The sequence below is a fragment of the Roseateles sp. genome (assembly GCF_039929605.1).
In the GTDB taxonomy this organism is placed as follows: Bacteria; Pseudomonadota; Gammaproteobacteria; order Burkholderiales; family Burkholderiaceae_C; genus Pelomonas.
This window is the reverse complement of sequence record NZ_JBDSQX010000149.1, coordinates 1-46,469: the sequence shown is the minus strand read 5'-3', so window position 1 is coordinate 46,469 and position 46,469 is coordinate 1. Positions and strand designations below refer to the sequence as shown.

General features: G+C 68.7%; 44 protein-coding genes and 1 pseudogene. 22 read left to right on the top strand and 23 right to left on the bottom strand.

Annotated elements, in window-relative coordinates; translation table 11 throughout:
- The 3 genes from ABIS05_RS20465 to ABIS05_RS20455 all read left to right on the top strand — a co-directional run.
- A partial coding sequence (locus tag ABIS05_RS20465) for a cation:proton antiporter (protein ID WP_348011506.1) occupies positions 1-1,037 on the top strand: 1,037 nt, incomplete at its 5' end.
- Positions 1,034-2,176, top strand: a complete 1,143-nt coding sequence (locus ABIS05_RS20460; protein WP_348011505.1) for a YbdK family carboxylate-amine ligase — start codon at positions 1,034-1,036, stop codon at positions 2,174-2,176. The genes ABIS05_RS20465 and ABIS05_RS20460, both read left to right, overlap by 4 nt.
- Positions 2,173-2,976 carry a type 1 glutamine amidotransferase gene (locus ABIS05_RS20455; RefSeq protein WP_348011504.1) on the top strand — a complete coding sequence of 268 codons (804 nt, stop codon included), beginning with the start codon at positions 2,173-2,175 and terminating at the stop codon, positions 2,974-2,976. Before ABIS05_RS20460 ends, ABIS05_RS20455 begins: the two co-directional genes overlap by 4 nt.
- Before the next feature lie 31 nt (positions 2,977-3,007).
- On the opposite strand, the gene ABIS05_RS20450 is transcribed toward ABIS05_RS20455, so the two are convergent.
- Together ABIS05_RS20450 and ABIS05_RS20445 are read right to left on the bottom strand one after the other, a co-directional pair.
- On the bottom strand, positions 3,008-4,612 hold the full coding sequence (locus ABIS05_RS20450) for an FAD-dependent oxidoreductase (RefSeq protein WP_348011503.1): 1,605 nt from the start codon (positions 4,610-4,612) through the stop codon (positions 3,008-3,010).
- A gap of 49 nt (positions 4,613-4,661) precedes the next feature.
- A complete protein-coding gene (locus ABIS05_RS20445; protein ID WP_348011502.1) occupies positions 4,662-4,883 on the bottom strand; it encodes a hypothetical protein in 222 nt (73 codons plus the stop codon).
- A 144-nt stretch (positions 4,884-5,027) separates the two neighbouring features.
- On the opposite strand from ABIS05_RS20445, the gene ABIS05_RS20440 reads away from it, so the two are divergent.
- Genes ABIS05_RS20440 through ABIS05_RS20430 form a run of 3 tightly spaced genes read left to right on the top strand, consistent with a single transcriptional unit; the run spans position 5,028 to position 9,292 of the window.
- A complete protein-coding gene (locus ABIS05_RS20440) occupies positions 5,028-8,042 on the top strand; it encodes a CHAT domain-containing protein (protein ID WP_348011501.1) in 3,015 nt (1,004 codons plus the stop codon).
- Between the two features lie 45 nt (positions 8,043-8,087).
- Positions 8,088-8,534, top strand: a complete 447-nt coding sequence (locus ABIS05_RS20435) for a hypothetical protein (RefSeq protein ID WP_348011500.1) — start codon at positions 8,088-8,090, stop codon at positions 8,532-8,534.
- The gene (locus tag ABIS05_RS20430) at positions 8,531-9,292 is read left to right on the top strand and encodes a hypothetical protein (RefSeq protein ID WP_348011499.1); all 762 of its coding nucleotides are present in this window, start codon (positions 8,531-8,533) and stop codon (positions 9,290-9,292) included. The genes ABIS05_RS20435 and ABIS05_RS20430 overlap by 4 nt, the downstream gene beginning before the upstream one ends.
- Before the next feature lie 12 nt (positions 9,293-9,304).
- Here ABIS05_RS20430 and ABIS05_RS20425 read toward each other — a convergent pair whose 3' ends face one another.
- A complete protein-coding gene (locus ABIS05_RS20425; protein WP_348011498.1) occupies positions 9,305-10,900 on the bottom strand; it encodes a polyamine aminopropyltransferase in 1,596 nt (531 codons plus the stop codon).
- Between the two features lie 31 nt (positions 10,901-10,931).
- On the opposite strand from ABIS05_RS20425, the gene ABIS05_RS20420 reads away from it, so the two are divergent.
- Both ABIS05_RS20420 and ABIS05_RS20415 read left to right on the top strand, forming a co-directional pair.
- Positions 10,932-13,745 (top strand): AAA family ATPase, encoded by a 2,814-nt coding sequence (locus ABIS05_RS20420; RefSeq protein WP_348011497.1) that lies wholly within the window; start codon positions 10,932-10,934, stop codon positions 13,743-13,745.
- Positions 13,746-13,889: 144 nt separating this feature from the next.
- Complete coding sequence (locus ABIS05_RS20415) at positions 13,890-14,630, top strand: PEP-CTERM sorting domain-containing protein (protein WP_348011496.1); 741 nt, start codon at positions 13,890-13,892, stop codon at positions 14,628-14,630.
- A gap of 50 nt (positions 14,631-14,680) precedes the next feature.
- Here the strand turns inward: ABIS05_RS20415 and ABIS05_RS20410 are convergent, their stop codons facing one another.
- The 6 genes from ABIS05_RS20410 to ABIS05_RS20385 all read right to left on the bottom strand — a co-directional run bounded on the left by ABIS05_RS20410 (position 14,681) and on the right by ABIS05_RS20385 (position 19,857).
- On the bottom strand, positions 14,681-15,028 hold the full coding sequence (locus ABIS05_RS20410) for a YciI family protein (protein ID WP_348011495.1): 348 nt from the start codon (positions 15,026-15,028) through the stop codon (positions 14,681-14,683).
- A gap of 94 nt (positions 15,029-15,122) precedes the next feature.
- Positions 15,123-16,463, bottom strand: a complete 1,341-nt coding sequence (locus ABIS05_RS20405; protein ID WP_348011494.1) for a M48 family metallopeptidase — start codon at positions 16,461-16,463, stop codon at positions 15,123-15,125.
- A gap of 117 nt (positions 16,464-16,580) precedes the next feature.
- A complete protein-coding gene (locus tag ABIS05_RS20400; protein WP_348011493.1) occupies positions 16,581-16,802 on the bottom strand; it encodes a DUF350 domain-containing protein in 222 nt (73 codons plus the stop codon).
- A 24-nt stretch (positions 16,803-16,826) separates the two neighbouring features.
- Positions 16,827-18,413 carry a DUF4178 domain-containing protein gene (locus tag ABIS05_RS20395; RefSeq protein WP_348011492.1) on the bottom strand — a complete coding sequence of 529 codons (1,587 nt, stop codon included), beginning with the start codon at positions 18,411-18,413 and terminating at the stop codon, positions 16,827-16,829.
- A gap of 18 nt (positions 18,414-18,431) precedes the next feature.
- Positions 18,432-18,818, bottom strand: coding sequence for a VOC family protein (locus ABIS05_RS20390; protein ID WP_348011491.1), 387 nt, complete (start codon positions 18,816-18,818; stop codon positions 18,432-18,434).
- Between the two features lie 10 nt (positions 18,819-18,828).
- Positions 18,829-19,857, bottom strand: a complete 1,029-nt coding sequence (locus ABIS05_RS20385) for an SPFH domain-containing protein (RefSeq protein WP_348011490.1) — start codon at positions 19,855-19,857, stop codon at positions 18,829-18,831.
- Positions 19,858-19,971: 114 nt separating this feature from the next.
- Between ABIS05_RS20385 and ABIS05_RS20380 the strand changes: the two genes are divergently transcribed.
- From ABIS05_RS20380 to clpB, 3 genes are read left to right on the top strand one after another with little or no spacing between them, the layout of a single operon-like run.
- Entirely contained in the window at positions 19,972-20,445 is a 474-nt protein-coding gene (locus ABIS05_RS20380; RefSeq protein ID WP_348011489.1) for a molybdenum cofactor biosynthesis protein MoaE, read from the top strand.
- On the top strand, positions 20,442-20,807 hold the full coding sequence (crcB, locus tag ABIS05_RS20375) for a fluoride efflux transporter CrcB (RefSeq protein WP_348011488.1): 366 nt from the start codon (positions 20,442-20,444) through the stop codon (positions 20,805-20,807). The genes ABIS05_RS20380 and crcB overlap by 4 nt, the downstream gene beginning before the upstream one ends.
- Positions 20,808-20,865: 58 nt before the next feature.
- Positions 20,866-23,463, top strand: a complete 2,598-nt coding sequence (gene clpB / locus ABIS05_RS20370) for an ATP-dependent chaperone ClpB (RefSeq protein ID WP_348011487.1) — start codon at positions 20,866-20,868, stop codon at positions 23,461-23,463.
- Positions 23,464-23,482: 19 nt separating this feature from the next.
- On the opposite strand, the gene ABIS05_RS20365 is transcribed toward clpB, so the two are convergent.
- The 3 genes from ABIS05_RS20365 to ABIS05_RS20355 form a co-directional block, all read right to left on the bottom strand.
- Positions 23,483-24,808 carry a GGDEF domain-containing protein gene (locus ABIS05_RS20365; protein ID WP_348011486.1) on the bottom strand — a complete coding sequence of 442 codons (1,326 nt, stop codon included), beginning with the start codon at positions 24,806-24,808 and terminating at the stop codon, positions 23,483-23,485.
- Between the two features lie 125 nt (positions 24,809-24,933).
- On the bottom strand, positions 24,934-26,226 hold the full coding sequence (locus tag ABIS05_RS20360) for a GGDEF domain-containing protein (RefSeq protein WP_348011485.1): 1,293 nt from the start codon (positions 26,224-26,226) through the stop codon (positions 24,934-24,936).
- Between the two features lie 123 nt (positions 26,227-26,349).
- Positions 26,350-27,498 carry a DUF2804 domain-containing protein gene (locus tag ABIS05_RS20355; protein ID WP_348011484.1) on the bottom strand — a complete coding sequence of 383 codons (1,149 nt, stop codon included), beginning with the start codon at positions 27,496-27,498 and terminating at the stop codon, positions 26,350-26,352.
- Between the two features lie 50 nt (positions 27,499-27,548).
- Between ABIS05_RS20355 and ABIS05_RS20350 the strand changes: the two genes are divergently transcribed.
- Complete coding sequence (locus tag ABIS05_RS20350) at positions 27,549-28,442, top strand: sterol desaturase family protein (RefSeq protein WP_348011483.1); 894 nt, start codon at positions 27,549-27,551, stop codon at positions 28,440-28,442.
- A 94-nt stretch (positions 28,443-28,536) separates the two neighbouring features.
- Here the strand turns inward: ABIS05_RS20350 and ABIS05_RS20345 are convergent, their stop codons facing one another.
- Together ABIS05_RS20345 and ABIS05_RS20340 are read right to left on the bottom strand one after the other, a co-directional pair.
- Entirely contained in the window at positions 28,537-29,316 is a 780-nt protein-coding gene (locus ABIS05_RS20345) for an alpha/beta fold hydrolase (protein WP_348063320.1), read from the bottom strand.
- 74 nt (positions 29,317-29,390) lie between these two features.
- A complete protein-coding gene (locus tag ABIS05_RS20340) occupies positions 29,391-31,370 on the bottom strand; it encodes a prolyl oligopeptidase family serine peptidase (RefSeq protein WP_348011481.1) in 1,980 nt (659 codons plus the stop codon).
- A 141-nt stretch (positions 31,371-31,511) separates the two neighbouring features.
- Here ABIS05_RS20340 and nadB point away from each other — a divergent pair, with 141 nt between their 5' ends.
- The 4 genes from nadB (at position 31,512) to ABIS05_RS20320 (ending at position 33,926) form a co-directional block, all read left to right on the top strand.
- On the top strand, positions 31,512-33,116 hold the full coding sequence (nadB, locus tag ABIS05_RS20335) for an L-aspartate oxidase (protein WP_348011480.1): 1,605 nt from the start codon (positions 31,512-31,514) through the stop codon (positions 33,114-33,116).
- 42 nt (positions 33,117-33,158) lie between these two features.
- On the top strand, positions 33,159-33,371 hold the full coding sequence (locus tag ABIS05_RS20330) for a DUF433 domain-containing protein (RefSeq protein WP_348011479.1): 213 nt from the start codon (positions 33,159-33,161) through the stop codon (positions 33,369-33,371).
- Entirely contained in the window at positions 33,355-33,681 is a 327-nt protein-coding gene (locus ABIS05_RS20325) for a DUF5615 family PIN-like protein (protein ID WP_348011478.1), read from the top strand. Before ABIS05_RS20330 ends, ABIS05_RS20325 begins: the two co-directional genes overlap by 17 nt.
- A gap of 62 nt (positions 33,682-33,743) precedes the next feature.
- The gene (locus ABIS05_RS20320; protein ID WP_348011477.1) at positions 33,744-33,926 is read left to right on the top strand and encodes a hypothetical protein; all 183 of its coding nucleotides are present in this window, start codon (positions 33,744-33,746) and stop codon (positions 33,924-33,926) included.
- A gap of 213 nt (positions 33,927-34,139) precedes the next feature.
- Here the strand turns inward: ABIS05_RS20320 and ABIS05_RS20315 are convergent, their stop codons facing one another.
- The 4 genes from ABIS05_RS20315 to ABIS05_RS20300 form a co-directional block, all read right to left on the bottom strand.
- Complete coding sequence (locus ABIS05_RS20315) at positions 34,140-34,430, bottom strand: late competence development ComFB family protein (protein WP_348011476.1); 291 nt, start codon at positions 34,428-34,430, stop codon at positions 34,140-34,142.
- A 213-nt stretch (positions 34,431-34,643) separates the two neighbouring features.
- Positions 34,644-35,744 (bottom strand): quinolinate synthase NadA, encoded by a 1,101-nt coding sequence (gene nadA / locus ABIS05_RS20310; protein WP_348011475.1) that lies wholly within the window; start codon positions 35,742-35,744, stop codon positions 34,644-34,646.
- Positions 35,745-35,864: 120 nt separating this feature from the next.
- Complete coding sequence (locus ABIS05_RS20305) at positions 35,865-36,848, bottom strand: hypothetical protein (protein WP_348011474.1); 984 nt, start codon at positions 36,846-36,848, stop codon at positions 35,865-35,867.
- Positions 36,849-36,933: 85 nt separating this feature from the next.
- The gene (locus tag ABIS05_RS20300; protein WP_348011473.1) at positions 36,934-37,743 is read right to left on the bottom strand and encodes a helix-turn-helix transcriptional regulator; all 810 of its coding nucleotides are present in this window, start codon (positions 37,741-37,743) and stop codon (positions 36,934-36,936) included.
- Between the two features lie 71 nt (positions 37,744-37,814).
- On the opposite strand from ABIS05_RS20300, the gene ABIS05_RS20295 reads away from it, so the two are divergent.
- The 6 genes and pseudogenes from ABIS05_RS20295 to ABIS05_RS20270 all read left to right on the top strand — a co-directional run.
- Positions 37,815-39,074 (top strand): MFS transporter, encoded by a 1,260-nt coding sequence (locus tag ABIS05_RS20295; RefSeq protein ID WP_348011472.1) that lies wholly within the window; start codon positions 37,815-37,817, stop codon positions 39,072-39,074.
- Positions 39,075-39,149: 75 nt separating this feature from the next.
- Entirely contained in the window at positions 39,150-40,280 is a 1,131-nt protein-coding gene (locus ABIS05_RS20290) for an AI-2E family transporter (RefSeq protein WP_348011471.1), read from the top strand.
- 41 nt (positions 40,281-40,321) lie between these two features.
- Positions 40,322-40,645, top strand: a complete 324-nt coding sequence (locus ABIS05_RS20285; RefSeq protein WP_348011470.1) for a hypothetical protein — start codon at positions 40,322-40,324, stop codon at positions 40,643-40,645.
- A gap of 33 nt (positions 40,646-40,678) precedes the next feature.
- Positions 40,679-42,481, top strand: a complete 1,803-nt coding sequence (locus ABIS05_RS20280; RefSeq protein ID WP_348011469.1) for a thiamine pyrophosphate-binding protein — start codon at positions 40,679-40,681, stop codon at positions 42,479-42,481.
- Positions 42,474-42,692: an RNA-binding S4 domain-containing protein gene (locus ABIS05_RS20275; RefSeq protein WP_348011468.1), complete on the top strand. Its 219-nt coding sequence runs from the start codon at positions 42,474-42,476 to the stop codon at positions 42,690-42,692. The genes ABIS05_RS20280 and ABIS05_RS20275 overlap by 8 nt, the downstream gene beginning before the upstream one ends.
- A gap of 293 nt (positions 42,693-42,985) precedes the next feature.
- Positions 42,986-43,090, top strand: a pseudogene (locus ABIS05_RS20270) (PEPxxWA-CTERM sorting domain-containing protein); the annotation flags it as partial.
- A gap of 17 nt (positions 43,091-43,107) precedes the next feature.
- On the opposite strand, the gene ABIS05_RS20265 reads toward ABIS05_RS20270, so the two are convergent.
- The 5 genes from ABIS05_RS20265 to ABIS05_RS20245 all read right to left on the bottom strand — a co-directional run.
- On the bottom strand, positions 43,108-43,824 hold the full coding sequence (locus tag ABIS05_RS20265) for a transporter substrate-binding domain-containing protein (RefSeq protein ID WP_348011466.1): 717 nt from the start codon (positions 43,822-43,824) through the stop codon (positions 43,108-43,110).
- On the bottom strand, positions 43,821-44,531 hold the full coding sequence (gene serB, locus ABIS05_RS20260; RefSeq protein WP_348011465.1) for a phosphoserine phosphatase SerB: 711 nt from the start codon (positions 44,529-44,531) through the stop codon (positions 43,821-43,823). Before serB ends, ABIS05_RS20265 begins: the two co-directional genes overlap by 4 nt.
- Before the next feature lie 85 nt (positions 44,532-44,616).
- Positions 44,617-45,045: a type II toxin-antitoxin system VapC family toxin gene (locus ABIS05_RS20255; protein WP_348011464.1), complete on the bottom strand. Its 429-nt coding sequence runs from the start codon at positions 45,043-45,045 to the stop codon at positions 44,617-44,619.
- Positions 45,046-45,047: 2 nt separating this feature from the next.
- Entirely contained in the window at positions 45,048-45,374 is a 327-nt protein-coding gene (locus ABIS05_RS20250) for an AbrB/MazE/SpoVT family DNA-binding domain-containing protein (protein ID WP_348011463.1), read from the bottom strand.
- 45 nt (positions 45,375-45,419) lie between these two features.
- A partial coding sequence (locus tag ABIS05_RS20245) for a TRCF domain-containing protein (protein ID WP_348011462.1) occupies positions 45,420-46,469 on the bottom strand: 1,050 nt, incomplete at its 5' end.

The following is a 46,469-nucleotide window of genomic DNA, read 5'->3' as shown; positions in this document are numbered from 1 at the left end:
TGATCGTCGACCTCGCCATGGCCTTGCTGCTGTTCGAGCTGGGCAGCCGCGTCAGCCTGCGCTGGTTGCGCGTCAACCCGGCATTGCTGCTGACCAGTGCGGCCGAGTCCTTGCTGACATTCGGCGCCGTCTTTGCGGCACTGCGCTGGTATGGCTTGGCGGCGCCGCTGGCGGCGGCCGGAGCGGCCTTGTTCGGCGCATCGGCCGGCGCGGTGATCGCCCGCGTGACGACCGAGCTCAAGACTGCTGGCCAGGTGACCGAGCGGGCCATCGTGCTGAGTGCGTTGAACACGCTCTACGCCGTGCTGCTGCTCAAGCTGGTGATCGGTTGGCTGCATGTGGACCAGCACAGTGACTGGGTCGCGGGTGTGGCCCAGCCGGGCTACACCTTCTGCGGCTCGGTGGTGGTCGCGGGGCTGCTGGCGTCTGCGGTCGGCTGGGTGCTGAGGCGTTTCAACCTCAAGGAGGAGAACGCCGTGCTGCTGTTGCTGGGCCTGGTGTTGCTGGCGCTGACCGCCGCGCGGCTGCTCGCCCTGTCAACCCTGCTGGTGCCTCTGCTGGCCGGCGTGATGCTGCGCAACGCGAGTGATCGGCCGTGCATCTGGCCACGCCACTTCGGCACGGCCGGTGGCGTGCTGGTGCTGATGTTGTTCGTGATCGTCGGTGCCGCCTGGTCCGTCGAGGCGCTGACGGTGGGCATCGTCGGCGCACTGCTGCTGCTGGGCGTGCGCGTGCTGACGAAAAGCCTGGTGTTGGTGGGCCTGGCGCGGGTCAGTGGTATCGAGCCGCGCCAGGGCTTGGCGCTGGCGATGAGCCTGACGCCGGTCTCGGCCACCTCGCTGATTCTGCTGGCCGACTTGCAGGCCACCCACCCGGCCATCGGCGCGCAGTTGATGCCGGTGATGCTGGCGATGCTGGCCGTGATGGCACTGCTGGGACCGGTGCTGGTGCAGGGTGGCCTGCGCCTTGCCGGTGAGTACCGGCCCGTGAAAACGCCGATCTCTTTACCCAAGCGGGCGCCGGAGCACAGCGTATGACCGTCAGCCGTGGACCCTCGCTGGAGCGATTCGCGGATTCGCGCTCACTGACGCTGGGCGTCGAGCTTGAGCTGCAGATCGTCAACCATCACGACTACGACCTCACGCCGGCCTCCAAGGACCTGCTGCGCCTGATGGGCAAGTACAAGCTGCCCGGCAACGTCACGCCGGAGATCACCGAAAGCATGATCGAGCTGTGCACCGGCGTCTGCGACAACCACATGCAGGTGCTGTCCCAGCTGACCGAGACGCGCGATGCGCTGGTGGCCTGCGCGGCGCAGTTGAACGTCGGCCTGTGCGGCGGCGGCACGCATGCCTTCCAGGACTGGAGCGAGCGTCGCATCTTCGACACGCCGCGTTTTCACGAGGTGGCGACGCTGTACGGCTACCTGTCCAAGCAGTTCACCATCTTCGGCCAGCATGTGCACATCGGCTGCCCCGGGCCGGACCAGGCGCTGGTGCTGCTGCACGGGCTGTCGCGCTTCATCCCGCACCTGATCGCGCTGTCGGCGTCCTCACCGTTCGTGCAGGGCACGGACACGGGCTTCCATTCGGCGCGGCTCAATTCGGTGTTCGCCTTCCCGCTGTCGGGCCGTGCGCCCTTCGTGAACCGTTGGGACGATTTCCTCATCTTCTTCGAGAAGATGACGCGCACCGGCGTGGTCAAGAGCATGAAGGACTTCTACTGGGACATCCGGCCCAAGCCCGAGTTCGGCACGATCGAAGTGCGGGTGCTCGACACACCGCTGACCATCGAGAAGGCCGCAGCGCTGGCCGGCTACATCCAGTGCCTGGCACGCTGGTTGCGCATCGAAAAGCCGTTCGAGCCGCACGAGGACGACTACCTGCCCTACACCTTCAACCGGTTCCAGGCCTGCCGCTTCGGGCTGGATGGCACGTTCGTCGACCCGTCGACCGGCGAGCACCGCGTCCTGCGCGACGACATCGAGGCCAGCTTCCAGGCGCTGGAGATCCACGCGATGGAACTCGGTGCCGAGGATGCGCTGAGCTACCTGCGCAAAGAGCTTGCGGGCGCGGGCAACGATGCGAGCTGGCTGCGTGGCGTGCACGAGCACGAGCAACTGCTGCCCGAAGTCGTGCGCCAGCAGTGCCGCCGCTGGGCGGGCGACAGCCCATGAGTGAAGCCGGGCTCGCGCCGCTGAAGATCGGCATGTCGGCGCGGCTGATGCACAAGCCGCCGCTGGAGCTCGGGTTTCGCAACAAGACGCTGCAATACCTTGAGCAGGCGGCGGCGCACTGGATCATGGGCCACGGCGCGATGGTGCTGATGCTGCCGACGTTGGGCTTTGATGCCGAGGTCGAGCGGCGGCGCGTCTCGGTGCGGCATTACGTCGATGTACTCGACGGCCTGGTCATGCAGGGCGGTGCCGATGTCAGCCCGACCAGCTACGGCCAGCAGCCGATGCGGCCCGAGTGGGGCGGCGACATCGTGCGCGACCGCTACGAGATGGAGTTGCTCGAAGGCTTCCTCGCGCAGGGCAAGCCGGTGCTCGGCATCTGCCGGGGTTGCCAACTGCTCAACGTGGCCTTTGGCGGCACGCTCTACCAGGACATCGCCACCCAGCGCGAGGACGCCAAGAACCACGTCGACGCGGAGCTCTACGACCGGCACAGCCACATGGTCGTGTTCGAGCCGGGCTCCAAGCTGGCCGAGCTGTACGCGGAGCGCGAGGGCGGCTGCGTGACCAGCATCCATCACCAGGCCGTCGACCGGCTCGGCGCCGATCTGCGGGTCGAGGCGCGTTCGACCGAGGACGGCATCGTCGAGGCCATCCGCGCGAGCGGCGCCAATTTCGTGGCCGGTGTGCAGTGGCATCCGGAGTTCCATGCGGTCAACCCGGGGCTGCTCAGCGGTGAACCGCTGCTCGACGGCTTTCTCGCCGCCGCGCGTGCCGCGCAGCTGCAGCGCAGCGGCTGAGTACGGCGATGCTCGCCAGGCGGGCACGTGCTCAGCTCCGCGTGATCGCCTGCGCTGCTTCGATGCCTGCGGTGTAGGCCTCCTCAAATACCGAATACCCCGCCAGATCCGCATGCGCAAACGCGACGCGGCCCGCGCCATGTGTCAGTGCTGTCCGTGCCGCCAACGCCGCCAACGCCGCATTGCCGCGCACCCCAGGCGCCGGGATGCTCATGGCATGCCCGAACCGACACAGGTCCACGCGCTCCAGGTTGCCGGCCAGATCGGGGTGCGTGGCCGAAAGCTCACGCACGACGACCTGCGCCCAGTGCTGCCAGGGCTGGGCGAGCAGCTCGCCGCGCCGTGATCGCGGCAGGGCGAGGTAGGCCGTGAGCCGTGGTGACCGGGGTGTGGGGTCGAGCGTCTGGTGGCGGGCGTTGACATAGCCCAGGCCGGCCTGCCCGTAGCTGACGTTGTCCCAGGCCAGCGGCACGCCAGGGCGGTCCAGCAGCGGCTCACGCAGCGCCATGTTGGCGGTCAGCCAGGGGGCGTACTGCATCGCGCCGGCAGCGGCGCGCAGGGCGGGGTGTTCGATCAGCCGGGCGGCGATGAAGAGAGGCACGGCGAAGACGACGCGGCGGGCCTGCCAGCGCTCGCGGGCGCCGCGCGCTTCGTCCCAGGCCAGCAGCTCGACGCCCTGACGCGACTCGCTGGCGCGCAACACGACACGGCCGCTGAAGATGCGCTCGCGCAGCGGCGCAGCGAGCTGGGCACTGAGCCAGCCGTTGCCTTCGGGCCAGGTCAGCACCGGCTCACGCTCGGCCGTCTCGTCGCCCGGCGCATGGAAGCCATGCCGGCTGGCGAAGTAGTGCAGGCCGGCCCAGGCCGAGACCTCGGCGGCCGGGGCGCCGTAGTCATCCCGGCAGCAGTAGTCGAGGTACCAGCGCAAGCGCGGCGCGGTGAGCTGCTGAGCGTCCAGCCAGGTGGCGAAGGTCTGGGCGTCGAGCGCGGCATGGCCCACGCCCCAGCGGGCGCGGTGGGTGGGCATCGCAAAGCCGATGTCGCGCTGTGCCTGAGCGACAAGTTCGGCAAAGCGGCGGTACTGGGCCAGCGTGCCGGCGGAGTCGCTCGGCGGCAGCGGGCCTTCGCGCCATTCGCCATCGACGAAAAGCCGTTCCTGCGGGCTGTGGCACAGGTGCCGCTCGTCCCAGACGGCGCGGCCCAGTTGCTGACGCACGAGGCCGAGCTCTTCGAGCAGTTGGTAGACCTCGCCTGCCTGTGGCCCGGGCAGGGGCAGGTAGTGGGCGCCGAGCGGGCAGGGCGCGCCGGCCAGCACATGGCCGCGGCTGTTGCCGCCGGGCTGGTCTTCGAGTTCGAGCAGAGCGATGTCGTCGACGCCGCGCCGCGTCAGCTCGCGAGCGCAGGCCAGGCCGGCGATGCCGGCGCCGACGATGACGACATTGGCCTTGCGCAGCGGGCCGTCGTTGGCGCGTGGGGGCTCGCGCAGCCGATGCCCGCGCTCGGGGTGAGTGCCGACCCAGCTGCCTTGCAGCGCTGGCGCGTCGGGCGTGCAGCCGCCGGCCAGCAGGCCGAGCATCACGGCCCGGCGTTGCAGGCCGGTGGAGGAGTCGGGGTGGTCGGGTAAGGCTGCGCTCAAGGCGGCGAGCCTAGCAGCGAAAGCCGCCGGCTCTACCCGACAGGGAAGGTCAGCCGCAGGGCGCTTGCCACTCGCGCAGTTCGGCGGCGAGCACGGGATGCTTGTCCGCCTCGGCGCGCTGGATCAGCGCCTGCACATTGGCCTCGGTGACGTGCTCGTGGCCGACGCCGTGGACAAGGTTGGCGTAGACGCTGTCGATGTTCGAGGCGTCCGTGTCGGCCGGCGTGGTCGGCACGGTCGTGGCGGCGGTGGAAGAGATCGTCGTTGGCATGAGGGCTCCAGCGCCGGCACCGTGCCGGCGATGCCAGCTATCGGCAAGCGGCATGCCGGCCAGTTTTTCCGGGTGGCCGGTGGTATGGTCCCGCCGCCGTTGGCGGGTGCCTTCGCCCACCTTTTGAAGAAGACGCCAATCAGCATGCCCGCTTCATCTGCCTGGTTTTCCGTCTGCTGCCGGACTGTGTTGGCCGGCCTGGCGTTCGCAGGGCTGGTGGCCGGCCAGGCGAGCGCACAGACGCTGCGGCTGCCGCTGGCCGTCGCTGCGAGCGGCACGCAGGCGCTGCCCACGCTGCTGCGCGCGTCGCTGCTGGAGTACCAGGAGCTGCTGCCGCCTCTGCGCCGGATGCGTTGGGGCGGCATGACCGAGACGGGCGTCAACGAGCAGGTCTGGAACCCCGCGACGACGAAGTTCCTGGCGGCGTGCCGTGCGCAGGCGGCAGATTGCCAGCCGCTGCTGACCGCCCAGTTGCAGACCATGGATCGCGCCGTGCGCGAGCTGCCGGCCGAGAGTTCCGCCAGGGCGGCGGTGATGCTCAGCGTCATCGCCGACTTCTGCGGCAGCTTCCCCGACAGTTCGCAGCGGCCCTTCGGTGTGTGTCAGTTGAGCAACCGGCTGTACGACGCGGCCAAGCGCTGGCAGGAGGAAGGCCAGGAATATCTCTTCCTGCACTACCTGAGCGCTTACGACTTCATGCGTGGACAGTACCGCGCGTGGCTGAAGAACGAGGGGCAAGTGGAGTCGGCTTCCACGGCGGCCGCGCTGCCCGAGGTCGCGCCGTGGATCTCGGCGGAGAAGGCCGAGCTGGACGGGTACCTCAACAGCGCCCGCCAGGGCTGGATGGCGGCCTTGGGTCTGGCCGCGCAGCACCCCGCCAGCGCACTGGGCCGGATTTCGGCGCTGCAGATTGCCCGGCTGTCTTGGCGGCTGGGCGACGTGGACATCGCCGAGGACTTCGAGCGCACCTACGCCGAGCTGCGAGGGGAAGGGGCGACCGGCTGCGCTGACCATAGCCTGCGCTGGCGCACCGACATTGCCCGGGACCGCGCGCTGCGCAAGGTGCCTGCCGACTCGCCCGCGCGACTGCGGTCGCTCGTCACGCAGCAGTGCGGCTATTCCGCGCCGGTGCTCGACCTGGTGAACGATGCGCTGCTGCGCCCGGACGGGCCCAGCGCCGAGGACCGTGCGGTGCTGCGCACGGTGCTGGATGAAGCCGTGCGCGCCTGCAGCCCGGAGCGCTGCTCCACCTTTCGCGCTCCGCAGTTGCGCGCGCTGCAGGCTCTGCTGGGCGGGTCGCCGGTGGCCTTGCGGGCATTGCTCAAGGAACGGATCGACGGCAACGATCTGGACGGCCTGCGCCCGGAGTCCGAGCTGAGGGTGGACTGGGCCGTCGCGGCGACGTTGCTGCGCGAGCCGGCCCTGCAGGAGCCCAGCCTGGCCCTGCTGCGCCAGGTGCAGGGCCTGGTGCTGCTGCGCACGAATGCGACGCGGCTGCCTTCGTTCTCCGAGCAACGTGACCTCGCTCGTTTCGACAGCCTGCACCGCCTCGCCGCGCGGGCTTCAGTGGAGCAGGGGCAGCCGCTGCTGCCATCAGTGACCGAAGGTCTGCGGGCGCAGACGCTGCTGAGGCGGCTGCGGGCGCAGAGCCTGGCCGACCAGTTCAAGGGGCTGCGCGACGCCGACGCGGACGCACGCCGTCAACAGCAGCGCGCCGATGCGCAGCGCTTGCGCACGCTGGCCGTGCAGTTGCCCAAGGGCGTGAAGCGCCTGTTCGAGTCGTCGGCCGATGAGGGCGACGCGATGGCCGAACTGGCCTACCTGGAAGCGCTGGCCGTGCTGCGCCTGTCGGCCAGCGACCGCGACCGTCAGTGGCTGAACAACGCGGCGGGCAAGGGGCCGCTGCAGATGCTGGAGATGCGCAAGATCGGAGTCGGGGCGCGCGAAGGCGACAGTCTGTCGCCGGGCGATGCCTACCTCAGCTGGCTGGAGGTGCCGGGCGGCTTCGTGGCGACGTTGCTGTTGAAGCTCGCGCCGGACGAGGCGCCTCGGCTCTCCAACCATTTCGTTGCGCTCGGTGTGGAGCAGCGCAACGCGCTGCAGCTGTACCGCAAGCTGTTGTTCTCCGGGGATGCCGCCGCGCAGGAGGAGGGCCTGAGCCTGCGCGGCCGGCCGATCTGGCGCACGGCGGACGGGCGCTATGTCGCGGCCGCCGAAGCACCGGACGGCGCCCGCCGCGTGGCCGACCTCGCGACGCTGGGGCGCGAGGTGTCCGGCTGGCTGCTGGCCCCGTTGCCGGTCGCCATGCGCGAGGCCAGTCGCCTGTTCGTCAGCCCCGATGGCGTGCTGACGCAGCTGCCATTCGAGGCGCTCTGGCTGGGCGACCGGCAACTGGTGGCGCAGATGGATGTGGGCTATGTGCAGTCGCTGGCCGTGCATGCCGAGCTGAGCCGGCGCGCTGCCCGGCCCCGCACGACGGCACCGCGCCTGCTGTCCATCGCCGACCCCGTCTACCGCGCCATCGCGCCCGGCGAGGGCGCCTTGCCGGACTGGATGGCCGACCTGGAGTGGACGCCGTTGCCCGGCACCCGCAAGGAGTCGGCGGCGCTGCTGCCCTTGTTCGCGAAAGGCAGCCGCCAGTTGCTGGGCCAGGCGGCGTCGCGAGCCGCCCTGCTCGACCTGCAGAGCCGCGACGAGCTGGCCGGCTTCGACGTGCTGCATTTCGCCACGCACGGCTACGTGGACGACCAGCGCAGCGCGCTGGTGCTGAGCATGGGCACCAACCTGCCGCAGGCCTATCTGCAGGACGGCGACATCGCCGCGCTGACGCTGCGTTCGGACCTCGTGCTGCTGTCCGCCTGCGAGACCGGCCTTGGCCGCGCGGAGAGCGGTGAGGGCGTGATGGGCCTGCCCTATGCCTTCATGCTGGCCGGCAACACCAACACGCTGATGACGCTGTGGCCCATCGATGATGAAGGCACGTCGGTGTTCATGCCGGCCTTCCTGGCCAAGGTGCGGCAGGGCGGCATGGACGTGATCGCCGCGCTGACCGCCACCAAGCGTGAATTTGCCGCAGGCCGCCACGGCGATGCGCTGCGCGACCCGCGCATCTGGGCAGCATTCGTCCAGTACGGCGTACCGTTGAAGCTGCAGCGCTGACGGCCGCGCCGGCCGCCTCATTTCATTGAAAAGGAAGATCGCCCGATGACCTTTGCCCAGCCCTTGCGTCTCCTGCTGCCGCTGCTGATGGCGCTGACGCTGTCGCCGGCATTTGCGCTGGACCTCGTCACCGCCGAAGAAGCCGGCCGGCCGGACGTGCCCTTCGGCACGCGCGGCGTCACGCGTGGGCCGCGCATCACGCAGGAGCTGCCGGCCAAGGACGGCGCCGCCGTGCGGGCGCCTTTGCAGCTCAAGGTCGGCTTGAAGGCCATGGGCGGCGCGCGCATCGACGTGTCGACGCTGCAGGTGACCTATCTGAAGAAGCCGTCGGTCGACCTGACGCCGCGGCTGCGCGCCGGCATCAGCGACGGCGGCATCGAGCTGAGCGGCGTCTCCGTGCCGCCGGGGCAGCACCGCCTGCTCGTGCGGGTGGCCGACAGCGAAGGCCGCGAGTCGGAAACCGTGGTGCAGCTCAACGTCGCGGCACCGTGAAGTGCCCCTACTGCGTCAGCGTGATCGACGAGCAGGCGCTGGCCTGCCCGCACTGCACGCGCGACCTCTTCCTGTTCAAGCCCTTGCTGGCGCGCCTGCAGACGCAGGAAACGGCGCTCGACGAAGTGATGGCGCGCGTCGCGGTACTGGAGTCTGGCGCCGCGCCGACGCATGACGAGCCGCCCGACACGGCGCCCACATCACCGCCGGCCGGCGCTGCCGCGCTGCCCGCCTGGGCTGTGTTGCCGCCCGCCTTCGTGCTGCTGCTAGCTGCGCACTACGTCATCGTCATGGCGCTAGACCTGCCCACGCTGTGGCTGCGCCTCGCCTCGCTGGCCATCCCCTTGCCCTTCGGCTATCTGCTGCAGCGGGGCAGCAGCGCCGGCGCGTTGCGCAACCTGCTGCTGGCGGCCATCACCGCCGCGCTGGCCGTCCTCGGTATGAGCGTCGTGGTGGCGTTGGTGGACGGCGCCACCGTGCTGCCGGCCAATGCGCGGGAGCTGCGCGAGTTCGGCTATTACGTCGTCAGCATCCTGCTGAGCTTGGTCACCGGCATGGTCATTGCTCGTTCACAGGCGCCGTCGCCGCAAGGGCGCTGGCTGACGCGTGCTGCGACGACCGCCTGGGGCGCCGCGCGCGATCCGGTCGCTCTGCAGAAGCAGCTCGATGCGCTGCGCAATCTGGGGATCACTGTGATGGCCACCGCCACGGCGCTCGGCTCGGTGGCGAGTGGGCTCAAGGGCGTGATCGGCAACTGAAGGCCACGAGGCTCAATGAACCTTGCCCCATTCGGCCTCGAACTCCTGTACCAGCACCTGGTTGCTGAGGCGGTTCACCTCGGTGGACACGCGGGCCATGTCGGGCGGAAAGTCCAGCAGCGCCGGCAGGCTCTGCGGGCTGAGGAAGCGCAACCCAGGTGGGAAGGCCGTCGGCAGGCGGAAGGGCCGACGCGAGGCCAGCACGAAGCCCCATTCGCCAAAAGACGGCACATGTGCGTGGTACGGCGTCGTCGTCAGGCCGACCGACTCGATGGTGGTCACCACGGTCCAGAAGCTGCGCCGTGCGATCAGCGGCGACGTGGTTTGCACGACGGCATAGCCGCTGGCGCTGAGGTGGTGGTCGATCAGCTCGTAGAAGCTGGCCGTGTAGAGCTTGCCGATGGCGAAGTTGGACGGGTCGGGGAAGTCGATGACGATGACGTCGAAGAGGTCGGCCTGCTGCTCCAGCCATCCGAAGGCGTCGGCATTGACGATGCGCAGCTTGGGTGACGACAGCGAGTGGCCGTTCAGCGCGGCGAGCTTGGGCGTGTCGCGGAACAACGCCGTCATCTGCGGGTCCAGCTCGACGAGGGTGACCTGCTCGACGCTCGCATATTTGAGGATCTCGCGCACCGCCATGCCGTCGCCACCGCCCAGCACCAGCACGCGCTTGGGCGCGCCATGCGCGGCCATGGCGGGCTGCACCAGGGCCTCGTGGTAACGGTACTCGTCCTTGGAATGGAACTGCAGATTGCCGTTCAGGAACAGGCGCGTGCCGGCGCCGCCGTCGGTGACGACGATGCGTTGGTAGGCGCTGCTCTGCTTGAAGACGATGTGCTCACCGTAGAAACGGTCCTCGGCCCAGGTCGTCAGTTGCTCTGCACTGAACAGGGCGCCAAGCAGCACCAGGGCCGACAGCGCACAGGCCGCCGCCATCGACGCCTTGGCGCGCAGCTCCGCGCGAAAGATCCACAGCGCCCACACGGCCACGGCGACATTCAGAAGCCCGAAGGCCACGCCTGTGCGCACGAGGCCCAGCTGCGGCACCAGCACGAGCGGGAAGGCCAGTGCGACCAGCAGCGCGCCGAGGTAGTCGAAGGTCAGCACCTGCGAGACGAGATCCTTCAGACCGTAGCGCGCGCTGAAGTGGCGCTTGAGGATGCGCATCACCAGCGGAATCTCCAGCCCCACCAGCGTGCCCACCAGCAGCACCAGCGCATAGAGCAGCACGCGGAACACAAAGGCGTCGCCCGGCGGCAGCAGGCTGTGCACGGCGAACAGCGCCGCCGGCATCAGCCCGCCGATGACGCCGACGAGCAGCTCGACCTGCAGGAAGACGCCGACGAGCTGCCGCTCCACGAAGCGCGACAGCCACGAGCCCAGGCCCATCGCGAACAGGTAGACACCGATGACGGTGGAGAACTGCAGCACCGAGTCGCCGAGCAGGTAGCTCGCGAGCGCGCCGGCCGCCAGTTCGTAGACCAGGCCGCAGGCGGCGATGACGAAGACGCTGGCGAGCAGCAGCAGCTCGGCCAGCGTGGCCCGAGAGGGCTGAGAGGTCTGTGAAGCGGACCGTGACCGAGGGGTCTCAGCAGGGGAGGAAGGCATCCAGCGAGGGTAACCTCGCCGGATGCCCGCCTTGCCCTACAAACTCGTACCGCCCCGCCCCGAGGGGCAGGTGTTGCGCCACCGGCAGGTGCAGGCGCTGGACGAGCGGCTGCGCAGCCATCCGCTGGTCTGGCTGCTGGGCCTGCCGGGTGCCGGCAAGACCTCGGTGGCCGCGCAGTGGCTGGCGCAGGCCGGCGCGCGGCGCTGTGTCTGGTACCGGCTCGACGAGGACGATGCCGACATCGCCGGCCTGCTCGACGCGCTGCGCCGCCACCCCGAGCACGGCGATGCAGCGCGGCTGCCGGCCTGGTCGCCCGAGCACCAGACCGAGCTGCGCAGCTTTGCGCGCCAGTTCTTCCAGCAATGGCTGGCGCTGTCGCCGGAGCCGCTGACGCTGGTGTTCGACGACTGCCACCGCCTGCCCGAGGACGCCGCGCTGTTCGAGCTGCTGGAGGCCGCGCGCGAGGTGGCGGCCGGTGCCGATGGCCGGCTCGGCTTTCTGCTGATCAGCCGCCGGCCGCCGGCCCTGCCGCTGTCGCGCGGCCTGATGGCGGGTTGGCTGGCGGTCTACGACGACCTGGGCCTGACGCCGGACGAAGCGACGGAAGTGGCGCGTGCCGTGTCCGGCCGCGACTGGAGCGCGGCCGAGGCCGACCGACTGACCGAGGCGGGCGGCTGGATGGCCCACGTGCTGGCGTTGGCGCGCCCGGGCGGCCCGGCGGCGGTGGGTGGTGCGCTCAGCGAATTCCTGGCCGAGGAGATCCTGGCCCTGCTGCCGGCCGACGCGCGGCGCGAGCTGCGCCTGGCGGCCGAGCTGCCCGAGCTGCCGCGTGCCGAGGTCCGCCTCGCGCCGCCCGTGGCCCGGTTACTCGACGAGCTGGCGCAGCGTCGCTACTTCGTCGACCTGACCGATGCTGACGCCTGGCGGCTGCATGACCTGCTGCGCGACGGCCTGCGCGAGCGCAACCGCGCGCTGGAGTCGCCCGCCGAGCTGGCTGAGGCGCGGCGCGAGCGTGCGGCGTGGGTCCGCTCTCGCACGCCCGACATGGCCATGAACCTGCTTGTGGCCGCAGGCGACGAGGCGGCCGCGCTGGCGCTGCTGGCCGAGCAGGGCCGGCGCTGGCTGGCGCAGGGCCGCCACCGCCAAGTGCTGGGCTGGCTGGATGCGCTGCCGGGTGAGCCCGGCCCGGCGCGTGAGCTTTGGCGGGCCGAGGCGCTGGTGCCGCTGGCACCTGAGGACGCGCGGCCGCTGTTCGCGCGCAGCCGGGCGGCTTTCGTCGCCGCCGGCAACGCCGAGGACGCCTGCCGCGCCTGGTGCGGCGAGGTGGCCAGCTACGTCGTGCAGTGGGGCGCCGTGCAGGGCCTGGCCGAGCTGGTGGACGAACTGGAGCTGCTGCAGGCCGCTTTGGGCGAACCCCCCGGCGAATGGCGCTTCCGCTGCGCGGCTGACGCTCTCACCGCGTTGATGTACGGCCGTGCCGAAGACCCGCGCCTGGCCCGCTACGCGCAGGCCACCGCGCTGGCCGTGGAGCAGGCGCCCGACGCCGCCAGCCGCGTCACGGCGGCAGCCCAGTTGCTGATCTACCGCCTGTGGTGGGCGGGAGACTTCCCCGGCGGGCGGGCGCTCTACGGCGCCTTCGACGCCGAGGTCGACCGCGGCGGTGCCGACATGCCGCCACTGGCGCGGCTGATCTGGTGGTCCAACGCGGCCATCGTCGACTGGCAGTGCGGCGACCCGGCGAGCTGCCACGCCAAGGTCGAGCGCGGTCTGGCGCTAGCCGAGTCCAGCGGCATCCACGTGCGCGACTTTTTCCTGCTGACCCAGGGCATCTTCTGCGCGCTGTCGCAGGAGGACTGGCCGCGCGCCGAGGGCTATCTGGCGCGGCTGGCGCTGACCGAGCGCGGCCACAAGCGGCTGGACAGCATGGTCCATCACTTCTTCCGCAGCTGGTATGCGCTCAGCCGGGGCGACGCCGCGCTGGCGCTGGCCCACGCCCGCACCGCCTGGCCGCTGGCCGAGAGCCTGGGCTCGTTGTTCCACAAGATCATCGTGCTGTCGGCGCTGGCGCCCGCCTGCCTGCACGCCGGTGACCTGGCCGGCGCCGAGGCCGCCTACCGCGCCCAGCTCGCCCTGGCCAAGGGCAGCGGCAACCTGACCTTTGCCTACATCGCCTTCTGCGCCGGCGCCGAGATCGCGCTGCAGCAGGGCGACGAGGCCGGCCTGGCCAAGCAGGTCGAGCGCATGCTGCGGGTCAAGCAGCTCGGCGGCTTCCACAGCGACTGCGGCTGGCGCAGCCCGATGCGTGCACGTCTGCTCGCCTTCGCGCTGGAGCGCAGCATCCTGCCGGACACCGCCCGCCAGTGGATACGCGAGAAGCGCCTGGCGCCGCCGCCCGGCCAGGACGCCAGCCTCTGGCCCATGCCCGTGCGCATCCGCGCGCTGGGCCCGTTGGAGGTGGAGGTGGACGACCCGGCGGCAGCGCTGCCTGGCGGCACCAAGCCGCCGGTCAAGCTGCGCGAACTGTTGGCCGTGCTGGTGGTGCGCCGCCGCCAGGGCGCGACGCAGGCCGAGCTGTCCGACTGGCTGTGGCCCGACACCGAAGGCGACAAGGCAGCGGCGTCGCTGAAGGTGGCCGTGCATCGCTTGCGCGCCTGGCTGGGCCACGACGCCGTGCTGCTGCGCAACGGTGTGCTGGCGCTCAACGAGCTGTGCGTCAGCTGCGACCTCTGGCCCTGGCTGGACCACCCGCTGCCGGCCCAGGCCGCGTTGGCCGGCCTGCTGCTGGCCGGCTGCCAGTCGCCGCCGGTGCAGCAACTGCGCGAGCGCCTGCGCGGCGGGCGCTAAAGCTTCCCAAGTCGCGTCCCCGATCGCGTCCCCAATCGCGGCGGCACAGGCCCCTCTCCTGAGGGGTGCCGGCGTTACCGATCCGTAACCCCCGCCTGCCTAACGTGAGCCCATGGCGCCGGCGGTCGGCGCGAGGAGCATGGAATGAATGAAGACAAGACCCTGAAGCGCTGCACCGGCGCCATCGCCGGCGCACTGCTGGCCCTGGCATTGAGCGCGCCGGCCAGTGCCGTGGAGGTGACCTGGTATGTGCAGGGCCACATGGACCCCGTCATGGCGGGCACGCCGGCCGACCTCACCGCCCTGGTGCCGGTGGGTGCGGTCTTCCAGGCCAGCTTCACTTTCGACACGGTGATCTCGTCCAACCCGATTGCCATCATCTCGGGTGTGCGGACGGACTACATCAGCAACGCCACCCAGGGCAGCACCAGCCTGGATGTGGCCGGCCTGCATTTCGGCGCCACGGGCAGCCGCATCGAAGAGTACGCCGACTACAACGGCCAACAGCTGACGCTCAACGGCGGTGCCGTCGCGGGCCCGGTGCCGGCCGGTTACGCCTGGGGGGCACTGGACGTGCTGGTCGTCGGCCACTTCGGCCCGGGCGGTGCGGACCCGTCCGACAAATACCCGTGGTTCTCGCCCTTCGGTGGACCCAAGGGCCAGTTCCAGATCATCGGCACCACGCTGCCCGATCTGAGCAAGAGCGATGCGGCTGCCAAGATGGACCTGTTCTTCTTCAGCCCGGCCAGCAGCCAGTACTACCACCGCTTCGGCACCATCGAGGCCATCCAAATCACGCCCTTCGCTGCCGCAGTGCCCGAGCCGGCCACGTGGGGGTTGATGGTGGCGGGCCTGGTGGCCGTCGGCCTGCGCCGCCGCCGCTAGGAGGCTGTCGGGCTTGGGGTCGCGCACCCGACCCCAATCCCGGCAGCCTCCTAGAACGACACCGGCTGGGGCACGGCCTTGCTCCAGTAGAAGATGTCCCAGCCGGCGCGCAGGCCGCCGGTGGTGAAGGGGTCGGTCGCGATCAGCGCCTCGACCGCAGCCTTGTCCGGCGCGCGCACGACCCACAGGCCGCCGACGGGCGTTGCGCCCGGCGACTCGCGTAGCGAGCCGGCGGCGCGCAGTGTGTCGGCATGGGCAGCGACCCATTCGAGATGGGCCTGCAGCAACTCGCGGCGCAGCTCGCCCGCACCGGCCTTGTCGTGAAAGCGCACGGCGAACAGCGTCCAGTTCTCCTGGGCGTTGTCCGTCAGCGCGGCGAAGTCGTGGGCGAAGGACATCCGTTTCTCCGTTCAGTGGCGTGCCCAACTGCGGGCAGGGCACCGTCCCCCGGGGAGACCGGCCAAGGTACGCCTTGGACGACGGGCTCCATTTTCATGGTGTGCCCATGGCCTCGCGCCAGCGCATTGCGTCATAGACGCGGTGGCGGGTGCTCGGGTGGTGGAAGAAGATGAACTCTTCCACGGCGCCGGGGTCGGCCTTGCGATATTCGACGATGCGCAGCTGAGCCTCAGCAAAGCCATGCGGCTCGCGCGACAGGTTGAGGCCGAACTGGTCGGCCTCGGCCTCCTGAACACGCATGATGCTGTTGTTGATCGGCGTCGCGAGCGCGAAGAAGACCGAAAACACGGCCATCAGCATCGGCAAGCCGGCCACATCGTCGACCCGGCTCACGCCGGTGGCGGAGGCGAAGCGCGCCAGCAGGCGGCCCAGCAGCCATTGCACGGTGGCAAAGCCGACGAAGAGCACCAGGGTCAGCATGGCCATGGTCTTGGCGACGTGGTTCATCACGTAGTGGCCCAGCTCATGGCCCATCACGGCGCGGATCTCGGGCTCGGACGTGCGGCGCAGCAGGTTGTCGTTCAGTCGCACGGCGGCGCTGCCGAACAGGCCGGCCACGTTAGCGCTGACACGCGTGGTCTGGCGCGAAGCATCGAAGACATAGACGTTGTCCACCGGCACGCCGTTGGCATGGGCCATCTGCAGCACGGCGCTCTTGACCGGGCCGTCTTCGACCGGCTTGTAGGTGTTGAAGGCCGGCTCGATCAGCACTGGCGAGATGGCGACGATGACGATCAGCACGGCCATGCCGCCGGCCGTACCCCAGATCCACCAGCGCGCACCGGTGCGGCGCATCAGCGCATACAGGCCCGCGACAACGAGAGCCATCAACAGCATGTTGAAACCCTGGATGAGCACCGCCTCACCCAGCCAGGCCTGCAGGGTCTGGGTCGACATGCCGTAAGCCTGCTCGCGCCACCAGCCCTCGTAGACGGCCAGCGGCAGGGTCAGCACCGTCGATGCGGCCACATAGACGGCGCCGACCAGCATGTCGCGGCGCACCGGCCCTTTGCCGACGCGCATCGCCCAGTCACGCACCCGTGCGGCGCGGCCGCCACTCATCATCAGCACGGCAACGGCCAGCCCGAGCAGCAGATCCCACAGCTGCAGCCAGTAGCCACCGGTGTAGTAGGCGTCGGACTTGGCGACAACCTCGGCGGGCAGCCGGTCCATGTAGGCCTGGGTCGCGGCCTCGGCATTGCGGGGCAGGGCGGCACGCCAGGCGTCGTCGACGGGGCGGATCTTGAAGCCGGAGGCCTGGGCGGTGGCGTCGGCTTTTTGAGCTTGGGCCTGGGCTGCGGCGGTGTCTGTGTCCGCCGCCTGGGCCAGCGTCAGGGCCATGCCCAGTGCAAGGGCGGTCAACCATTTCTTCATCAAGTCCTCCGGGTATTGAAACGGCGCGATTGTGGCGACGCGCGCCGCACCGGGAGGCGCGTTGCGACAGGCTGCGTGCAGGGCGGAACGGGCGGCTTCAGCGCTCGATACTCGGCCTCAGCCGTGGATGGCAGCAGCGACGATGTTGCCGATGGAAATGCACATCGCGCCGACGACGATGGCCAGGGCCACGTTCTTGTGTTCGACGAGTTCCTCCCACAGTTTGTAGGGCGTGATCTTGTCCACGATGATGAAACAGAGCCAGAAGATGACAACGCCGATGAGGGCGTACATCGTCGAGCCGAGGACGACTTCGGGTCTGAGCCAGTCGAGGGTCATGGTGAGCGCTCCTTGTGGGTCTTCTTACTTGTGGCCGCCGCCACCGCTGCTGTAGCCGCCGTAGCTGCCACCCGTGTTGCCGATGTAGCCGCCGCTGCGTGCGCTGGCGCGGCATTGTCGGTACTCGTTGCTGGCTTCGCCGAAGCTGTCCTTGTAGCGCTGGCAGTCGTCGCTGGAGCAGGCGCGCAGCAGAGCGAACAACAGCACGATGAGGAGCAGGCCGATGACGATATTGCGCAGCAGCGTGCCGCCGCTCTTGAACGCCGAGGCGTCGCGCGTGAACTGGGCGGCGGGCGCCGACAGGCCGAAGGCCTTCTGCACCGTGGCCGCCTCTAGCGTCTGCCCGCCACTCCAGGTGACTTCGGGGCCTTGCTGCTCGCGGCTCAGCAGGTACTGGCCGTCCTTGCTGGCGTAGTCGGTGACCTTGACGCGGTCGTCCAGGCGCACCGGCCAGTAGAACTCGCCGAGCACGTGGGTCGTCTTGGCCTGGTAGGTCCAGCGTTCGTCGTAGGCGCGGCCCTGCCATTTGGCGCCGCCACGCGCAGCCTCGGGCGCGCCCGTCGTCGTGGCCACGAAGCTCCAGCCTTCGCGCGTGTCGATGAGGAAGGCGAAGCCGGTCAGGCGGTTGAAGAGCAGGTATTCGCGCCAGAAGCTCTGCTCGTCCTCGGCGTCTTCGGGGATGTCGCAGCGCTCCTGGTAGCCGACGACGGTCCAGCTTTGCGGTTTCTCGCCAGCAAGGGCCAGCATGCCGGTGCGGCCGAGCGGGATCAGCGGTTCGGCGCCGGGCGATTGCGCGGTGAAGCCCAGCGCCTTGGCATCACCTTCCGGCAGATCGACGACCGCCTGGCATTGCCCGCAGGCCATGCTCTTGCTCTGCGCGAGCTTGGGCGCCAGCGGCGCGCCGCAACTGGGGCAGGCGATGCTGCGGCCGGCGAACTTTGCCTCGGCAATGGACTCGCCTTCGGCCGTCGTGCGCAGGCCTTGCAAGGCCAGTTCAGCCAGCTGCACGGCGCGGCCGACGGACCAGACCGGTGGGCCGTCCTCGCGAAACTCCAGCGTGCCGACTTCATTCTGTGCATTGCGCAGCTCGACGACGCGACCCGTGCGCGGCACGCGCGGCAGCTCGCCCTCGGCCGCACGCACGACGGCCTGCACGACGGCAGCGACCTGCCAGCGCTGGCCGGCCAGCGTCAGCGGCAGGCCGACCTGGAGTTCCAGCGGCGGTGATTCGGTGAGAGGTGCTTCAAGGCTGAGGACGAACTGGCCGTTGTCTTCGCTGAGCCAGGCCACGCGCGGGCTGTCACCGCCTGCGTCGAACAGCAGATGCCATTCGTTCCAGTTGCCCAACTCCGAGCCACGCTGCACGCGGCCGACGGCGGTGAAGGCGCTGCCCATCCAGCGGCCGCTCGCACCGAGTTGCAGCGGCGAGTAGTCGTCGAAGATCTCGGCGCTCTGGCCGATCTTGCTCAGCGTGTCGCCATCGCGCAGCAGCGTGCTGCGGCAGAAGCCGCAGACGGCGCTCGCCGAAGCTGCGCTCGCGAACTCAACCGGTGCGCCACAGTTCGGACAAGCGGCGCGCCAGCGGCGCTGGGCGTTTGCGGTGTCAGTCATGCGGCAGTGAGGCCGCCATCATTCGGCTTGGTGGCACACCGCTTCGATGTTGTGACCATCTGGATCCAGCACGAAGGCGCCGAAATAGTTGGCGTGGTAGTGGGGGCGCAGCCCGGGGCTACCGTTGTCTCGCCCGCCCGCCGCCAGCGCCGCCTGGTGGAAGGCCTGCACCATCGCGCGGCTACCTACCCGAAAGGCCACATGCAGCGGCGGCTGGTTGGGCGTGCCACGGCTGATCCAGAAATCCGGTTTGGGCGCTTCGCCGAAGCCCGCCACGTCGGTATGCCCGGTGACATCGGCCGAAAACTCGGCGAGTAGCTCGTAGCCGATGGCGCCGAGCGCCTGACGGTAGAAGTGCTGGCTGCGTTCGAAGTCGCTGACGACGACGCCGGTGTGGTCGATCACAGCGGCCTCCTCAGCCCAGCTTCTTCAGCAGGTCGGCCTTCTTGGCGGCGAATTCCTCGTCGGTCAGGATGCCCTTGGCCTTGAGGTCGCCGAGCTTCTCCAGCAGCGAGACGATGTCCTCGGGCTTGCTGGCGGCCGGGGCGGGTGCCGCGGCGCCAACGCCCGCCAGGCCCTGGCCCAGCGTCTGCGCCAGCGTCTGGCCCAGTGCCACGCCGGCGCCCAGGCCGATGGCCTCGCCGGCAATGCCGCTGCCGCCGGAGCCACCCTTGGCCAGCTCAGGCAGCGCCTGGGCCGTTTGGTACTGGATGAACTGGCCCATGTTCTGGCCAATGATGCCCATGCCGATGCGCTGGTCGAGGATCTTCTGCAGCTCCTCGGGCAGGGACACGTTCTGCATCGTCACCGACAGCAGCTCCAGGCCGATGGCCTCGAAGGACGGCGCCGTCGCGGTCTTGAGCGCGGCGGCGAACTCGATCTGGTTGGCCGCCAAGTCCAGGAAGGCCGTGCCGCTGCTGGCGACGGCGTCGCTGATGTGCTGCAGCATCAGGCCGCGCAGTTGGCCGTCGAGCTCGGCCGTCGTGTAGCGCTCGCGCGTGCCGGAGATCTGGCTGTGGAAGGCCTTGGCGTCCTTCATGCGGTAGGCGTAGTTGCCGAACGCACGCAGGCGCACGGCGCCGAAGTCCTTGTCGCGGATGGTGACCGGCTGGCTGGTGCCCCAGCGTTGGTCGATCTGCTGGCGGGTGCTGAAGAAGTAGACATCGCTCTTGAAGGGCGACTCGAACAGCTTGTCCCAGTTCTTGAGATAGGTCAGCACGGGCAGCGTCTGCGTCGTCAGGCGGTGCGTGCCGGGGCCGAAGACGTCGGCCACCTGGCCCTCGTTGACGAAGACGGCGACCTGCGATTCGCGCACGACGAGCTGGCCGCCGTTCTGGATTTCCATGCCGGACATCGGGAAGCGCCAGGCCAGCGTGCCGTCAGCGTCCTCGGTCCACTGGATGACGTCTATGAACTGTTTCTTGATGAAATCCATCAGGGCCATGTCGGTTCCCGCATGCGGTGAAGAGAAATTTGGACGGGAGTATCCGGCGTCGGCCGGATGTTGCCGTGGCCAAACAGGTGAATCTCACCGTGGGGCGAGGAGAGAATCCGCGTCATGCGCAGAGTTTGCATCCAGACAGAAGATTTCGACCTAGGCGCCGAGACGGCCGCCCTGCGCTTTGGGGATGGCGGTGTCGGCGCCGTCGTCGCGTTTGTCGGCACGGTGCGTGAGCACAGCGGCAGTCAGGCGGTGAGCGGCATGGCGCTTGAACACTATCCCGGCATGACCGAAGCCGCCATCGAGGCGATGGTGGACAACGCATTTGCCCGCTTCGACATCCGCGCGGCCCGGGTCATCCACCGCGTCGGCGCCCTGCAGGCGTGCGACCAGATCGTGCTGGTGCTCGTCACCAGCGCCCACCGCGGACAGGCCTTCCAGGCCTGCGAATTCCTGATGGACTACCTTAAGACCCAGGCGCCGTTCTGGAAGAAGGAGCACACGCCGGCCGGCGCGCACTGGGTGGACGCCCGGGTGGCGGACGACGAGGCGCTGGCGCGCTGGGGCATTGCGGCGGGGAATGCGGTTTGAATGCGCTGGCGGTTTCCATCGGCGCGGCTTTAGGCGCGCTGACGCGCTGGCAGGTGGGCGTGATGTTCAACAGCCGCTGGGTGGGCTTCCCACTTGGCACGCTGCTGGTCAATCTGGTGGGCGGCTTTCTGATCGGCATGGCGCTGGAGTGGTTCGGCCGCCAGCCGAATGATTTGCTGAAACTTTTGCTGGTGACTGGCTTCCTGGGTGGGTTGACGACGTTCTCGGCGTTTTCGGGCGAGTCGCTGGCACTGCTGCGGCACGGCGATTTCGGTATGGCGGCCGCGCACACGCTGACCCATGTGCTGGGAGCGCTTTTTGCCGCATGGCTGGGCATGAAGTTGATCCTGGCCTTGATCTAGCGCAACTTGAAAAGCGCCGCGCGGCGCCCACTTGTCTCGCAACCGGAGGATTTCCACCATGCGTGCCGACAAGCTGACCACCCGTTTCCAGGAGGCTTTGGGCGAGGCCCAGAGCCTGGCCCTCGCCCGCGACAACCCCTACATCGAGCCCACCCACGTGCTGGCGGCGATGCTGGCGCAGGATGACGGCCCGCGTGCTTTGCTGCAACGTGGCGGCGTCAATGTCCAGGGGCTGAAGACGGCGCTGGACGGCCTGATGGCCGGGCTGCCCCAGGTCAGCGGCTCGGGCCAGGCGGTGCAGGCGGGGCGCGACCTCGTCTCGCTGCTGCAGGCCGCCGAGAAGGAGGGCACCAAGCGCGGCGACCAGTTCATCGCCAGCGAGATGTTCCTGCTGGCGCTGGCCGATGCCAAGACCGACCTGGCGGGTGTCGTGCGCGGCCATGGCCTCACGCGCAAGGCGCTGGAAGGAGCCATCGAGTCGGTGCGCGGCGGGCAGAAGGTCGATTCGGCCGACGCCGAAGGCCAGCGCGAGGCGTTGAAGAAGTACACGCTGGACCTGACCGAGCGCGCCCGCCTGGGCAAGCTAGACCCGGTGATCGGCCGAGACGAAGAAATCCGCCGCACGATCCAGGTGTTGCAGCGGCGTAGCAAGAACAACCCGGTGTTGATCGGCGAGCCGGGCGTCGGCAAGACGGCGATCGTCGAGGGCCTGGCGCAGCGCATCGTCAACGGCGAGGTGCCGGAGAGCCTGAAGGGCAAGCGCGTGCTGGTGCTGGACATGGCGCTGCTGCTGGCCGGCGCCAAGTACCGCGGCGACTTCGAGGAACGCCTCAAGGGTGTGCTGAAGGAAGTGAGCCAGGACGCCGGCCAGACCATCCTCTTCATCGACGAGATCCACACCATGGTGGGCGCCGGCAAGTCCGAAGGCTCCATCGACGCCGGCAACATGCTCAAGCCCGCCCTGGCGCGCGGGGAGTTGCACTGCATCGGCGCGACGACGCTGAACGAGTACCGCAAGTACGTCGAGAAGGACGCCGCGCTGGAGCGTCGCTTCCAGAAGGTGCTGGTGGACGAGCCCAGCGTGGAGGCCACCATCGCCATCCTGCGCGGCCTGCAGGAGAAGTACGAGGTGCACCACGGCGTGGAGATCACCGACCCGGCCATCATTGCCGCGGCCGAGCTGAGCCACCGCTACATCACCGACCGCTTCCTGCCCGACAAGGCCATCGACCTCATCGACGAGGCGGCCGCCAAGATCAAGATCGAGATCGACTCCAAGCCCGAGGCGATGGACCGGCTGGACCGCCGCATGATCCAGCTCAAGATCGAGCGCGAGGCGGTGCGCAAGGAGAAGGACGAAGGCTCGCAGAAGCGCTTCGGCCTGATCGAGGACGAGTTGCTCAAGCTGCAGCGCGAGTACGAGGACCTGGAAGAAATCTGGACGGCCGAAAAGGCCCAGGCCCAGGGCTCGGCGCATGTGAAGGAAGAAATCGACCGCATCAAGCAGCAGATCGAGGAACTCAAGCGCAAGGGCGACTTCAACAAGCTCGCCGAGTTGCAGTACGACCGCTTGCCCAAGCTGGAAAAGCAGCTGAACGAGGCGCAGGACAAGGAAGCCAGCAGCAAGGGCAAGGGCACGGCCCGGCCGCGCCTGCTGCGCACGCTGGTGGGCGCCGAGGAGATTGCCGAAGTGGTGGCGCGCTCCACCGGCATCCCGGTCGCCAAGCTGATGCAGGGCGAGCGCGAGAAGCTGTTGCAGATGGAGGGCAAGCTGCATGAGCGCGTGGTGGGCCAGGCCGAGGCGATCCAGGCCGTGTCCGACGCCATCCGCCGCTCACGTGCGGGCCTGTCCGACCCGAACCGGCCGCTGGGTAGCTTCCTGTTCCTCGGCCCGACGGGCGTGGGCAAGACCGAGCTGTGCAAGGCGCTGGCGGGCTTCCTGTTCGACAGCGAGGACCACATGGTGCGCATCGACATGAGCGAGTTCATGGAGAAGCATTCGGTGTCGCGGCTGATCGGCGCGCCGCCCGGCTACGTGGGCTACGAGGAAGGCGGCACGCTGACCGAAGCGGTGCGGCGCAAGCCTTACTCGGTGCTGCTGCTCGACGAGGTCGAGAAGGCGCACCCGGACGTGTTCAACGTGCTGCTGCAGGTGCTGGACGATGGCCGCCTGACCGACGGCCAGGGCCGCACGGTGGACTTCAAGAACACCGTCATCGTGATGACGTCCAACCTCGGCTCGCAGCACATCATGGCGCTGTCGGGCGAGAGCGATGAAGTCATTCGCGAGGCGGTGTGGGGCGAGGTCAAGGCGCACTTCCGGCCCGAGTTCCTGAACCGCATCGACGAGACCGTCATCTTCCACGCGCTGGGTGCCGACCACATCAAGTCCATCGCCCGCATCCAGTTGCGCCTGCTCGAAACACGGCTGGAGAAGCTGGAGATGAAGCTCGACATCAGCGAGGCGGCGCTGGACGAACTGGCCAAGGTCGGATTCGATCCGGTGTTCGGCGCACGGCCGTTGAAGCGGGCCATCCAGCAGCGCGTGGAGAACCCGCTGTCGCGGCTCATCCTGGAGGGCAAGTTCGGGCCGAAGGATGTGATCCCGGTGGACGTGGAGGGCGGCGAGTTCTCATTCGGCCGAGTGGTGCATTGACGCACCGCCGGCGGCGGGCTCAGACCGTTGTCGGCGCGTCGCTTTGCAGGGCTTGGTCGATCTCGACGCGGTTGCGGCCTGCTCCCTTGGCGCGGTAGAGCGCCTCGTCGGCGCGCTTGAGGGCGCCGGCTGCGGGGGCGCCGGGCGGCGCCAGCGCCACGCCGAAGCTGGCCGTCACGGTGATGCGGCCGCCGCTGCTGTTGATTTCGCTTTGCTGTACGCGCTCGCGCAACTTCTCGGCCAGGCGGGCCGCATCACGCACGCGCGTGCCCTGGCAGGCGATCAGGAACTCCTCGCCGCCCCAGCGGCCAAAGACGTCGCTGGCGCGCAGGTTGGCCGCCACGACGGCGGCAACGCGCTTGAGCACCTCGTCGCCGCAGTCATGGCCAAGGCGGTCGTTGACGCGCTTGAAATGGTCGATGTCCAGCATCACCAGCGTCATGCCCTGGGACGCCTCTTCGAAGTCGTCCATCGACTGTTCCAGGCCGCGGCGGTTGAGCACGCCGGTCAGCTCGTCGATGGTCGCCAGGCGGCGCAGGTTCTCCTGCTCGACGCGCAACTGGCGGGTGCGCGCCGTCAGCGCGTCGATCTCGCGCTGCTGGCGGCTGTGGCTCTGGCGCAGCTGGCTCCAGCCGCGCAGCGCCATCCCGCTCGCAGCCAGCAGCCAGGCGCACAGAATGCCGAGGTAGACGCGGTCGCGGCTGACCCAGTGGCCCTTCAGCGTCATGCTGCGCAACTGCATCTCGTGGCCCTGGCCGAGTTCCACCATGGGCAGGTCGATCAACACCACGATGGCGTTCTCCAGGCCGGGGCGGTTGAATTCCCGGGGGAGGTCGTTGTTAAGAATCCACCAATCCGCAACCGTCAATTCGTTCAGGTCCACCTCCACCGGTTTGCCGATGTCGCGCAGCCGCAGGTTGACGGAGTGAAAGCGTGAGCTGTTGGGGGCCGAAACCTTGGAGAAGCGCAGATCGAAGTTGCGGATGGCCAGCCGCACGAAGGGCGAGGGCCCTTTGTACGACATGTCCACCTCGACGCTGTCGAATCGACTCAGGTCAAGGCCGTGAGTCAAGTCCTCGCCGGTCAGCACAAAAACCAGCCCGCAACCCAGGTAAGGCTTGGCAGTGGTGTAGCGGCATGTCAGGCGTCGTTGCCGTTCGTCCAGCCATTGCACCGAGGCGTCGTTCTGGGTGCCGTCCGAATTGATCAGATAGGGGCCATTCGCGGCGCCAGGCGCCATCAGATCCAGAGTGCGCGGCGGCAGCAGCTCAACGCCGACCATCGCGGCAAGCGTCAGGGCGATACCAGCGAAGAGGAGGTTGGGGTTGCTGAGGTCGTATCGCACGCAAGTCGTCTGACAGTCGCAGTGCAGCGCACTTTAGGGCCTGCGGGTCCTGAAGTCAGTCCGCGGTCCGTCCGCGGTCCGTCGAATCGGTCACACCTTGCACCGATCCCCATGGCGACCGTCGCTCAGACGGTGGTCGGCGCGTCGCTTTGCAGCGCGCGGTCCATCTCGACGCGGTTGCGGCCCGCTTCCTTGGCGCGGTAGAGGGCTTCGTCGGCGCGCTTGAGTGCGCCGCCTGCCTGGGCGCCGGGTGGCGCCAGCGCCACGCCGAAGCTGGCCGTCACGTTGATGCGGCCGCCCGAGCTGTGGATCTCGCTCTGCTCCACGCGCTCGCGCAGCTTCTCGGCCAGGCGGGTGGCGTCGCGGATGCGGGTGCCCTGGCAGGCGATGAGGAATTCCTCCCCGCCCCAGCGGCCGAAGACGTCGCTGGCGCGCAGGTTGGCCGCCACGACGGCGGCCACGCGCTTGAGCACCTCGTCGCCGCAGTCGTGGCCGAGGCGGTCGTTGACGCGCTTGAAGTGGTCGATGTCCAGCATCACCAGCGTCATGCCCTGGCACGCCTCTTCGAAGTCGTCCAGCGACTGCTCCATGCCGCGCCGGTTCAGCACGCCGGTCAGCTCGTCGATGGTGGCCAGGCGGCGCAGCTTGTCCTGCTCGATGCGCAGCTGGCGGGTGCGCGCCATCAGTGCGTCGATCTCGCGCTGCTGGCGGTTGCTGTTCTGCCGCAGCTGCGTCCAGCCGTGCAGCAGCATCAGGCTGGCGCCCAGCATCCAGGCGCAGACGATGCCGAGGTAGACGCGGTCGCGGCTGACCCATTCGCCCTTGAGCGTCAGCCGGCGCAGCTCCAGCTCATGCTGCTGGCCGGCCATGTCGGAGGGCACGTCGATGACCAGAGCGATGGCGTTTTCCAGGCTGGGGCGGTTGTATTCGCGGGCCAGGTTGAACTGGCTGACCCACCATTCCGGCACGGTCAGCTCACTCAGCTCCAGTCGCACCGGCTTCTGGATGTCGCGCGGCCTGAGGTTGACGGAGTGGATGCGCGCGCTGTTGCCGTCGTCCGCGTTGGAAAAGCGCGGGTCGAAGTTGCGGATGGCCACGCGCACGAGGGCGGCAGGCCCCTTGTAGGTCAGGTCCATCTCCAGCGTGTCGAAGCGGCTGAGGTCGCGGCCGCGGACGGGGTCTTCGCCGGTCAGCGAGAAGCTCAGGCCGCAGGGCTGGTATTTATCAAAGGAGGTGTAGTTGCAGCGCCAGTGCAGGTGATCGGCGTCCAGCCATTGCACGGCCGTGTCAGCAGCGTTGCCGCTGGCAGTCATGAGATAGAGGTTGCTGACGGCGCCCGGCGCGGTCAGATCCAACGTGCGTGCCGGCAACAGCTCAAGGCCGGCCAGCACGGCAAGCGTCAGGGCGATGCCGCCCATCAGGAGATTGGATTTGCTCAGGTCGAATCGCACTCAGGGGAAGCCGACAGCCGCAGTGCTGGTCACTGTAGGCCCTGCAGGCGGCGGCGTCTGCACCCCGCTTGCCTAGACTTGTGGCATAGGTCACCAGAGCGAGCGATGGTCCTCGGTCACACCGGGCAGGGCCGTGACGGTTCTGCCGTTCACGGCGCCCGAGAACGTGCCCACGGGCTGCACGTAGCGGCTGGCGGCAAAGCCGAGGTGCTTGTTCGCCGCGCGGGCGCCCTCGGGCGTGAAGACGAGGTCGAGCAGGCCGTCGCTGGTGTGGATGCGCCAGGGCGACAGAGGCTGCTCAGGGGCGAAGTCGAAGTGCGCGGCGCTCAACGCCGCGGGCTGACCGTCAAGCCACAGCACGTTCTCCTGAGCGCCGAAATAGCCTTGCTGCAGATTGAAGCCGATGTCGGGCCGGTGGGCGCTGGCCCAGCGCCAGGCGGTGTCGCGGGCGAGCAGGCCGTTGGAGGCGTCCACCGCCGCCCAGGCGCTGTCCAACGCGAAGCGCCGGCCCTGCGCCTCGGCCCAGCCGCGCACGGGCAGGGCGCTGGTCTTCTGCGTCGCGTGGACTAGGAGCGTGGGCGGCAGAGGGCATAGCCCGCGCCAGCCCTCCGGGTTGAGCCTGGCAAGGGCGCATGCGGCGTTGCTCGTCGTTGCGGGCACGAGCCCGCGGCCTCCTCGCGCCTTGCCTGCACCCTTGCCAGACTCAACGCGGGCTATGCCCTCTGCCGCCCACGCTCCTGGGCCGCCTTCGATGGGGCCGATGGCGAGCAGCGGCGGAGCCATCGCGGCCAGGTCCAGCTCGGCCTCGACACGCAGCGTGCGGGTGGCTACGTGAAGGTGCAGGCGGTCGCCGGCCTCATGGCGCAGCGACAGCCGCGCGCCCGGGCCGCGAAACCAGCTGTCAGCCCCGGCCAGCGGCGCGTCCGACACGCCAGCCTGCAGGCCGGCGAAGCCGTCCTGGCTCCAGTCGGCCAGGAGACTGCGGTCCTGCCGGTCGAAGAGGTAGGCAAAGGCGCTGCAGGCCCAGCCCACATCGACGATGGCCACGCCGATGAAGACGGCGTCGTTGCCTAGGCCGACGTAGTGCCAGCGTTTGTTGTGCAGCCGCCGCCACAGCCAGCTTGGGCGCGGGTTCAGCGGTGACCAGTCGATGCGCGCGATGCTGCCCGCGTAGCGCCCATGGGCGGGCTGGCCGTCGATGACGACCGCAGCGGGAGCAGGTTTCAGCTCGATGGCCATGCGGGTTTTGCCGCCGGGGGGCGATACCGGTTTGGCGGCAATATCTCACCATGGACTGGCTGCCCGGACCCTTGCTTGATCTCTATCAACGCCACTTCGACTGGCGCGACCTCACCCTCGTCATGTTGTCGCCCGTCTTCGGCGTCTTCCTCGCGATGGAGGCCTGGCGCTTTCGCAAGACCGGCGTCTTCGACTTCCGCGACACCTTCGACAGCATGAACAGCGGCGGCAGCTATCTGGTGGCCGACCTGGTGTTGCTGGCCGTGCTTGTACTGCCGGCCATGGGCTGGGTCTACGAGCACCGGTTGTGGACGATAGACGTGACGCCGTTGCGCTTCCTCGGCCTCTTCCTGCTGGTCGAGTTCCTGTACTACGGCTTTCATCGTGGCAGCCACCGCATCCGCTGGTTCTGGTGCGCCCACGTCGTGCACCACGGCTCGGAGAAGATGAACTTCGGCACCGCGCTGCGCCAGAGCTGGTTCTACCCAGTCGCCGGCAACTGGCTGTTCTACCTGCCGGCGGTGTGGCTGGGCTTCGAGCCGCGCTGGGTGCTGTTCGCGTTGTCGCTCAACCTCGGCTACCAGTTCTTCGTGCACACGACGTGGGTCGACAAGATGCCGCGCTGGTTCGAGCGCATCTTCAACACGCCCTCGCACCACCGGGCCCACCACGGCCGCAACCCGCAATACATCGACAAGAACTTCGGTGGCACGCTGATCGTCTTCGACCGGCTGTTCGGCAGCTTCGTGCCCGAGGAAGCGCCGGTGGACTACGGCCTGGAGCACCCATTCCCGACGCGCAACCTGTTCTGGCTGAACGCGCATGAGTGGCGGGCCATGTTCAGCGACATGGCGCAGGAGAAGACCTGGGGCATGCGCCTGGCGCACCTGTGGATGCCGCCGGAGTGGCGGCGCCACGGCAACGGGTTTCAGGATCAGGGCTGAAGACACTGCGCGAGGAAGGCGTCGATGCGCTCTGAGATCCTTTCCGTCAAGCGTCAGTGACGCGTCCTGTGGCGGCGGTGTGAAGCGCCGAAGATCAGAGCGCGCGGTTCGTCAGGGCGCCTGTGATTCGATCCGCGATTTGCGGCATCGCTGCTTTCCAAGTTCCTTGATGATCGGCGTCCGGGACCTGGACAATCTCGATCCAAGATGGCACTGCTCCTGGCTCCGTCAAGTCAGCGATCGGAGTCTGCAAATCAAGGGTGCCTTGGAAGATCGTCACGGGGAAGCGTTGTTCTGCGCCAAGGGCGTCCCGCAAGCTGTAGTTCTTGATCAGCAGTCGTTCGAGCGGCATTGGGACCTGCACCAGGCGACGACCCAGCGCTGAGCGCACCGCCATGGCGAGGCTTGGGCTTGCACCCTCCAGCAGTAGGGCAGCTGGCCGGTGATTTTTGACGGCATATGCCGCGACCATGGATCCGAGGGAGCGGCCGACCACCACGTATCTCGGACCACAGCGTTTCTCGACTTGCCCGACAACTTCAGACGCAAAGCGCCTTGCCTGCTCCAACGTGAGTTTCGGTCCGTTCGGCGTCGAAGCGTAGGTGGGGGTGAAGACTGCTACGCCTCGCGAGGCCATCAGTGGCGCGATGTGGCCCTCAAATCCGCCAGCGAGCCCATGTTGCCCTGGGAAGATGACCACGCATCCGATCTGGATGGCGCCTGTCGAGTAAACCGGCATGTCGATCCCATCGTCGACGTGTACGGCGAAGGCCACGTGCCCCACTGACGGTGGGTGCAGGCCGGAATCTCGAATCGCGACATGGTCAACCATCCTGCCGAAACCCAAGCCGACGGCGGCGACCAGCGCGACCATGCAGAGCACCAGCGCGAAGACAAGTCGCCGCAGGTGATGCACGGCCGAGCGTCGGCTGCTTGAGTGCACTTCCGTCAGGGCAAGGGTGCGCCCAGGTGCCGGGCCAGAAACGCCTCCACGCGGCGCGCGAAGTCCAGCCGGTTCTCGGGCTTGGCGAAGCCGTGACCCTCGTCGGGGTAGGAAACCCATTCCGGCGGGTTGCCGGCTGCCTTGAGCGCGTCGCGCATGCGCGTGCCGTGCGTGATCGGCACGCGCTGGTCTGCCTCCCCATAGGCCAGCAGCAGCGGCGCCTTGATGCGCGAAGCCAGCTTCACGGGTGAATTGGCGGCCAGCATGGCAGCGTCCTGCTTGGGGTCGCCGATCATCTCGGGGATGGTCAGCTTGCGAGCCAGTGAACTGTCGTCCGCGACCCACCACGAACCTTGCACCATCAGCTCCAGGTCCGCAGGGGCCAGCCAGGCGACGCCGCAGCGGTAGAGCTCGGGGTCCTTGGCGAGGCCCATCAAGGTGCTGTAGCCGCCGTAGCTGGCGCCGAAGATACACGCCTTGTCGCTGGCCAGCCCTTGCTGCTGGGCCCAGCGCAAGGAGTCGGTCACGTCGTCCTGCATGGCCTGGCCCCATTGCTTGAAGCCGGCGCGCAGATGCGCCTCGCCATAGCCTGCGCTGCCGCGGAACTCCGGCTCGATGACGACGTAGCCGCGCGAGGCCAGGAACTGGCCCCAGCGGTCCCACTGCCAGATCTGGCCGCGAACCCAAGGCCCACCGTGCACGAGCACGACGGCCGGGCGGGGCCCCTTGGCGTTGTCGTGGCGGGTGATCCAGACCGGCAGCTCGCGCCCGTCACGGGCCTTGATGGTCTGGAAATCCATCGTCGCCATCTGCCCGGGGTCAACCGCTTCGCGCACGCGGCCGATGGCGCGCCAGTGGGATTCACCGTCGGGCGGTTGGCCCAGGTAGAGCCAGACCTTGCCAGGGTCGTGATCGCGATAGGACTTGATGATGGCAACCATGTCCGGCTGGCCGCAGCGGCGGCAGGAGACGCGGTTGATGAGACCGGGCAGGCGCTTGTCCGCCAGTTGTTGGAACGTGGCCATGCGCTTGTCCAGCCAGACGGTCGCCTCGCTGTCCACCTGCGCCCGCACGGCCAGCACGGCATCGCCCTCGGTGATCAGTTGGCCGGCGAAATCGAAGCCCGGCGTGGCCACGATGGCGGCCTGGGCAGGCGCCTTGGTCTGGGCGTCGTAGCGGGTCAGCACGGCCTGCCCGCCGGCTTTGGAGTGGGTTACGTAGAGAGTGCCGTTGCTGTCGACATCGTGGAGCTGGAAGGGCTGCTTCAACACGGTCGTGTCGAAGAGTTGCTCCCATTGCGTGCCGCCGGGTTTGAGCCAGTGCGCTTGCACGCGGTCGTCCTTGAAGCTCAGCGCGGCACGCGGTACGCCGTAGGCATCGACCAGCCATTGCTGGACGTGGCCGGCCGGGGCCTGGTTGGCAACATCGCGCGTCATGGCAGTGCGGGTGTTGAGCCACAACAGCGTCTGGCCATCGCGGGTGTACTGGGACACCAGCACCTCGTCGTTGACCTCGCCGGCACGCGGCTCGGGCACCAGGCGCAAGTGGTGGTTCCAGTCCAGCACGCTGTAGTTGGGCTCGCCCTTGTTGAATCCGAACCGGCTGGCGCGTTCGATGAGGGTGCGCATGCCGCTGCCGTCGGCGTTCACGGCATACAGGCCGGGCGGTTTCCAGTGCTCGCCGCTCAAGTCAGTCAGGCTGTAGATCAGCCGCTCATCGTTGACCCAGTGGACGTTGGTGACGTCTTCCTGCCTGTATTGCACCGGCCGCGTCAGGGCGCCGTCTGGCGCCAGGTCCAGGATGACGAGCCCCACGCGCTTGGCGCCCTTGGCCGTGGTGATGGCCAGCCGCTTGCCCGAAGGCGACAGCGCGATCTCGCCGATGTCGGGATCGCCGAAGAATGCCTCGACCGGCGGCGGCGCGGCATGCGCAGCGGCGGCCAGCAGCAAACCGGCGGTCGCGCCGGCCCAGCGTCTGAAAGTCATCACAGGTCCCCCTCCAGCTGCTCGGTGGCAGCGTTGTCATCGGCGCGCAGCATAGTGCGGCCGGTGCAGAGCCTGGGGTGCCCGAAACGGCAATCCTCACCTCGCCGCGCCAGGGGTGGCGCTGCTGGACAATGCCTCGCCATGAATGCTGCCTTCCCCGACGGCGCGCCCGTCGTCATCATTGGCGCCGGCTTGGCCGGCCTCACCGTGGCCCTGCACCTGGCGGACACCGTGCCCGTGGTCGTCCTGGCCAAGCGCGAGCTGACCGAAGCCGCCACGGCCTGGGCCCAGGGCGGCATCGTCGGCGTGCTCGGCCAGGACGATTCCATCGAGAGCCATGTGCGCGACACCCAGGATGCCGGCGCCGGCCTCGTGGACGAGGCGGCGGCCCGCTTCGTTGCCGAGCGCAGCGCCGCCGCCGTGGGCTGGTTGGTGGGGCAGGGCGTGCCCTTCACGCCCGACGACACCGGCCCGATGGGACTGCACCTCACGCGCGAAGGCGGCCACGCGGTGCGCCGCATCGCCCACGCGGCCGACGCCACGGGCAAGGCCATCCACGACCAGCTGCTGGACGTTGCCCGCCGCCACCCGAACATCAAGTTATGCGAGCGCTCGATGGCGGTGGACCTGATCACCTCGCGCCACGCCCAGCGCGACGAGCCGACACAGGTCTACGGCGTCTACGCGCTGGACATCGACAGCCAGCGCGTCGAGACGCTGGCCGCGCGCGCTGTCGTGCTGGCCACCGGCGGCGCCGGCAAGGTCTACCGCTACACCACCAACCCCGACACCTCCACCGGCGACGGCATTGCCATGGCCTGGCGGGCGGGCTGCCGCGTTGCGAACATGGAGTTCATCCAGTTCCACCCGACCTGCCTGTATCACCCGCTGGAGCGCAGCTTTCTGATCACCGAGGCGCTGCGCGGCGAGGGCGGGTATCTCAAGCTGCCCGACGGCACGCGTTTCATGGCTGCCCACGACGAGCGCCTAGAGCTGGCGCCGCGCGACATCGTCGCCCGCGCGATCGACTTCGAGATGAAGAAGCATGGCCTGGACTACGTGCTGCTGGACGCCACGCACCTCGGCGAAGCCTTCCTCATCGAGCACTTCCCCACCATCCACGCCCGCTGCCTCAAGCTCGGCATCGACATCGCGCGCCAGCCCATCCCCGTCGTGCCGGCCGTGCACTTCACGTGCGGCGGCGCGGTGACCGACCTGAGCGGCCGCTGCGACCTGCCGGGCCTGTACGCCGTGGGCGAGACCGGCTACACCGGCCTGCACGGTGCCAACCGCCTGGCCAGCAACTCGCTGCTGGAATGCGTCGTGCTCGGCCAGACCTGCGCGGCGCACATCCTGCAGCAGCCCATCCATGAGCCGGCGCCGCTGCCGGCCTGGGACGAGAGTCAGGTCGAGAACGCCGACGAGCAGGTCGTCATCGCCCACAACTGGGACGAGCTGCGCCTCTTGATGTGGAACTACGTCGGCATCGTGCGCACCACCAAGCGGCTGGAGCGGGCGCTGCACCGCATCGCGCTGCTGCGCGGCGAGATCGACGACTACTACGGCAGCTTCCGCGTCACGCGTGACCTGCTGGAGCTGCGCAATCTGGTGGACTGCGCTGAGCTGATCGTTCGCTCGGCGCTGATGCGACACGAAAGCCGCGGCCTGCACTTCAGCCGCGACTACCCACGCACGTTGCCGGTGAGTTTCCCGACGGTATTGATCAGCGAGCGGCGGCGGCGCTGAGGCGCGCCTAAACTTGGCCGACCGACCGCAGCGGAGGCAACCATGCAGATCATGTCCCGTGATTCCGACGTCATGAGCGGTGCGCTGTGCTTTGCCGGCACGCGCGTGCCGGTCAAACATCTGTTCGATTACCTCGAGAACGGTTCGACGCTGGAAGACTTCCTGGAGGACTTCCCGGCGATTGATCGCACTCGCGCCGTGGCCGTTCTGGAGGCCGCACGATTGCAGCTACTCGCCGATGCGGCTGCTGCTTGACGAGTGCGTACCGGCTCGCCTGGCCCGCGAACTCATCGGGCACGAGGTTCGCACGGTGGTGCAGATGGGCTGGTCGGGGGCCAAGAACGGCCGCTTGCTCGCGCTCGCCGGCAATGAGTTCGACGCCCTCATCACCGTGGACCAGAACCTGCGATATCAACAGCATGAAGCCAGCCTGCCGCTGGTGGTGATCGTGCTCGAAGCACATTCGAATCAGCTGATCGTCCTGCAGCGATTGGTTCCTGCCTTGCAGTCGGCCCTGGCTGATCTCGGCCTGCGGCGCTTCCTGCGCATCCCGACGGCAGATTGAAGTTCTCCGTCGGAGGCGAGGATTCAGGGCGGCGGCGGTGTCGGTGGCCGGGATTTGGCGCAATGCCGGACGCGGCAGATGCTCTCGAAGCTCAGGAAGTCGCCCGATATTGGGTCGAGCCACAAGATCAGTCCCGTGTCATGGTGGACGCGGAAATGATCAAGCGCTGGCGCCGTCTGCGGGTCGCCGCCACATGGGCTGTCGTGCTTTTCATGCGCGCCGATCTCAAGCCATCCTGCTTCTGATGAAGCGACTGGAAGGAAGAAGGCGCAGCCCTGTCGAAGCCTGTCGCCGTACAGGCCTTCGTCGCTCAGCCGTGTCAACAGCCGCGTGACGGCTTGCGAATCGGCGGGGCGGGGCTCCGGCGCAGCCCCCGCAGCGAGCGCGGCCGGCAAAAGGCACGCGATTAGGGCTGCTCGAACAGCGCGGTTGGGCAAAGCCAGGGATCTCGGCGCGGTTTACTTCCGCGCCCGCAGCGCCGTCCTTGCCTGCACGAAGTTGTAGGCGTAGCTGACCGCCTCGGCGATGCCGTTGTCGATCTCCAGGCGCTCGTGCTCGGTCAGGTAGAAGCTGAAGTCCACCTCGTGGCGGATGTAGCGCGGGGGCAGGCGGTTCAGGGCCACGCAGCAGACGTCGCAGAGCAGGTCGTTGCTGGCGGCGATGTCGGGGAAGTCCTTGGAGGCATCGACCACCGCGCCGAAGACTTCGCGCTCGTGGTGGTTGTACAGGGAGCTGAAGTCGGCATTCATGGCGGGTGTCCTCGCGAGGATATGGGGCGGTCGGAATGCCGAGTTATAGCGCGGGAAACGCCGGGCAAGCTCCTGCGATGCAGCGCGCCCTGGTTTGGGATGTGCTGCAAGGCGCAAAGCGGAGCCGGGTTGAACACCCGGCGAGCATTTGCAACGCAGCAGCACGCCCAAAGCTGGGATGCGCTGCGCGCGAGGCGCTTGCTCGGCGTTTCCTTAGGCCGCGCCAATGCCCGGTGTCATGCCCGCAGCGGCAGTCTTTCTCGCCGCGACGAAATCCAGCATGCGGTTGATGCAGCCCTGGGCCTTCACGCGGACGTCTTCGTCGACATGGATCTGCGGCTCGCCGCTCTCCAGGCAGTCGACGAGGTTGGCCAAGCCGTTCATCGCCATCCACGGGCAATGCGCGCAGCTCTTGCAGGTCGCGCTGTTGCCGGCGGTGGGCGCCTCGATCAGCGTCTTGCCCGGCGCCAGCTGGCGCATGCGGTGCAGGATGCCGTTGTCGGTGGCGACGATGTATTCCTGCGCCGTGCCCTCGACGACGGCCTTGATCAGCGCCGAGGTGGAGCCGACGACGTCGGCCTGCTCGACGACGCCCTTGGGCGACTCCGGGTGCACCAGGATCAGCGCGCCGGGATGCTGCTCGCGCAGCAGCTCCAGTTCCAGGGCGCGGAACTCGTCGTGGACGATGCAGGCGCCGTTCCACATCAGCATGTCGGCGCCAGTTTCGTCCTGGATATAGCGGCCGAGATGCCGGTCCGGCGCCCACAGCACCTTCTGGCCCTTGGCATGCAGGTCGGCCACGATCTCCAGCGCGCAGGAGCTCGTCACCATCCAGTCGGCGCGGGCCTTCACGGCGGCGCTGGTGTTGGCATACACGACGACCTGACGGTCCGGGTGAGCGTCGCAAAACGCTGCGAAGTCGTCGGCCGGGCAGCCCAGGTCCAGCGAGCAGGTGGCGTCCAGGTCGGGCATCAGCACGCGCTTCTCGGGGCTGAGGATCTTGGCCGTCTCGCCCATGAAGCGCACGCCGGCCACCACCAGCGTCTGCGCGGCATGGTCGCGGCCGAAGCGGGCCATTTCCAGCGAGTCGGACACGATGCCGCCGGTGGCCAGCGCCAGGTCCTGCAGCGCGCCTTCGACGTAGTAGTGGGCCACGAGCACGGCGTTGTGTTTCTTGAGCAGCGCGGCAGCCCGCTCGGCCAGCGCGTGGCGCTCGGTCGGCGTCAGCGGCGCCGGCACCTTGGCCCAGGCGTGCGCGGTGGAGCAGGCGCCGGCGGCGTCCTGCTTGGTGTAGTCGAAAAGTGTTTGGGACATCTTGGGCATCGGCCGTGGTGGCCGCAGTTCGTCCCGCAAGTGTCGCGCAGAGCGGTTGAGGAGTCTGCGCTCTGCCGCGCAGACTCCTATGGCGCCCGGCCGGCGCCGCCAAGCCCACGCTTACGGCAGGCGGACCCAGTCGCCCTCGTTGACGCGCACGGTCTGTGGCGCCTCGTTGTTGCGGCGGTAGGTCACGATCAGTTGCTTGTCCTTGCCGGGAGCCGGGTCGACGCCCAACAGGTCGTTGCTCACCTCGGCCTCGAAGCGGTCGCCGCGCACCCGTGCGCGCAGCGCCTGGCTCACGTCCACCCGGCGGTTGCCGTAGCCGTAGCTGGCGCTTTCGATGATCAGGTGCCCGTTGCCCGGCCGCGCCGGGCCGGTGTGGCCGCCGTCCCAGTGACCGCCCCAGTTGCCGCCACCCCAGCCGATGAACTGGGCGCCGTCGACGGTCATGTATTCGCGGTACTCGAAGCTGCGCTCCTGGCCGCTGCGGTCGCGCGCAACGATGCGCAGTTGCTTGGTCTGGCCGGGATCGGGGTCGACGTTGAAGCTGTCGTTGCCGAGGCGGAAGCGCTCATCGCGCCGCGCCAGCTCGCGCAGCCGGTCGGTCACGTCCACCTCGCGGCGCTGCGTGCCGTAGGTGGCGTAGAGGATGGTGAATTCGCCGCTATCACGGCCATCACCGCGGCCATCACCGCGCCCGTCATTGCGGCCGTGCCAGCCGCGCTCGCCATTGGCGTCGCCCCAATTGCCGCCGCGCCAACCGGTGAACTGGGCGCCGTCAATCCAGCCGCCTTCGCGGGTCTCGAACATGCGCTCGCGGCCCTGGCGGTCACGGGCAAAGATGCGCAGCGTCTTGGCGCGGCCCGGGGCGGGGTCGACGCCGAAGAGGTCGTTCGTCAGCCGCAGGCGCCGGTCCTGGCGAGCCAGATCGCGCAGGCGGTCGGTCACGTCGACATGGTTCTCCTGCGTGCCGTAACGGGCCTGCAGGATGACGAACTCGCCGTCGTCGTCGTTGCGTGCTGCGGCCGGCAGAGTGAGCCCTGCCAGCGCTGCGGCGAGAAGTGCGCTGCCGCCATCCACCATCCATTGACGTCGTTTCATGTGGGTCTCCTTGTTCATGCCGTCATCCTTGCATGCTGCCCATCAACGCTGAAGCGCGCCCGGCGGTGGACAGCCCGCACAAGTGTCAGGCTTCGGCAAAGAACCGGCTCGGCGGCATGCCCACCGTGCGCGTCACCATCGCCGTGAAGGCGCTGGCGCTGGCGTAGCCCAGCTCGCTGGCGATGAGGTTCATGGGCCGGCCGCGCGCCGCCAGCGTCAGCGCGTGGGCCAGCAGCAGTTGCGAGCGCCACTGCGCAAAGCTGGTACCCAACTGTTCACGGAACAGGCGGCTCAGCGTGCGCGGGCTGGCGCCGGCCTCTGCGGCCCAGTCGTCCAGCCCGGCGTGGCGGCCCGGCTCGCGCAGCATGGCCTCGCAGAGTTTGCGCAGCCGCGCGTCCTGCGGCAGGGCCACGCCCAGCGCCAGCGGCCGCGCGCGTTGCAGCTCGATCAGCACGAGCCGCTCGATGCTATGGCGCCGCTCGGCGTCGGCCGGCGTCTCGGGCGGCGCCGGGTCGGGGTCGCCGGGCAGGGCGGCTGCCAGCTCCCGCAACAGCGGTGACACCTCAAGCACGCGGCCCACCGTCCAGGCCTCGCCGGCCAGCAGTTCGGCGCCCAGGTACAGGGTGCGCAGGTCGGCCTGCTCGATGGCCGTCACCGCGTGGACGATGCCGGGCGGAATCCACACGGCCCGCGACGGCGGCACGATGTAGGTCGACGCCTCCGTGCTGACGCGCACCGCGCCCGTCATCGAAAAGACGAGCTGGGCCCAGTCATGGCGGTGCGGCTGGATGTCGGCCAGATGCTCCAGCACACGGGCCTTGGCGCGCAGCGGGCGCGCGGCCGTGGGCGCAAAACGCTCGGGTGAGAAGGCGGGAAAACTCTGCCGGCGGGCCATGGCTGGATTTCGATAGAACTTGACGAACCATCGTAACCGGGCCGCCGCTCGCCTTTCTACAGTTGGCAGCCATGGACACGACCCTCGCTTCCTCTTTCGACGCCGGCCAGCAACGGCGGCGCGACGTCACGACGATCTCCACCATCGGCGTGGCCCACGGCACCTCGCACTTCTTCCACATGCTGCTGCCGCCGCTGTTCCCGGCCTTCATCCAGGCCTTCGGCCTGAGCTATTCGGAGCTGGGCCTGCTGGTGACGACGTTCTTTGTCATCTCGGGTGCCGGCCAGGCGGCATCGGGCTTCATCGTCGACCGCATTGGCGCGCGGCCCGTGCTGTTCGCGGCGATGGCGAGCTTCTTTCTCGCCTCCATAGCCGCCGGCCTGGCCCAAGGCTTTGGCGGGCTGATGCTGGCGGCGGCGCTCGCCGGCTTCGGCAATGCGCCCTTCCACCCGGCGGACTTCACCATCCTGAACAAGCGCGTCTCGCAGCCGCGCCTGGGCCACGCGTTCTCGGTGCACGGCATCAGTGGCAATCTCGGCTGGGCCTTCGCGCCGGTGTTCTCCATCGGCATTGCCGAGGCGACGGGCAACTGGCGCTTCGCCTACGTCGGCACGGCGCTGATCGCGCTGGCGGTGATGGCGCTGCTGTTCTGGCAGCGCGGGGCAATAGACGACCGCCAGGGCTCATGGGGCCACGCCAAGCCGGCCGTGGGCGTCAAGGCCGAACATCCGATGGCCTTCCTGAAGCTGCCGTCGGTGTGGCTGTGCTTCTCGTTCTTCTTCTGGTCCACCGCAGCCCTGTCGGCCATCCAGAGCTTTGCCAGCCCCGCGCTGCACCAGATCTACGGCCTGCCGCTGGCGCTGACGGCCTACGTCGTCACCGGCTACATGCTGGCCGGCGCGGCGGGCATGGTGTGTGGCGGCTTCCTGGTGGCCAAGGCCGAGCGACTGGAGGGCGTCATTGCCGTTGCGATGGCATTTGCTGCCGCGATGTTGTTGCTGGTGGCCACCGGCTGGCTGCCGGGCGGGCTGGCGGCGGCGGTCGCGGCACTGGCTGGCTTCGGCACCGGGCTGGCCGGGCCGTCGCGCGACATGCTCATCAAGCGCGCCTCGCCGCCGGGAGCGACGGGCCGCGTCTACGGCACCGTCTATTCCGGCCTGGACATCGGCTTCGCGCTGGCTGCGCCGGTGTTCGGCGCCATCCTCGACCACGGCATGCCACGCGGCGTGTTCGCCGGGTCGGCGGCGGCGTTGATGCTGGGCATCCTGTCAGCGGGCATGGTGGGGCTCGGCCTGAGCCGCCGCCGGTTGGCCGCTGCAGTGCCGGCCTGATGGCGCGGGGGTCAGCCCCCGCCCACCCGTACCATGCGCGACTCCGCCCGCCCTCGGGCAGCCCCGTCGCGCCACATGAAATTCAAGACCTTCGTCACCTCACCCAGCCTTGAGAACAAGGCCTTCCTGGCGCTGATGATCGCCGCCAGCCTGGCTTTCGTGTGGATCCTGTTGCCCTTCAGCGGCGCGGTGTTCTGGGGCGCGGTGATCGCCATCGTCTTCATGCCGATCTATGTCTGGCTGCTGCGCAAGTGGAAGCAGCGGCGCACGCTGGCGGCGCTGGCGACGTTGTTCCTGGTCGTGCTGATGGTCGTGCTGCCCATGACGCTGCTGACCGGCATGCTGGTCAAGGAGGGCGCGGCGCTTTACCAGCGCGTGCAGTCGGGGCAGACGAACTTCGTGCGCTACTTCGAGCAGGTCGTCGCGGTGCTGCCCAGCGGGCTGCACGATCTGCTGAAGCATTTCGGCCTGACGGACGTCAGCGAGTTGCAGGCCCGCATCACCGAGGCCATCGGGCGCGGCAGCCAGATGATTGCGACCTACGTCTACAGCATGGGCCAGAACGCGCTGGACCTGATCGTCGGCTTCTTCGTGATGCTGTACCTGGCGTTCTTCCTGCTGCGTGACGGCGCCGCATTGACCCGGCGCATTCGCGCTGCCGTGCCATTGGCGCCGGCGCATCGACAGCACTTGGCGGTGAAGTTCATCACCGTGATCCGTGCCACCGTCAAGGGCAACATCCTGGTGGCCGCGACGCAGGGCACCTTGGGCGGCCTGGCGTTCTGGTTCTTCGGTATCCAGGGTGCGCTGCTGTGGGCGGTGCTGATGGGCTTCCTGTCGCTGCTGCCGGCCATCGGCGCGGGGTTGATCTGGCTGCCCGTGGCCCTGTATTTCCTGGTCACGGGCGCCATCTGGCAGGGCGTGACGCTGATCATCTACGGCGTGTTTGTGATTGGGCTCGTGGACAACGTGCTGCGCCCCATCCTCGTCGGCAAGGACATCCAGATGCCGGACTACCTGGTGCTGATTTCCACCCTCGGCGGCATGGCCGTCTTCGGCATCAGCGGCTTCGTCATCGGCCCCGTGATCGCGGCGATGTTCATGGCGGTGTGGGACTTGTTTGCGACGGCGCGGGAGGAGGCCTTGGCGACGCCTGAACCGCGCGAAGGCGACACGCCCGCCGGCCCGGCTACGCCTGAGGCCTGAGCGCCATGTCGGTTCGCGGGCTCGTTGTCGCAGCCGCTTGCGTGGCGGCGCTGGTCCTCGGCTGGCAGAAGCGGGAGGCGCTTCAGGCCTGGGTCGGCTCGACTCAAGCGCTGACCGCATCGAGTGCGGCACCCCTGCGCAAGTGCGTCAACGGGCAGCAGGTCTCGTACACGAACGCCGCATGCCCCGCCGGGCACAAGCAACAGGCCGTGGTTGCCCCGCCCGTCAACGTGCTGCCCGCCACGCCGGTGCCCAAGCCGGCGGCGTCCAGTAGCGCGCCCTTGCTGCACCAGGCACTGGACATCAAGCAGGAAGCCACGCTCAAAGACAAGATGATGGAGCGGGCGATCGACGGGGTGCGGTGACGCGGTGACGGTTTGGCCGGCTAAAGTTCCAACATGACTAGACAAGTTACCACCCCCGTCCTTGCCGGCCACAAGCTGGTCGAGGCGCTGATTGCCCAGGGCATCGACACCGCATTCGGCGTTCCTGGCGAATCCTTCCTCGCCGTGCTCGACGGCTTTCACGAGTACGCCGACAAGATCCGTTTCATCGCCTGCCGCCAGGAAGGCGGCGCGGCCTTCATGGCGGAGGCGCAAGGCAAGTTGACCGGCCGCCCCGGCATCTGCTTCGTGACGCGCGGCCCGGGTGCGACCAACGCCAGCATCGGCCTGCACACGGCCTTCCAGGACAGCACGCCGATGATCCTGTTCATCGGCCAGGTGGCCAGCGACCAGCGCGACCGCGAGGCCTTCCAGGAGGTGGACTACCGCCAGATGTTCGGCCCCGGCACGCTGGGCATGGCCAAGTGGGTGGGCGAGGTGCATGACGCGGAGCGCCTGCCCGAATACGTCGCGCGTGCCTTCCACACCGCCATGCAAGGCCGCCCCGGCCCGGTCGTGCTGGTGCTGCCAGAGGACATGCTGACGAAGCCGATCACGGCGCCCGTCGTCGCACCGGCGCGCCCGGCCGAAGCCGCGCCCACGCCGGCTGCGCTGGCCGAACTGCGCGAGCGGTTGGCGGCGGCGAAGAAGCCGCTTGTCATCGCCGGTGGCGGCGGCTGGACGCCCGAGGCGACGACGGCGCTGCAGACCTTTGCCGAAGCCTGGGGCCTGCCGATCGGCTGCGCCTTCCGCTTCCAGGATCTCTTCGACAACGTCCACCCGAACTACGCCGGTGACGTGGGCATCGGCATCAATCCCAAGCTCGCGGCGCGCGTCAAAGAGGCCGATCTCATCCTCGCCATCGGCCCGCGCCTGGGCGAGATGACGACCGGCGGCTACACGCTGCTGCAGGCGCCGCGCCCGGCGCAGGCGCTCATCCACATCCATGCCGGCGCCGAGGAACTGGGCCGTGTCTACACCGCCGAGTTGCTCATCAACGCGAGCATGAGCCAGGCTGCACCGGCGCTGGCCGGGTTGGTGCCGCCGGCCGACATCGCCTGGCGCGACTGGACCGCCGCCGCCAACGCCGACTACGTGGCCAACCTGGTGCCCACGCCCGTCGCGCCGCTGGACATGGCCGAGCTCATCCACCTCATCGACGCCAAGCTGCCCGAGGGCACCATCTTCACGAACGGCGCCGGCAACTACAGCGGCTGGCTGCACCGCTTTCACCGCTACACGGCGCTGCACCGCTTTGGCAAGACACAGCTGGCGCCGACCTCCGGTGCGATGGGCTACGGCGTGCCGGCTGCGGTGGCTGCGGCGCTGCTGCAGCAGGACTGGCGCCCCCACGCTGACGCTGCGCGTCAGCTGCCCCCCGAGGGGGAGTCGCCGGCTTGGGACGGCCCGGCGCCGGCTCGCTGGGTCGTCAACATCGCCGGCGACGGCGACTTCCTGATGACCGGCCAGGAACTCGCCACGGCCACCGGCTACGGCGCGAAGAAGCTGCTCGTCATCGTTGTCGACAACGGCACCTACGGCACCATCCGCATGCACCAGGAGCGCGAGTACCCCGGCCGTGTGTCGGGCAGCGACCTGTTCAACCCCGACTTCGCGCAGCTTGCCGAGGCCTATGGCTTCGCGGCATTCAAGGCCGAGAGCACGGCGCAGGTCGACGTGGCGCTGGACGCGGCGATTGCGGCCGGCAAGCCAGCCTTGATTCACCTGCGCCTGTCGGCCGACGTTTCCACCTCCCGCTCCACGCTCACGGCCATCCGCGAGACCGCCGAGAAGGCTCAGAAGAACCCCCATGCTTGAACTCCAACTCCGCGGTGACTACATCGAACTCGACAAGCTGCTCAAGGCGACGGGCCTGGTCGAAAGCGGCGGTCGCGCGCGCGTGCTGATCGCGGCCGGCGAGGTCAAGGTGGACGGTCAGGTCGAGTTGCGCAAGACGGCCAAGATGCGCGCCGGCCAGGTGGTGAGCTTCGGCGGCCAGCAGGTCACGGTATTGCCAGCCGACGCCTGACAACGCCGCCCTCGGGTTCGCCTCACCCCGCAGATCGATGCCCTCAGGGATTGCGGCGCGTCCAACCTCTCCAGCGGCGGCGACATCCTCTACGTCTTCCAGGCCGCGTCGTACACGACCAACTACCAACCCGCCGCCATCACCTTCCTGGGTGCCATCTCCAACCGCGGCACCTACGCCAGCCCCGACAACCCGACGGCCGCTACCGGCCTGAGCGGCATCCAGGTGCGTGAGTACAAGGAAGGCGAAAACGGTCGACCGTGCAGGCCTCCAACGCGACGCCCATCGTGTCCGACGTGCTGGCCGTGACCGCCGTGCCCGAGCCCGAAAGCTACGCGCTGATGCTGGCCGGCCTGGCGGTCGTGGGTGGCATCACGCGCCGCCGCCTGCGCGGCTAAAAACGGCGCGCTACCGCTCAGCGGTAGCGCGCCAGGATGCGCTCGACGCTGCCGTCGCGCACCATGTCCCTGACCGCCTGGTCCAGCCGGTCCAGCGGCAGCGGGTGCGCCAACGTGAACGCGCAGTGCGTGGTGTAGCGCGTGGTCTGCAAGGCCGCTTTCAACCCGTCCTGCGGCCGCAGCTTGTTGTGGAACTCCAGCGTGATCTGTTCGGTCAAGGCGTACTGGGTGCGCTTGGCCGCCAGCTTGCGCAGATTGATCAGCATGCTGGGCGCGTCGTCGCGCACGAACCGCTTCCCCAGCAGCTGTTCGACCTCTGGGTAGCGGTAGGCGTGCACCGTGCCCAGTGGCTGCCCGGCCAGGTCCTGCAGCCGGGTCAGGGGCGGTGCCTGCGGCCGGGCGGCCACCACGCCCTGATGCTGCATCACCGGCGGGCTCCAGTGGAAGTTGCCGTCGATCCAGTCCCGCGCCACGTAGCAGACGCCATCCGCCTCGCCGGCCGCCAGCACCTGCGCCACCCGCCGTGGCGGCACGGAGACGTACTCGGCCGGCCGGCCCAGCCGTTCGGCGATGGCGGCGCTGATGTCCTTGACGATGCCGGTGGTCAGCTGGTCGTTCTCGAACCCGCTGAAGGGCATCGCATGGTTGAGCGGCGCGATGAAGCGCAGCGTTGGCTCGGCTGCCCACGCCTGCCAGGGCAGGGTGCCAGCGAGCAGCAACGCCGCGAGCCTCACGGTCGCAGCAGGCTGAGCAAGCGATCCAGCCCGCCCTCGTTGATCGCGACTCTGGCCTGCTCGCGCACCTTGGGCTTGGCGTGATAGGCCACCGACAGGCCGGCCGCGCCCATCATCGGCAGGTCATTGGCGCCGTCACCCACGGCGATGGCCTGGTCGGGCCGGCAGCCGACCTCTGCGCAGCAGGCCAGCAGCATCAGCCGCTTTTGCTCGCCGTCGCAAATGTCGCCCCAGTCCTGCATGACGACGCGGCCGGTGAGGGCGCCGTCGGCAATCTCCAGCTCGTTGCTGCGCACGAAGTCCATGCCCAACTCGGCGGCCACATAACGCGTGAAGAAGGTGAAGCCGCCGGAGACGAGCACGAGCTTCATGCCGGCAGCTTTGAACGCCGCGCAGAGTTCACGCGCGCCGGGGTTGAAGGTCAGGCGCTCGGCCAGCACGCGGTCCAGCACGCTGGCGGGCACGCCGGCCAGGAGGGCGAGGCGGCGGCGCAGGCTGTCCTTGAAGTCGGTGATCTCGCCACGCATGGCGGCTTCGGTGATGGCGGCCACCTCATCGCCCTTGCCGGCGAGCGCTGCGATCTCGTCGATGCACTCGATGCTGATCAGCGTCGAGTCCATGTCGAAGGCGGCTAATCTGAAGTGGGAGAGCGGCGGCAGCGCGGGGCCGTCGCGCAGGACGAGGCCTTCAGGGGCGGAAGAGGTCACGGGGTCGGGAGTCAGGGCCAGCGATGGCCGGGATTATCCCGGTCGGTTCAGTGGCGGCGCGCAGGGCGTGCAGCGCGACAGCCTGCTAGCTTGGCGCCAGCAACCAGTTCTCGACCGCCAACCCCGGCACGCGAAGAAAGTCGGTGTCGTTGGTGACGACCGTGGCACCTACGGCCAAGGCGTGAGCGGCGATCAGCAGGTCGTTGGCGCCCATCGGCGTGCCCGCAAGTTCAAGCGCAGCACGCAAGCTGGCGTAGTAGCCGACCACGTCCTCGTCCAGCGGCAGCACGGGCAACTGCTGCATCTGGATGTCGTAGGCAGCCTGCAATCGGGGCGACGGCGTTTTTGCCAGGCCAAAAGCCAGCTCGCACTGCACGACGACGCTCGTCACCATGCGCGGCGGCTCCGTGCTCAACAAGTGTTCGCGGTAACGCTGTGCGACGGCGCCGGCCGTGTTGCGCATGATGTGGCTGACGGCGTTGGTGTCCAGCAGGTAGATGCCGGGCTCAGCCATCTTCAGTCGCGCTCCAGATCGATGTCGTCCAGCGGCAGCAGGCCGGCATCGACATCGGGAAAGACTTCCTCGATAGGGCCGAGCCTTGCCATTTCTTCAAGCGCTGCCAGCAATGCCGCCGGGCTGCCTTTCGGGTGCTGGGGCTTCACCAATTCGATGATCAGCCGGTCACCTTCGCGGCGCATCACCGCATCGCTGCCGGGCAGCTCGAATTCCTTCGGAATGCGCACCGCCTGGTTCGCGCCATTGCGGAACAGGCGGACATGACGCTCGGATGTGGGTTCCGCCGTAGCGGCGTAACGGGCGGTGGGTTCGGCGACTTTGTGCATGACAGCCTCCTTGTCAGCCAAGCATATGCCTTGGCATATGTGGCGTCAACCTTCCCGCGTTGGCTGGCCCAGCAGCCTCAACACCTCCCGCACCGCCTGCGCCCGGTCCTGCGGGCTGCTCAGCGCCTTCTCCACGCGCAGCTTCTCGTTGCCGACCAGCTTGATGTTGCGGTTCTTCTGCACCAGCTCGATGACGCGCATCGGGTCGATGGGCGGGTCCTTGCGGAAGTTGATGTTGATGATGGATGGCGCCGCGTCGATTTTGCTGACGCCGTAGGGCTTGGCGAGCACGCGCAGGCGGTGGGTGTCGAACAGCGTCTGGCCCTGCGTCGGCAGCGTGCCGAAGCGGTCGGTGATCTCTTCGAGCATCGAGTCGATCTGCTCGTTCTTCTCGGCCGTGGCCAGGCGCTTGTAGAGGCTCAGGCGCACCTGCACGTCGCCGCAGTAGGCGTCCGGCAGCAACGCGGGCGCGTGCAGGTTGATCTCGGTCGTGGCGGCAAAGGGTGACAGCAGGTCGGGCTCTCGGCCGGCCTTGAGCGACCGCACGGCCTCGTTGAGCATGTCGTTGTAGAGCTGGAAGCCGACCTCCATCATGTTGCCGCTCTGGTTGTCGCCCAGCACCTCGCCGGCGCCGCGGATCTCCAGGTCGTGCATGGCGAGGTAGAAGCCCGAGCCGAGTTCTTCCATCGCCTGGATGGCGTCCAGCCGCTGCATGGCCTGTTTGGTCAGGCCCTGCAGGTCGGGCACCATCAGGTAGGCATAGGCCTGGTGGTGGCTGCGGCCCACGCGGCCGCGCAACTGGTGCAGCTGTGCCAGCCCGAACTTGTCGGCGCGGGCAATGATGATGGTGTTGGCGGCCGGCACGTCGATGCCGGTCTCGATGATGGTGGAGCACAGCAGCAGGTTGTGCTTGCCGGCCACGAACTCGCGCATGACGCGCTCCAGCTCGCGTTCGGGCATCTGGCCGTGGGCGATGACGATGCGCGCCTCGGGCACGAGTTCCGCCAGCTTCTGGCGCCGGTTCTCGATGGTCTCGACCTCGTTGTGCAGGAAGTAGACCTGGCCGCCGCGCTTCAACTCGCGCAGCACGGCCTC

Bases quoted from the DNA above. Each gene is read 5' to 3' on its own strand.
- ABIS05_RS20460 (WP_348011505.1), top strand. From the start codon at position 1,034: ATGACCGTCAGCCGTGGACCCTCGCTGGAGCGATTCGCGGATTCGCGC.
- ABIS05_RS20455 (WP_348011504.1), top strand. From the start codon at position 2,173: ATGAGTGAAGCCGGGCTCGCGCCGCTGAAGATCGGCATGTCGGCGCGG.
- ABIS05_RS20445 (WP_348011502.1), bottom strand. From the start codon at position 4,883: ATGCCAACGACGATCTCTTCCACCGCCGCCACGACCGTGCCGACCACG.
- ABIS05_RS20440 (WP_348011501.1), top strand. From the start codon at position 5,028: ATGCCCGCTTCATCTGCCTGGTTTTCCGTCTGCTGCCGGACTGTGTTG.
- ABIS05_RS20435 (WP_348011500.1), top strand. From the start codon at position 8,088: ATGACCTTTGCCCAGCCCTTGCGTCTCCTGCTGCCGCTGCTGATGGCG.
- ABIS05_RS20425 (WP_348011498.1), bottom strand. From the start codon at position 10,900: ATGCCTTCCTCCCCTGCTGAGACCCCTCGGTCACGGTCCGCTTCACAG.
- ABIS05_RS20415 (WP_348011496.1), top strand. From the start codon at position 13,890: ATGAATGAAGACAAGACCCTGAAGCGCTGCACCGGCGCCATCGCCGGC.
- ABIS05_RS20410 (WP_348011495.1), bottom strand. From the start codon at position 15,028: ATGTCCTTCGCCCACGACTTCGCCGCGCTGACGGACAACGCCCAGGAG.
- ABIS05_RS20405 (WP_348011494.1), bottom strand. From the start codon at position 16,463: ATGAAGAAATGGTTGACCGCCCTTGCACTGGGCATGGCCCTGACGCTG.
- ABIS05_RS20400 (WP_348011493.1), bottom strand. From the start codon at position 16,802: ATGACCCTCGACTGGCTCAGACCCGAAGTCGTCCTCGGCTCGACGATG.
- ABIS05_RS20395 (WP_348011492.1), bottom strand. From the start codon at position 18,413: ATGACTGACACCGCAAACGCCCAGCGCCGCTGGCGCGCCGCTTGTCCG.
- ABIS05_RS20385 (WP_348011490.1), bottom strand. From the start codon at position 19,857: ATGGCCCTGATGGATTTCATCAAGAAACAGTTCATAGACGTCATCCAG.
- ABIS05_RS20380 (WP_348011489.1), top strand. From the start codon at position 19,972: ATGCGCAGAGTTTGCATCCAGACAGAAGATTTCGACCTAGGCGCCGAG.
- clpB (WP_348011487.1), top strand. From the start codon at position 20,866: ATGCGTGCCGACAAGCTGACCACCCGTTTCCAGGAGGCTTTGGGCGAG.
- ABIS05_RS20360 (WP_348011485.1), bottom strand. From the start codon at position 26,226: ATGGGCGGCATCGCCCTGACGCTTGCCGTGCTGGCCGGCCTTGAGCTG.
- ABIS05_RS20355 (WP_348011484.1), bottom strand. From the start codon at position 27,498: ATGGCCATCGAGCTGAAACCTGCTCCCGCTGCGGTCGTCATCGACGGC.
- ABIS05_RS20350 (WP_348011483.1), top strand. From the start codon at position 27,549: ATGGACTGGCTGCCCGGACCCTTGCTTGATCTCTATCAACGCCACTTC.
- ABIS05_RS20345 (WP_348063320.1), bottom strand. From the start codon at position 29,316: ATGGTCGCGCTGGTCGCCGCCGTCGGCTTGGGTTTCGGCAGGATGGTT.
- ABIS05_RS20340 (WP_348011481.1), bottom strand. From the start codon at position 31,370: ATGACTTTCAGACGCTGGGCCGGCGCGACCGCCGGTTTGCTGCTGGCC.
- nadB (WP_348011480.1), top strand. From the start codon at position 31,512: ATGAATGCTGCCTTCCCCGACGGCGCGCCCGTCGTCATCATTGGCGCC.
- ABIS05_RS20330 (WP_348011479.1), top strand. From the start codon at position 33,159: ATGCAGATCATGTCCCGTGATTCCGACGTCATGAGCGGTGCGCTGTGC.
- ABIS05_RS20325 (WP_348011478.1), top strand. From the start codon at position 33,355: ATGCGGCTGCTGCTTGACGAGTGCGTACCGGCTCGCCTGGCCCGCGAA.
- ABIS05_RS20320 (WP_348011477.1), top strand. From the start codon at position 33,744: ATGCCGGACGCGGCAGATGCTCTCGAAGCTCAGGAAGTCGCCCGATAT.
- ABIS05_RS20315 (WP_348011476.1), bottom strand. From the start codon at position 34,430: ATGAATGCCGACTTCAGCTCCCTGTACAACCACCACGAGCGCGAAGTC.
- nadA (WP_348011475.1), bottom strand. From the start codon at position 35,744: ATGTCCCAAACACTTTTCGACTACACCAAGCAGGACGCCGCCGGCGCC.
- ABIS05_RS20305 (WP_348011474.1), bottom strand. From the start codon at position 36,848: ATGAAACGACGTCAATGGATGGTGGATGGCGGCAGCGCACTTCTCGCC.
- ABIS05_RS20300 (WP_348011473.1), bottom strand. From the start codon at position 37,743: ATGGCCCGCCGGCAGAGTTTTCCCGCCTTCTCACCCGAGCGTTTTGCG.
- ABIS05_RS20295 (WP_348011472.1), top strand. From the start codon at position 37,815: ATGGACACGACCCTCGCTTCCTCTTTCGACGCCGGCCAGCAACGGCGG.
- ABIS05_RS20290 (WP_348011471.1), top strand. From the start codon at position 39,150: ATGAAATTCAAGACCTTCGTCACCTCACCCAGCCTTGAGAACAAGGCC.
- ABIS05_RS20280 (WP_348011469.1), top strand. From the start codon at position 40,679: ATGACTAGACAAGTTACCACCCCCGTCCTTGCCGGCCACAAGCTGGTC.
- ABIS05_RS20275 (WP_348011468.1), top strand. From the start codon at position 42,474: ATGCTTGAACTCCAACTCCGCGGTGACTACATCGAACTCGACAAGCTG.
- ABIS05_RS20255 (WP_348011464.1), bottom strand. From the start codon at position 45,045: ATGGCTGAGCCCGGCATCTACCTGCTGGACACCAACGCCGTCAGCCAC.
- ABIS05_RS20250 (WP_348011463.1), bottom strand. From the start codon at position 45,374: ATGCACAAAGTCGCCGAACCCACCGCCCGTTACGCCGCTACGGCGGAA.